This window comes from Mycetocola sp. Y171 (genome assembly GCF_056713165.1).
In genome coordinates, this window is sequence record NZ_JBWYGX010000001.1 from 1,133,888 (window position 1) to 1,187,933 (window position 54,046).

At 67.4% G+C, this 54,046-nt stretch carries 63 protein-coding genes (2 of these 63 cut by a window edge); 47 read left to right on the forward strand and 16 right to left on the reverse strand.

All coding sequences use genetic code 11. The features are described 5' to 3' along the window. Positions 1-584, forward strand: the 3' portion of a protein-coding gene (locus AC1M2K_RS05340) for an SDR family oxidoreductase (protein WP_480240130.1). It extends 889 nt beyond the left edge of the window; only the last 584 of its 1,473 coding nucleotides appear in the window; the start codon falls outside the window, past its left edge; its stop codon occupies positions 582-584. Positions 585-590: 6 nt separating this feature from the next. On the opposite strand, the gene AC1M2K_RS05345 is transcribed toward AC1M2K_RS05340, so the two are convergent. Together AC1M2K_RS05345 and AC1M2K_RS05350 are read right to left on the reverse strand one after the other, a co-directional pair. Further along, positions 591-1,193: a thermonuclease family protein gene (locus tag AC1M2K_RS05345; RefSeq protein WP_480238360.1), complete on the reverse strand. Its 603-nt coding sequence runs from the start codon at positions 1,191-1,193 to the stop codon at positions 591-593. 30 nt (positions 1,194-1,223) lie between these two features. Beyond that, complete coding sequence (locus AC1M2K_RS05350; RefSeq protein WP_480240131.1) at positions 1,224-1,766, reverse strand: MarR family winged helix-turn-helix transcriptional regulator; 543 nt, start codon at positions 1,764-1,766, stop codon at positions 1,224-1,226. Between the two features lie 57 nt (positions 1,767-1,823). Between AC1M2K_RS05350 and idi the strand changes: the two genes are divergently transcribed. The 8 genes from idi (at position 1,824) to AC1M2K_RS05390 (ending at position 8,852) form a co-directional block, all read left to right on the forward strand. Further along, complete coding sequence (idi, locus tag AC1M2K_RS05355) at positions 1,824-2,399, forward strand: isopentenyl-diphosphate Delta-isomerase (RefSeq protein ID WP_480240132.1); 576 nt, start codon at positions 1,824-1,826, stop codon at positions 2,397-2,399. Further along, positions 2,396-3,466 carry a polyprenyl synthetase family protein gene (locus AC1M2K_RS05360; protein WP_480240133.1) on the forward strand — a complete coding sequence of 357 codons (1,071 nt, stop codon included), beginning with the start codon at positions 2,396-2,398 and terminating at the stop codon, positions 3,464-3,466. The genes idi and AC1M2K_RS05360 overlap by 4 nt, the downstream gene beginning before the upstream one ends. Beyond that, positions 3,463-4,350, forward strand: coding sequence for a phytoene/squalene synthase family protein (locus AC1M2K_RS05365; RefSeq protein ID WP_480238364.1), 888 nt, complete (start codon positions 3,463-3,465; stop codon positions 4,348-4,350). The genes AC1M2K_RS05360 and AC1M2K_RS05365 overlap by 4 nt, the downstream gene beginning before the upstream one ends. Beyond that, complete coding sequence (gene crtI, locus AC1M2K_RS05370; protein ID WP_480240134.1) at positions 4,347-5,921, forward strand: phytoene desaturase family protein; 1,575 nt, start codon at positions 4,347-4,349, stop codon at positions 5,919-5,921. Before AC1M2K_RS05365 ends, crtI begins: the two co-directional genes overlap by 4 nt. Beyond that, entirely contained in the window at positions 5,918-6,244 is a 327-nt protein-coding gene (locus AC1M2K_RS05375) for a lycopene cyclase domain-containing protein (protein WP_480238366.1), read from the forward strand. The genes crtI and AC1M2K_RS05375 overlap by 4 nt, the downstream gene beginning before the upstream one ends. Beyond that, positions 6,241-6,579, forward strand: coding sequence for a lycopene cyclase domain-containing protein (locus tag AC1M2K_RS05380; RefSeq protein WP_480240135.1), 339 nt, complete (start codon positions 6,241-6,243; stop codon positions 6,577-6,579). Before AC1M2K_RS05375 ends, AC1M2K_RS05380 begins: the two co-directional genes overlap by 4 nt. Further along, a complete protein-coding gene (locus AC1M2K_RS05385; protein ID WP_480238368.1) occupies positions 6,566-7,450 on the forward strand; it encodes a prenyltransferase in 885 nt (294 codons plus the stop codon). The genes AC1M2K_RS05380 and AC1M2K_RS05385 overlap by 14 nt, the downstream gene beginning before the upstream one ends. Positions 7,451-7,511: 61 nt before the next feature. Then, on the forward strand, positions 7,512-8,852 hold the full coding sequence (locus tag AC1M2K_RS05390) for a glutamyl-tRNA reductase (RefSeq protein WP_480240807.1): 1,341 nt from the start codon (positions 7,512-7,514) through the stop codon (positions 8,850-8,852). A 64-nt stretch (positions 8,853-8,916) separates the two neighbouring features. Here the strand turns inward: AC1M2K_RS05390 and AC1M2K_RS05395 are convergent, their stop codons facing one another. From AC1M2K_RS05395 to AC1M2K_RS05405, 3 genes are all read right to left on the reverse strand, one after another. Beyond that, positions 8,917-9,303: a DUF4190 domain-containing protein gene (locus AC1M2K_RS05395; RefSeq protein ID WP_480238369.1), complete on the reverse strand. Its 387-nt coding sequence runs from the start codon at positions 9,301-9,303 to the stop codon at positions 8,917-8,919. A gap of 115 nt (positions 9,304-9,418) precedes the next feature. Then, positions 9,419-9,619, reverse strand: coding sequence for a hypothetical protein (locus tag AC1M2K_RS05400; RefSeq protein WP_480240136.1), 201 nt, complete (start codon positions 9,617-9,619; stop codon positions 9,419-9,421). A 103-nt stretch (positions 9,620-9,722) separates the two neighbouring features. Then, a complete protein-coding gene (locus AC1M2K_RS05405; RefSeq protein WP_480240137.1) occupies positions 9,723-11,108 on the reverse strand; it encodes a glycine--tRNA ligase in 1,386 nt (461 codons plus the stop codon). A gap of 110 nt (positions 11,109-11,218) precedes the next feature. Here AC1M2K_RS05405 and AC1M2K_RS05410 point away from each other — a divergent pair, with 110 nt between their 5' ends. The 3 genes from AC1M2K_RS05410 to AC1M2K_RS05420 are packed head-to-tail and all read left to right on the forward strand — an operon-like array spanning position 11,219 to position 13,106. Then, the gene (locus AC1M2K_RS05410) at positions 11,219-11,968 is read left to right on the forward strand and encodes an alpha/beta fold hydrolase (protein ID WP_480240138.1); all 750 of its coding nucleotides are present in this window, start codon (positions 11,219-11,221) and stop codon (positions 11,966-11,968) included. Beyond that, on the forward strand, positions 11,965-12,702 hold the full coding sequence (locus tag AC1M2K_RS05415) for an esterase/lipase family protein (RefSeq protein ID WP_480240139.1): 738 nt from the start codon (positions 11,965-11,967) through the stop codon (positions 12,700-12,702). The genes AC1M2K_RS05410 and AC1M2K_RS05415 overlap by 4 nt, the downstream gene beginning before the upstream one ends. Then, entirely contained in the window at positions 12,699-13,106 is a 408-nt protein-coding gene (locus AC1M2K_RS05420; RefSeq protein ID WP_480240140.1) for an NUDIX hydrolase, read from the forward strand. The genes AC1M2K_RS05415 and AC1M2K_RS05420 overlap by 4 nt, the downstream gene beginning before the upstream one ends. Positions 13,107-13,235: 129 nt before the next feature. Here the strand turns inward: AC1M2K_RS05420 and AC1M2K_RS05425 are convergent, their stop codons facing one another. After that, positions 13,236-13,643, reverse strand: coding sequence for a VOC family protein (locus AC1M2K_RS05425; protein WP_480238375.1), 408 nt, complete (start codon positions 13,641-13,643; stop codon positions 13,236-13,238). A gap of 207 nt (positions 13,644-13,850) precedes the next feature. Between AC1M2K_RS05425 and AC1M2K_RS05430 the strand changes: the two genes are divergently transcribed. Further along, positions 13,851-14,198 (forward strand): HNH endonuclease, encoded by a 348-nt coding sequence (locus AC1M2K_RS05430; protein WP_480240141.1) that lies wholly within the window; start codon positions 13,851-13,853, stop codon positions 14,196-14,198. 1 nt (position 14,199) lies between these two features. Here AC1M2K_RS05430 and AC1M2K_RS05435 read toward each other — a convergent pair whose 3' ends face one another. The 4 genes from AC1M2K_RS05435 to AC1M2K_RS05450 all read right to left on the reverse strand — a co-directional run bounded on the left by AC1M2K_RS05435 (position 14,200) and on the right by AC1M2K_RS05450 (position 19,437). Beyond that, the gene (locus AC1M2K_RS05435; RefSeq protein ID WP_480238377.1) at positions 14,200-15,129 is read right to left on the reverse strand and encodes a serine hydrolase; all 930 of its coding nucleotides are present in this window, start codon (positions 15,127-15,129) and stop codon (positions 14,200-14,202) included. Between the two features lie 181 nt (positions 15,130-15,310). Next, positions 15,311-17,326 (reverse strand): M13 family metallopeptidase, encoded by a 2,016-nt coding sequence (locus AC1M2K_RS05440; RefSeq protein ID WP_480240142.1) that lies wholly within the window; start codon positions 17,324-17,326, stop codon positions 15,311-15,313. Between the two features lie 79 nt (positions 17,327-17,405). After that, a complete protein-coding gene (gene ctlX / locus AC1M2K_RS05445; protein WP_480240143.1) occupies positions 17,406-18,395 on the reverse strand; it encodes a citrulline utilization hydrolase CtlX in 990 nt (329 codons plus the stop codon). 10 nt (positions 18,396-18,405) lie between these two features. Beyond that, positions 18,406-19,437, reverse strand: a complete 1,032-nt coding sequence (locus tag AC1M2K_RS05450; RefSeq protein ID WP_480240144.1) for an ornithine cyclodeaminase — start codon at positions 19,435-19,437, stop codon at positions 18,406-18,408. 123 nt (positions 19,438-19,560) lie between these two features. Here AC1M2K_RS05450 and AC1M2K_RS05455 point away from each other — a divergent pair, with 123 nt between their 5' ends. Next, positions 19,561-19,992, forward strand: coding sequence for an Lrp/AsnC family transcriptional regulator (locus AC1M2K_RS05455; RefSeq protein ID WP_480238381.1), 432 nt, complete (start codon positions 19,561-19,563; stop codon positions 19,990-19,992). Between the two features lie 4 nt (positions 19,993-19,996). Here the strand turns inward: AC1M2K_RS05455 and AC1M2K_RS05460 are convergent, their stop codons facing one another. The 3 genes from AC1M2K_RS05460 to AC1M2K_RS05470 form a co-directional block, all read right to left on the reverse strand. Continuing rightward, entirely contained in the window at positions 19,997-21,616 is a 1,620-nt protein-coding gene (locus tag AC1M2K_RS05460) for an ABC transporter permease (protein ID WP_480240145.1), read from the reverse strand. Beyond that, positions 21,613-22,569: an ABC transporter ATP-binding protein gene (locus AC1M2K_RS05465; RefSeq protein ID WP_480238383.1), complete on the reverse strand. Its 957-nt coding sequence runs from the start codon at positions 22,567-22,569 to the stop codon at positions 21,613-21,615. Before AC1M2K_RS05465 ends, AC1M2K_RS05460 begins: the two co-directional genes overlap by 4 nt. 67 nt (positions 22,570-22,636) lie before the next feature. Further along, entirely contained in the window at positions 22,637-22,996 is a 360-nt protein-coding gene (locus AC1M2K_RS05470; protein WP_480238384.1) for a VOC family protein, read from the reverse strand. A gap of 86 nt (positions 22,997-23,082) precedes the next feature. Between AC1M2K_RS05470 and AC1M2K_RS05475 the strand changes: the two genes are divergently transcribed. The 9 genes from AC1M2K_RS05475 (at position 23,083) to AC1M2K_RS05515 (ending at position 31,248) form a co-directional block, all read left to right on the forward strand. Beyond that, positions 23,083-24,396: an MATE family efflux transporter gene (locus tag AC1M2K_RS05475; protein WP_480240146.1), complete on the forward strand. Its 1,314-nt coding sequence runs from the start codon at positions 23,083-23,085 to the stop codon at positions 24,394-24,396. A 37-nt stretch (positions 24,397-24,433) separates the two neighbouring features. Next, positions 24,434-25,000 (forward strand): RBBP9/YdeN family alpha/beta hydrolase, encoded by a 567-nt coding sequence (locus AC1M2K_RS05480; RefSeq protein WP_480240147.1) that lies wholly within the window; start codon positions 24,434-24,436, stop codon positions 24,998-25,000. Positions 25,001-25,170: 170 nt separating this feature from the next. After that, a complete protein-coding gene (locus AC1M2K_RS05485) occupies positions 25,171-26,097 on the forward strand; it encodes an ABC transporter ATP-binding protein (RefSeq protein ID WP_480240148.1) in 927 nt (308 codons plus the stop codon). Beyond that, positions 26,090-26,962: an ABC transporter permease gene (locus tag AC1M2K_RS05490; RefSeq protein ID WP_480240149.1), complete on the forward strand. Its 873-nt coding sequence runs from the start codon at positions 26,090-26,092 to the stop codon at positions 26,960-26,962. Before AC1M2K_RS05485 ends, AC1M2K_RS05490 begins: the two co-directional genes overlap by 8 nt. Positions 26,963-27,089: 127 nt before the next feature. Next, complete coding sequence (locus AC1M2K_RS05495) at positions 27,090-28,265, forward strand: sensor histidine kinase (protein ID WP_480240150.1); 1,176 nt, start codon at positions 27,090-27,092, stop codon at positions 28,263-28,265. Then, positions 28,262-28,915 (forward strand): response regulator, encoded by a 654-nt coding sequence (locus tag AC1M2K_RS05500; protein ID WP_480240151.1) that lies wholly within the window; start codon positions 28,262-28,264, stop codon positions 28,913-28,915. Before AC1M2K_RS05495 ends, AC1M2K_RS05500 begins: the two co-directional genes overlap by 4 nt. A 117-nt stretch (positions 28,916-29,032) precedes the next feature. Continuing rightward, on the forward strand, positions 29,033-29,641 hold the full coding sequence (locus tag AC1M2K_RS05505; protein ID WP_480240152.1) for a GNAT family N-acetyltransferase: 609 nt from the start codon (positions 29,033-29,035) through the stop codon (positions 29,639-29,641). Next, a complete protein-coding gene (locus tag AC1M2K_RS05510) occupies positions 29,638-30,099 on the forward strand; it encodes an SRPBCC family protein (protein ID WP_480240153.1) in 462 nt (153 codons plus the stop codon). Before AC1M2K_RS05505 ends, AC1M2K_RS05510 begins: the two co-directional genes overlap by 4 nt. A gap of 48 nt (positions 30,100-30,147) precedes the next feature. After that, positions 30,148-31,248 (forward strand): FUSC family protein, encoded by a 1,101-nt coding sequence (locus tag AC1M2K_RS05515; RefSeq protein ID WP_480240154.1) that lies wholly within the window; start codon positions 30,148-30,150, stop codon positions 31,246-31,248. A 2-nt stretch (positions 31,249-31,250) separates the two neighbouring features. Here the strand turns inward: AC1M2K_RS05515 and AC1M2K_RS05520 are convergent, their stop codons facing one another. After that, on the reverse strand, positions 31,251-32,330 hold the full coding sequence (locus AC1M2K_RS05520; protein ID WP_480240155.1) for a LacI family DNA-binding transcriptional regulator: 1,080 nt from the start codon (positions 32,328-32,330) through the stop codon (positions 31,251-31,253). Between the two features lie 142 nt (positions 32,331-32,472). Here AC1M2K_RS05520 and AC1M2K_RS05525 point away from each other — a divergent pair, with 142 nt between their 5' ends. The 21 genes from AC1M2K_RS05525 (at position 32,473) to AC1M2K_RS05625 (ending at position 50,684) form a co-directional block, all read left to right on the forward strand. Continuing rightward, positions 32,473-33,735 (forward strand): MFS transporter, encoded by a 1,263-nt coding sequence (locus tag AC1M2K_RS05525; protein ID WP_480240156.1) that lies wholly within the window; start codon positions 32,473-32,475, stop codon positions 33,733-33,735. 67 nt (positions 33,736-33,802) lie between these two features. Continuing rightward, positions 33,803-34,498, forward strand: a complete 696-nt coding sequence (gene nucS / locus AC1M2K_RS05530; protein ID WP_480238396.1) for an endonuclease NucS — start codon at positions 33,803-33,805, stop codon at positions 34,496-34,498. 85 nt (positions 34,499-34,583) lie between these two features. Next, positions 34,584-35,288, forward strand: coding sequence for an HAD hydrolase-like protein (locus AC1M2K_RS05535; RefSeq protein WP_480238397.1), 705 nt, complete (start codon positions 34,584-34,586; stop codon positions 35,286-35,288). 52 nt (positions 35,289-35,340) lie between these two features. Further along, entirely contained in the window at positions 35,341-36,624 is a 1,284-nt protein-coding gene (locus tag AC1M2K_RS05540; protein ID WP_480240157.1) for a coiled-coil domain-containing protein, read from the forward strand. A 456-nt stretch (positions 36,625-37,080) separates the two neighbouring features. Further along, positions 37,081-37,881 carry a sigma-70 family RNA polymerase sigma factor gene (locus tag AC1M2K_RS05545; protein WP_480240158.1) on the forward strand — a complete coding sequence of 267 codons (801 nt, stop codon included), beginning with the start codon at positions 37,081-37,083 and terminating at the stop codon, positions 37,879-37,881. A gap of 119 nt (positions 37,882-38,000) precedes the next feature. Continuing rightward, positions 38,001-38,852 (forward strand): flagellin N-terminal helical domain-containing protein, encoded by an 852-nt coding sequence (locus AC1M2K_RS05550; protein WP_480240808.1) that lies wholly within the window; start codon positions 38,001-38,003, stop codon positions 38,850-38,852. Positions 38,853-38,957: 105 nt separating this feature from the next. After that, positions 38,958-40,292 carry a flagellar filament capping protein FliD gene (gene fliD / locus AC1M2K_RS05555; protein WP_480240159.1) on the forward strand — a complete coding sequence of 445 codons (1,335 nt, stop codon included), beginning with the start codon at positions 38,958-38,960 and terminating at the stop codon, positions 40,290-40,292. Next, positions 40,289-40,717, forward strand: coding sequence for a flagellar export chaperone FliS (gene fliS / locus AC1M2K_RS05560; RefSeq protein WP_480240160.1), 429 nt, complete (start codon positions 40,289-40,291; stop codon positions 40,715-40,717). The genes fliD and fliS overlap by 4 nt, the downstream gene beginning before the upstream one ends. Then, entirely contained in the window at positions 40,710-41,000 is a 291-nt protein-coding gene (locus tag AC1M2K_RS05565; RefSeq protein WP_480240161.1) for a hypothetical protein, read from the forward strand. Before fliS ends, AC1M2K_RS05565 begins: the two co-directional genes overlap by 8 nt. Before the next feature lie 125 nt (positions 41,001-41,125). Continuing rightward, entirely contained in the window at positions 41,126-41,467 is a 342-nt protein-coding gene (flgB, locus tag AC1M2K_RS05570; protein WP_480240162.1) for a flagellar basal body rod protein FlgB, read from the forward strand. After that, positions 41,467-41,859 carry a flagellar basal body rod protein FlgC gene (locus AC1M2K_RS05575; RefSeq protein WP_480240163.1) on the forward strand — a complete coding sequence of 131 codons (393 nt, stop codon included), beginning with the start codon at positions 41,467-41,469 and terminating at the stop codon, positions 41,857-41,859. Before flgB ends, AC1M2K_RS05575 begins: the two co-directional genes overlap by 1 nt. A 5-nt stretch (positions 41,860-41,864) precedes the next feature. Continuing rightward, positions 41,865-42,164 carry a flagellar hook-basal body complex protein FliE gene (gene fliE / locus AC1M2K_RS05580; RefSeq protein WP_480240809.1) on the forward strand — a complete coding sequence of 100 codons (300 nt, stop codon included), beginning with the start codon at positions 41,865-41,867 and terminating at the stop codon, positions 42,162-42,164. After that, on the forward strand, positions 42,164-43,753 hold the full coding sequence (fliF, locus tag AC1M2K_RS05585) for a flagellar basal-body MS-ring/collar protein FliF (RefSeq protein ID WP_480240164.1): 1,590 nt from the start codon (positions 42,164-42,166) through the stop codon (positions 43,751-43,753). Before fliE ends, fliF begins: the two co-directional genes overlap by 1 nt. After that, positions 43,750-44,769 carry a flagellar motor switch protein FliG gene (gene fliG / locus AC1M2K_RS05590; protein WP_480240165.1) on the forward strand — a complete coding sequence of 340 codons (1,020 nt, stop codon included), beginning with the start codon at positions 43,750-43,752 and terminating at the stop codon, positions 44,767-44,769. The genes fliF and fliG overlap by 4 nt, the downstream gene beginning before the upstream one ends. Next, complete coding sequence (locus AC1M2K_RS05595; RefSeq protein ID WP_480240166.1) at positions 44,759-45,364, forward strand: FliH/SctL family protein; 606 nt, start codon at positions 44,759-44,761, stop codon at positions 45,362-45,364. The genes fliG and AC1M2K_RS05595 overlap by 11 nt, the downstream gene beginning before the upstream one ends. Further along, entirely contained in the window at positions 45,361-46,680 is a 1,320-nt protein-coding gene (locus AC1M2K_RS05600) for a FliI/YscN family ATPase (RefSeq protein ID WP_480240167.1), read from the forward strand. The genes AC1M2K_RS05595 and AC1M2K_RS05600 overlap by 4 nt, the downstream gene beginning before the upstream one ends. Beyond that, positions 46,677-47,111 (forward strand): hypothetical protein, encoded by a 435-nt coding sequence (locus AC1M2K_RS05605; RefSeq protein WP_480240168.1) that lies wholly within the window; start codon positions 46,677-46,679, stop codon positions 47,109-47,111. Before AC1M2K_RS05600 ends, AC1M2K_RS05605 begins: the two co-directional genes overlap by 4 nt. Next, complete coding sequence (locus AC1M2K_RS05610) at positions 47,108-47,740, forward strand: C40 family peptidase (RefSeq protein WP_480240169.1); 633 nt, start codon at positions 47,108-47,110, stop codon at positions 47,738-47,740. The genes AC1M2K_RS05605 and AC1M2K_RS05610 overlap by 4 nt, the downstream gene beginning before the upstream one ends. Further along, complete coding sequence (locus tag AC1M2K_RS05615) at positions 47,737-49,056, forward strand: flagellar hook-length control protein FliK (protein WP_480240170.1); 1,320 nt, start codon at positions 47,737-47,739, stop codon at positions 49,054-49,056. The genes AC1M2K_RS05610 and AC1M2K_RS05615 overlap by 4 nt, the downstream gene beginning before the upstream one ends. A gap of 17 nt (positions 49,057-49,073) precedes the next feature. Continuing rightward, complete coding sequence (locus AC1M2K_RS05620; RefSeq protein ID WP_480240171.1) at positions 49,074-49,499, forward strand: flagellar hook assembly protein FlgD; 426 nt, start codon at positions 49,074-49,076, stop codon at positions 49,497-49,499. 24 nt (positions 49,500-49,523) lie between these two features. Next, complete coding sequence (locus tag AC1M2K_RS05625) at positions 49,524-50,684, forward strand: flagellar hook protein FlgE (RefSeq protein WP_480240172.1); 1,161 nt, start codon at positions 49,524-49,526, stop codon at positions 50,682-50,684. A 13-nt stretch (positions 50,685-50,697) separates the two neighbouring features. On the opposite strand, the gene AC1M2K_RS05630 is transcribed toward AC1M2K_RS05625, so the two are convergent. Both AC1M2K_RS05630 and AC1M2K_RS05635 read right to left on the reverse strand, forming a co-directional pair. Continuing rightward, entirely contained in the window at positions 50,698-51,777 is a 1,080-nt protein-coding gene (locus AC1M2K_RS05630; RefSeq protein ID WP_480240173.1) for a nitronate monooxygenase, read from the reverse strand. Continuing rightward, positions 51,749-52,360, reverse strand: a complete 612-nt coding sequence (locus tag AC1M2K_RS05635) for a TetR/AcrR family transcriptional regulator (RefSeq protein WP_480240174.1) — start codon at positions 52,358-52,360, stop codon at positions 51,749-51,751. Before AC1M2K_RS05635 ends, AC1M2K_RS05630 begins: the two co-directional genes overlap by 29 nt. A 75-nt stretch (positions 52,361-52,435) precedes the next feature. On the opposite strand from AC1M2K_RS05635, the gene AC1M2K_RS05640 reads away from it, so the two are divergent. The 3 genes in view from AC1M2K_RS05640 to AC1M2K_RS05650 are tightly spaced (at most 15 nt apart) and all read left to right on the forward strand, a layout consistent with a single transcriptional unit that may run on beyond the window. Continuing rightward, on the forward strand, positions 52,436-53,143 hold the full coding sequence (locus AC1M2K_RS05640; RefSeq protein WP_480240175.1) for an SDR family NAD(P)-dependent oxidoreductase: 708 nt from the start codon (positions 52,436-52,438) through the stop codon (positions 53,141-53,143). Further along, positions 53,143-53,568, forward strand: coding sequence for a YybH family protein (locus tag AC1M2K_RS05645; protein WP_480240176.1), 426 nt, complete (start codon positions 53,143-53,145; stop codon positions 53,566-53,568). Before AC1M2K_RS05640 ends, AC1M2K_RS05645 begins: the two co-directional genes overlap by 1 nt. A 15-nt stretch (positions 53,569-53,583) precedes the next feature. Then, positions 53,584-54,046, forward strand: the beginning of a protein-coding gene (locus tag AC1M2K_RS05650) for an alpha/beta fold hydrolase (RefSeq protein WP_480240177.1). Its footprint extends 497 nt past the window's final position; only the first 463 of its 960 coding nucleotides appear in the window; its start codon is at positions 53,584-53,586; the stop codon falls past the right edge of the window.

Sequence of the window (54,046 nt, forward strand, 5' to 3'; positions counted from 1 at the left end):
TGCGCCTTGCCCTCGCGAAGATGCGCGACGGCGCCGTCGAGACCAGCTGGCAGAACGCGTCAGTGGTCGGGGCGCCGAGCGACCCGCTGCCGAGCGACCCTGAGTGGGCGGGGCACACGGTGTTCACCGATCTCAAGGTCAGGGACACGGATGCCACGCCCGCCCAGCTCTGGACGGTCATCGAGGGCATCGGCGGCGACAACGGCTGGTATTCGTTCCCCCTGGCCTGGGCACTGCGTGGCTGGCTCGACAAGCTCGTCGGAGGCGTCGGCCTGCGCCGTGGACGCAGGCACGCGCAGGAGCTGCAGACCGGTGACGCTCTGGACTTCTGGCGGGTCGAGTCCCTCGAGCACGAGCGCCGCCTCCGGCTCCGCGCCGAGATGCGCGTTCCGGGGAAGGCCTGGCTGGAGATGGAGATCGAGCCGGGTGAGAACGGCGGGTCCCGTTATCGCCAGCGAGCCGTGTTCTTCCCGATGGGGCTCTCCGGGCGGCTCTACTGGTTCGCCATCCTTCCGTTCCACGGCATCATCTTCAACGGCATGGCCAATCGGATCACGCTCGAGGCCGAGAGCCGCCCGTCCTGACGGAGGTCACGGGCACGAGCCCCACAGACCGCGCCCAGCGGCCATGGCGTCTGCGCCCAGCGCGTCGAAGCCGGCCTTTCGCGAGTGGGTGTCCCGGTACGGCTCGGCGAATCCACCGGTGAGCAGCATCACCTCGACCGAGTTCCAGCCGCCCGCATCCGTCGCCACCCAGACGTAACGGAGCAGACGGCCGTAGCGATCGGCGTCTGCCTGGCTCGGATCGGGGTCGAGGCTCACCGTTGCCCCGGCGAGGAGGCCGGTGACGTATGCGGAAGCCTCAGGCCCGAAACACTCGACCGGTGAGTTCGGGGCGACGGTCTCCGGCGTGTCCACCCCGACGAGCCGTACCCGTTCATCGCCGTTGCCGCGGTCGACCACGAGGGTGTCCCCGTCGACGACGCGGACGACGACGGCAGCCTCGGCTGCTGCGGATGGTGCTGCGGGAAGCCCGGAGGGCTGGGTGACCGGATCGACGGGGACAGGGGGCGCTGCAGGAGCCGTGGCAGGCGCTGCCCCTGGAAAGGAAACGTCCAGCCCGGAGGAGTACGCGAGAAGCGCACCGACGGCAAGGACACCGGCGATCAGGATGACGATCAGTCTGCGGAGCATCGTTCCTCCTTCGACCGCTGCCTGCCGATCCTACTGGTCGGGACCGTCGCCGAGATCGTTGAGGAACCGGATGACGACGTCGCGCTCCTCCCGGCTGAGCCGTGCCGCCGCGGCGAAGCGCCTGGCGTGCATCCGGCCGACGGTCTCCCTCGCCTCTGAGCGCGTCGCATCCGTCACCGTGATCATCAGCGCCCGGCGATCCGTCGGGTGGGGCGAGCGCATGACGTGCCCGGCGCGCTCCAGCCGGTCGAGCATCTTGGTGGTCGACGCGCTCGAGATGTGCAGCGTCTCGGCCAGCAACCCGGGTGTGACGATCGAATCCGTGTTGCGCGATGCCATGAGGAAGCGAAGCGCCTTCATGTCGGTCGCATTGAGCTTCATGTGCTTCTGCGACGCCTGGCTCATCTTCTGCTCTGCGTCCGACCAGGCGCGAAGTGCGGCGAGCACCCGGACGACAGAATCGACCTCGGCGTCGTCCATCGACGCACGGTCCACGAGCTCCTGCGAGGGGTCGATCACTCTCGGATCGAGCATCCACGCCGCAGGTCGCGCGGGAAAGTGGTCGGTAGCCATCTCGCTATCATACGAGAAATACTCATGCTAATCTATTTACTCACTTGGCTAGCAAAAATGAGGAATGACGACATGCACCTTCAGGAGACCGTCGAGCGGGTTGTGTTGCTCGGCGCCGATGGTGAAGTGGTCGGCACCGACCTCAAGGCGACGGTGCACAGCGCCAACACTCCTCTGCACCTGGCCTTCTCCTGCCACGTGCAGAACGCCGCAGGCGAGATCCTCGTCACCCGTCGCGCCCTCGGGAAGTCGACCTGGCCGGGGGTCTGGACGAACTCCTTCTGCGGCCACCCGCAGCCGGACGAATCATCGGCGGATTCGGTGCATCGAAGGGCCGCTTACGAACTGGGGCTCGACATCACCGGCCTCGAACTCGCGCTCCCCGACTTCAGGTACCGCGCCGTCGATGCCTCCGGCATCGTCGAGAACGAGGTGTGCCCGGTCTACCTGGCGCGCGCGGACAGTGACCCGGTGCCCAACCCGCTCGAGGTGATGGACACGGCCTGGGTCGACCCGGCGGCCCTCGGCCGGTCGATCGCCGCGACCCCGTGGGCGTTCAGCCCCTGGCTCGTGCTGCAGGCGGCCGAACTCCCGCTTCTCGGCGGTTCTGGGTTCAAACGGGAGGCACGGTGACGAACGTGCTGACCGATTTCGCGGGGACCGATGTCCACGACGCGGTCCAGGACCGCCTCGACACCTTCTTCGCCGACCGGATCAGCCTGGCGACCGCGTACGGCGACAATTACCGGTTGCTCTGGGAAGCCGCCCGCGAGGCAAGCATGGGTGGCAAGCGATTCCGGCCGGCCCTCGTCGTCGGCGTCTACCGTGACCTCGGCGGACGAGACGACGACTCGGCCCTGCGAATCGCCACGGCCTTCGAGCTCCTCCACACGGCGTTCCTCCTGCATGACGACGTCATCGACCACGACATCGTCCGCCGCGGCGTCCCCAACCTCGTCGGAGCGTTCGCCGCGGATGCCTCGGCTCGCGGCGCGACAGACGCCGCCGCACGGACCTGGGGAGAGGCATCAGCGATCCTCGCAGGCGACCTCCTCATCCAGGCGGCCCAGGGATTCATCGCGCGGCTCGCTGTCGGCGAAGACATCCGCGGTCCGCTCCTCGACCTGTTCGATCGGAGCGTGTTCGTCACGGCCGCAGGCGAACTCTCCGACGTCGCCTTCAGCGCCCGTGTCCTGGTGCCATCGCTCACCGACGTGATGGACATGACCGAGCAGAAGACGGCGAGCTACTCGTTCGAAGCCCCGCTCAAGGCCGGCGCGCTGCTCGCAGGAGCCGACGCGGACACCCTGGGCACGCTCGGCGAGTTCGGCCGGCTCGTCGGCATCGCCTTCCAGCTCCGCGACGATCTGCTCGGCGTCTTCGGAGATGCGGATGTCACAGGGAAGAGCGTGCTGAACGACCTCCGCAACGGCAAGGAGACCCCGCTGATCTCCCACGCCAGGTCGACCGCCCACTGGCCTCGCATCGAGGAAGCTCTCGGAGAACCCGGTCTCTCCGACGCCGACGGGATCATCCTGCGCACCGCCCTCGAGGAGTGCGGGGCACGCAGCTTCGTCGACGCGCTCATCGCCGACCACGTCTCGCGTGCCGTCGATCTCATCGAGAGCTCGTCGCTGCCTCCCGCCCTGACCGCCCACCTGCGCGAGGTCGCACGCCATGCAGTGGTGCGGACGGCATGATGGCCAGGAAGCCGGCCGCGTCCAGCGACCTCTCCCTCTACTCGCGTGTCGCCCATCGGAGTTCGTCCCGGATCATCCGTGACTACTCCACCTCGTTCGGCATGGCGTCCCGGTTGCTCGCCGGCGGCATCCGGAATCGCGTCGAAGACATCTACGCCCTCGTCAGGGTCGCAGACGAAGTCGTCGACGGTGCAGCGGAGCAGGCGGGCCTCGGACTCGACCGACAGCGGGCCCTGCTCGACGCGCTCGAAGCCGAGACGGTGGCCGCCATCCAGGACGGGTACAGCACCAACCTCGTCGTCCACGCCTTTGCAACCACGGCACGCGACAGCGGCATCGGCGTCGACCTCACCGCTCCGTTCTTCGCGTCGATGCGCAGGGACCTCAGCCCCGTCGACTTCACGAGGCAGGAACTCGACGAGTACATCTACGGCTCCGCCGAGGTCGTCGGGCTGATGTGCCTCAAGGTGTTTCTCAGGGACCACGAGATGACAGACGCCCAGCGCATGCGGCTCGAAGAGGGCGCCAGGCGACTAGGTTCGGCGTTCCAGAAGATCAACTTCCTCCGCGACCTCGCTGTGGATTGGACCGTGCTCGGGCGCAACTACTTCCCCGACATCGACCCCGGGCGCCTCACCGAGGCTCAGAAGTCGGGGCTCGTCGCCGACATCCAGGCCGACCTCGATGCCGCAGGGGCCGTCATCCCGGAACTTCCGAAGGACTGCCGCAGGGCCGTGGCAGCGGCGCACGGCCTGTTCAGCGTGCTGACCGACCGGGTCCGGTCGACGCCGGCCTCCGAACTGCTCGCCACAAGGGTCAGGGTCTCGACCCGCACGAAGCTTGCCATCCTCGCCCGCTCGACGATGCCGTCCAGGCCACTGTGAGCGCCGCGAACGCAGGCCGGTCGGCGATCGTTGTCGGCGGCGGTATCGCCGGACTCGCGACCGCCGGCCTCCTGGCGAGGGACGGATTCACGGTCACCCTGCTCGAGGCCAGAAGCGAGGTCGGCGGTCGTGCGGGGAGCTGGGAGAAGGACGGGTACCGATTCGACACCGGCCCGTCCTGGTACCTCATGCCTGAGGTCTTCGACCACTTCTTCCGGCTGATGGGCAGTTCGGCCGACGCCGAACTCACCCTGGACCGACTCGACCCCGGTTACCGGGTGTTCTTCGAGAAGCACCCGGATCCGATCGACATCGCGGCAGACCGCGAGACCAACCTCGACACGTTCGAACGGATCGAACCAGGCGGGCGCGCTGCACTCACCCGCTACCTGGCTTCGGCACGGGACACGTACGAGATCGCGGTCAGACGATTCCTCTACAGCACCTTCCAGTCCTACCGGACGGCGATCACCCGCGACGTGGTGCGCCGAACCGGGCGGCTGGCGCGCCTGCTCCTGCAGCCCCTCGACACCCTGATCTCCCGGTCGTTCACCGACCCCAGGCTCCGACAGATCCTCGGCTACCCCGCCGTCTTCCTCGGTTCGTCGCCGTTCATCGCCCCGAGCCTGTACCACCTGATGAGTCACCTCGACCTCGAGGACGGCGTCTACTACCCCCGCGGCGGATTCTCCGAGGTGATCTCACGGATCGCCTCGCTGGCGGAGTCGGCCGGAGTGACGGTGACGACGGATGCCACGGTGACCGCGATCACGACGGCGGGCGGCAAGCGGGCGCGGGCGACCGGCGTGCGGTACACCGACGCCGACGGCAGAGGGCACCGGCTCACCGCCGATGTCGTCGTCTCCGCAGCCGACCTCCACCACACGGAGACGACGCTGCTGCCGCGTGCGTTGCAGACCTACCCCGAGTCCTGGTGGACGAAAAGAGTGCCAGGCCCTGGCGCCGTCCTGCTGATGCTCGGCGTGCAAGGCGCACTCCCCGAGCTCGCCCACCACAGCCTGTTTTTCACCGAGGACTGGCACGACAACTTCGACCGCATCTTCGGAGAGACCACGTCGATCCCGCATCCTGCATCGATCTACGTCTGCCGCCCGAGCGCGACCGACGCCGGCGCGGCGCCAGACGGAGGCGAGAACCTCTTCGTGCTCGTCCCGGTCCCGGCTGACCCAGGCATCGGCTCGGGGGGAGACGACGGCGACGGGTCGCCACTCGTCGAGGAGCTCGCCGATGAGGTGATCGCCCAGATCTCGACGTGGGCGGGGATTCCCGACCTCGCCGAGCGCATCGTTGTGCGGAGGACCGTCGGCCCGCGAGACTTCAGAGATGACCTCAACTCGTGGCGCGGCACCTCGCTCGGCCCTGCGCACACCCTCAGGCAGAGCGCGTTCCTTCGCGGAAAGAACGTCTCGTCCCACGTCGACGGCCTGTACTACGCCGGAGCGACCACTGTTCCTGGCATCGGGCTCCCGATGTGCCTGATCAGCGCAGAGCTCGTCCTCAAGCGGATCAGGGGCGATCTCAGCACAGGCCCGCTCCCCGAGCCGCTATGAGCGTCGTGTACCTGCTCACCCTGCTGGCCGCCATCGGCTGCATGGTGCTCCTTGACCGGCGCTTCACGCTCTTCTTCTGGCGGGATGCCCGCCGCGCCACGATCGTCCTCATCACCGGGGTCGTGTTCTTCGTGCTCTGGGACCTCTTCGGCATCGGGCTCGGCATCTTCTACCGGGGAGAGACCGCGTTCATGACCGGAATCGTGGTCGCCCCTGAGCTCCCGCTCGAGGAGCTCTTCTTCCTGGCCTTCCTCTGTTACCTGACCATGGTGCTGATCACCGGTGCAGACACCCTCTTCCGGACACGGGCGGTCCGCCGATGACGTACCTCACGCTCAGCCTCGTCTTCCTGCTCGTCGCCGCGGCCATCCTGGCGATCGCACTCGCCGCTGCGAAAGACCGGAAGGTCCTGATCCGCCGGTGGTGGCTCCCCGTCGTCGCCGCGGGAACCGCGCTCATGGTGCTCACCGCGATCTTCGACAACGTCATGATCGCCACCGGTCTCATGGTCTACGAGCCGGAGCATCTCGCGGGCATCCTTCTCGGATCCGCGCCCCTGGAGGACTTCGCCTACCCGCTTGCCGGTCTCCTGCTTCTCCCATCGCTCTGGCTGCTCCTCGGCCGGACCTCACGGCGGGATGCCGATGAGCACGACTAGCCCAGCCCACGTCGCCGGTCAGCTCCTGCTCTCCTCCCGCCCGCTGAGCTGGATCAACACGGCGTTCCCCTTCGCCGCCGCCTACCTCCTGACCACCGGGACGGTGGATCTCGCCTTCGTCGTCGGCACGATCTTCTTCCTCGTGCCGTACAACCTCGCCATGTACGGCATCAACGACGTCTTCGACTACGAGTCCGACCTCGCCAACCCGCGCAAGGGCGGTGTGGAGGGAGCCCTTCTCGACCGCAGCCTGCACCGCTGGACGCTGATCGCCGCGGCCGTGACCTGCGTCCCGTTTCTCGTCGTCCTCGTCCTGCTCGGAGGGCCGGCATCCTGGCTCGTCCTCGCGGTCAGCCTGTTCGCCGTCGTCGCGTACTCAGCCCCCGGTCTCCGGTTCAAGGAGCGGCCCTTCCTCGACTCGGTGACGTCGAGCATCCACTTCGTCAGCCCTGCGGTCTACGGGCTGGTCCTCGCCGGGGCCGTACCGACCCCCGCGCTGTTCGCCGTGCTCGGAGCGTTCTTCCTCTGGGGCATGGCCAGCCACGCGTTCGGCGCCGTGCAGGACATCCTGCCCGACCGCGCAGGAGGCATCGCCTCCATCGCCACAGTGATGGGGGCAAAGACGACGGTCAGGCTGGCCATCGCCGCCTGGACCCTGGCCGGCCTGCTCATGCTCGTGACCGAGTGGCCGGGGCCGCTCGCGGCGCTCCTCGCCGTTCCGTACATCGCCGCGGCGTGGCCATACCGCGCGCTCAGCGACGCCGATTCCGAGCGTGCAAACCGCGGCTGGAAGCACTTTCTCTGGCTGAACTACGCCGTCGGGTTCTTCGTCACGATGCTGCTGATCGCCTGGGTGTTCCTCCGCGGCTGATCCGCTCGGGGCGGACACGGCAGGACCACTCTCCGGGAGCGGCTATCCTTGGAGGGTGCTCATGTGTCTGACGGCGAGTCACAAAAACGCCTCCTTCGACCTGCTCGAGCGACTCTCCGGGGGCGCCGAGTCGGTCGGTCGACGAATCACCGGGCACTCGGAATGTGTCGCGGGAGCAGTCGTCATCTCGACCTGCAACCGCTTCGAGGCCTACATCGACCTCGACGAACCGGTCACGGCCGGCCAGCAGGTCGGAATCGAAGCGGCCACGGCCGCGATCAGCGCGGCAACGGGAATCCCGGCGGGTCAGCTGCACGAGACCTGGAGCGTCCACACGGATGAAGAGGCCGCACGGCATCTCTTCGCCGTGTCCGCCGGGCTCGAATCCGTCATCGTCGGCGAGGGTGAGATCGCCGGCCAGGTGCGGCGCTCGCTCGAGACCGCTCGGGAAGCAGGAACCACCACGAGCGACCTCGAGCGGCTGTTCCAGCGGGCGTCCCAGACATCACGCGGGGTGAAGAACAACACCCCACTCGGCCGCGCCGGCCGCTCGATCGTCCGGCTGGCCCTCGACCTCGCGGAGAGCCGTATCGTCGACTGGTCGACTGTCCGCGTGCTCCTCATCGGTACAGGCGCATACGCCGGCGCCAGCCTCGCCGCGCTCCGCGACCGCGGGGTGACCGACGTCGCCGTCTACTCCCCCTCCGGCCGCGCCGCCCGATTCGCCGCGAGCCACTCGATCCGTGCCGTCGAAGCGGATGCCTTCGCCCGCGAGGCCGCTGACGCCACCATCATCGTCACCTGCACGACGGCATCCGGCTTCGTCCTCGACGCGGCGGCGCTCACCGCAGGGCGCGCAGCGCTCAGCGAGAACCTGCCCGCCTTCGAACACGACGCCACACCCGGCTGCCCTGTCGACCACTCGGCCGGCCAGCTCGTGATCGACCTCGGTCTGCCGCGCAACGTCGACCCCGATGTCGCTGGCGTGCACGGCGTCGACCTGCTCGACCTGGAGACGATCCGCATCCACGCCCCGCTCGAGGAACTGCAGGCAACGGACCACGCCCACCAGATCGTGGACAGGGCAGCGCGCAAGTTCGCGACGGTGACCGACGAGCAGAGCCTCGCTCCCGCCGTTGTCGCCTTGAGGAAGCGGGCGCACGACGTGCTCGAGGCCGAGATCGCCCGGGTCGCTCCCAGGGACCCCAACGGAGTCGCCGAGCAGGCACTGCGGCACATGATGGGTCGGCTGCTGCACGCGCCGACCGTCCGCGCCCGCGAGCTCGCCCGGTCGGGAGACGCCCAGCGCTACCTCGACGCGCTCGACGCGCTCCTCGGACTGACGGTCGAGATCGAGCAGGAGAACGTCATCGAGCTCGTGGGAGACGAAGCGGCGTCCTGACCGTCGCCCCCGCGCACGAAAAACGCCCCGCCACGAATTCGTGGCGGGGCGTTCTTGCGGGTTCTCAGTACGAGTAGTCGATCGAGCCGGCAGTGCCCAGGAGGGCGATGAACGCGAAGATCGCGATGATGTAGCCGATCGTGTAGAGCGCGCCGATGATGATACCGATGATCGCGAGGACCTTGCCCTGCTCGCCGGTCTTCTTGATCTGGTTCAGCGAGATGATGCCGAGGACGATCGAGATCAGCGAGAAGCCGATGACCGCGCTCACCAGGGTGATGATCGAGAGGACGTTCCACTTCGGGTTCGGCTGGCCGGGCTGGCCGTATGCCGGAGCACCGTACGGTGCCTGCTGCTGTGGGGCACCGTACTGCGGAGCCTGGGGCGGGTTCTGGCCGTAGGGCTGGTTCGAACCGGCCGGGGGTACTGGCGGGGTGTTGTTGTCAGTCATTGTGCTCCTTCGTAAGCCGGGTTCCATGCTGGCAGTACCGCCATGGGGTGTCAACGACCGTGACGGTGTGTGGCATGGGCAGTTGTCCCCGTCTTCACGGGACAAAAGGCGCTGGTCAGAGCGGATTGCCCCCGCCTCGGACCATGTGCGCTCCCCCGGACGCCGCTTCGGCGTCGACTCTTTCGGGCGGATACCGGTCCGTTCCCGGCAGCGCCTCGAATCGACGAGCCCGGGCATCACGGCGTGCGAGCAGGAAGGCGACCGTCACGGTGCCGACGGCGACGAGGCCGAGAACGATCATCAGAACGGTGTCCATGGGTGCTCCTTCGTGGTCCCTCAACCTATCCATGCCGGCCACAACCGGGCAAGAAGACAGGCCGCCCCGTTCGGGGCGGCCTGTCTTCTGATGCGGAAGGAAGCTATGCGCCCTTGAGCCGCTCCGCGAGGTAGAGGTAGAGGTTGTCGATCGGCACCCGCTCCTGCGCCATGGTGTCTCGGTCACGCACGGTGACGGCGTGGTCTTCGAGCGAGTCGAAGTCGACGGTGACGCAGTACGGTGTGCCGACCTCGTCCTGGCGGCGGTACCGGCGGCCGATGGCCCCGGCGTCGTCGAAGTCGATGTTCCACGATTCGCGCAGTTCGGCGGCGATCTTCTTGGCCACAGGAGACAGTGCCTCGTTGCGGCTGAGTGGGAGCACCGCTGCCTTGACCGGCGCGAGGCGCGGGTCGAGCTTCAGCACGGTGCGCTTGTCCGTTCCACCCTTCGCGTTCGGCACTTCCTCCTCGTGGTACGCGTCGACGAGGAACGCCATGAGTGAGCGGGTCAGGCCGGCCGCCGGTTCGATGACGTACGGCACCCAGCGCTCGTTCTTGCCCTGGTCGAAGAACGAGAGGTCCTTGCCGGAGTGCTCGGCGTGGGTCGTCAGGTCGAAGTCGGTGCGGTTCGCGACGCCCTCGAGCTCGCCCCAGTCGCCACCGACGAAGCCGAACTTGTACTCGATGTCGACGGTGCGCTTCGAGTAGTGCGACAACTTCTCCTGCGGGTGCTCGAAGAGGCGCAGGTTCTCCGGGTCGATGCCGAGGTCGGTGTACCAGGCGAACCGGTAGTCGATCCAGTACTGGTGCCATTCTTCGTCCGAACCGGGTTCGACGAAGAACTCGAGCTCCATCTGCTCGAACTCGCGGGTCCGGAAGATGAAGTTCCCCGGCGTGATCTCGTTGCGGAACGACTTGCCGATCTGGCCGACGCCGAACGGCGGCTTCATCCGCGCGGCCTGCAGCACGTTGGCGAAGTTCACGAAGATTCCCTGCGCGGTCTCGGGGCGCAGATAGTTCATACCCGACTCGTCCTCGACCGGGCCGAGGTACGTCTTGAGCATCATGTTGAAGTCGCGAGGAGGCGTCCACTCGCCACGGGTGCCGCAGTTCGGGCAGGCGATGTCGAGCATGCCGTTCTCCGGGGCGCGGCCCTTCTTCTCCTCGAATGCCTCGAGGAGGTGGTCCTCGCGGAACCGCTTGTGGCAGTGCAGGCACTCGACGAGCGGGTCGGTGAAGACCCCGACGTGGCCGGATGCCTCCCAGACCTTCTTCGGGAGGATGACGCTGGAGTCGAGCCCGACGACGTCGTCACGCCGGGTGACCATGTACTTCCACCACTGCCGCTTGATGTTCTCCTTGAGCTCGACACCGAGCGGGCCGTAGTCCCAGGCGGATCGCGAGCCTCCGTAGATCTCACCGGCCTGGAAGACGAATCCGCGATGGCGGGCGAGGGCGATGACTGAGTCGAGACGGCTGGATGCGGCCACTGTGGCTCCTGATGCGAACGGGGCCCGTGCCGGCTGCACGGACGCTTCTCAAGCTTAGCCGCGCGGCTCACGCCCGGTCGCCGGACAGGTGTCGTCCGTAGACTGGCGCCATGCCTGCTCCGCACACCACCGAGTTCCGGTCTCGCGAGCGGGTGACCGTGATCGCCGAGAGCGGTGTGCACACAGGACCGAGCTACATCCTGCTCCACGGGATCGGGATGGGACGCCGATACTGGGGTGACCTCACCGACGCCCTCGGCACCACCGGTCGCGTCTACGCGCTCGACCTTCCCGGCTTCGGCGATGCTCCTGAGCCCGAGGCTCCTCTCGACATGCAGCAGTCGGGCGATCTGATCGCGGAGCTCGTCAACCATCTCCGGATCGCGGACCCGGTGCTCGTCGGGCATTCCATGGGCTCCCAGGTCGCCGTCGAAGCCGCTGCACGGCATCCTGACGTCTTCGACTGCGTCGTGCTGATCAGTCCCACCGTCAACCCCGACGAGCGCGGCGCCAGGATCCAGGCCGTCCGGCTGGTGCAGGACCTCTGGGGCGCGCAGGCCCGGGTGCTCGGGTACGGGCTCGTCTATTACGTCAAGGCCGGGCCGCGCTGGTACTTCAAGACCCTGCGGACGATGATGGATCACCGGGTGGAGAAAACCATGCCGCACGTGAAGGCACGCACACTCGTCGTGCGAGGGAGTGAGGACAAGCTCTGTCCGAGGAGCTGGGTCGACCGGATCGTCGCGGTGATCCCGCAGTCGAGGCTCGTCGAGGTGCACGGAACAGGACACGAGGTGATGATGACGAACGGCAGGACGGTAGCCGCGCACATCGCCCGCCACGCGGAGGGACGGCAATGAACGAACTGCTGAACAAGGCCCGGATCTGGGCGCGCGACTACGTCGACGCCGCCGTCGTGCACACCGGGTCGGTGCTGCGATGGCAGGTGCCTGCTTCGTTCGGCACCGGTCAGCCGGGCAAGCCGACCATCGTCCTCATTCCCGGCGTCTACGAACGCTGGAGCTTTCTCCGCCCCATCGCCGAGAACCTCAACGCGGCCGGCTACCCGATCAGTGTCGTGCACGGGCTGGGCTACAATCGGCGGCCGATCGTCGAGACGTCTGAGCGTCTCGCGCGCGCCCTGTCGCAGGTCACCGCCAATCCGGCCGGACGGATGATCGTGGCTCACAGCAAGGGCGGGCTGGTCGGCAAGCATCTGCTGCTGTCACGACGCGACGACCTGCACCTGCGAGGGCTGGTCGCCATCGCCACCCCCTTCGGCGGTTCCCGCTACGCCAAGTACGTGATCGGCAGGACGCTGAGGGCGTTCCTCCCGACGGACGAGACGATCGTGAGCCTCGGCAGCCAGGCGAGCGCGAACGGGCACATCGTGTCGATCTTCGGCGGCTTCGACCCACACGTGCCGGACGGAAGCGTCCTCGAAGGCGCAACGAATGTCCTGCTCCCCGTCGACGGGCACTTCCGCATCCTGCACCGCGAGGAGACGCTCGTCGCCGTCCGCGATGCCGTCGCGTTGCTCGAACGGGCAAGCGACGAGGCATCCGTGGGTGCAGACTCCGGTGAGATCAGGTGACCGGCCTCCCCGACATCGAGGTCGCCGCTGTCGCACTCCTCCGGGATCGCCGGATGCTCATGGTCACCGCCCGCGGCCGCGACGTGATCTACCTCCCCGGCGGCAAGATCGACGACGGAGAGTCCGCAGCGGATGCCGCCGCCCGCGAGACCCGCGAAGAGGTGGCGGTGGAGCTCGTACCCGGATCCGTCCGCGAGCTGTTCACTGTCGTGACGCAGGCGCATGGCGAGCCGGACGGCAGGCAGGTGCGCATGGTCGTGTTCTCGGCCGCGACCGAGGGAGAACCGCAGCCGAGTGCCGAGGTGAGCGAGCTGCACTGGGTGACCACCGGGGACCTGCACCGGTGCCCGCCCGCCGGCGCCGAGGTGCTGAGGCGGCTGGCGGCGCTGGGTCTGATCGACTGAACTGCACCGTCCCCAACTTCGGAGAATTTCGTCGACCCACGCCATCAGTGGGCGAAACTCGCTCGGACTCGCGAAAACTCCGCCGTTGCGAACGCGACGCCCCCTGTTACTGAGCCTGTCGACGTGCGATCAGCGGGCTGCGGGCTGGTCCAGCTCCTGGAACAGCGTGATGTGCAGGTCCGGCGCATCGAGCCGCGCGTTCAGCGAGTTCCACGGCGTCAGGGTGGCGGGCGCCACGAGCGTCGCCCCGGCCGCAGTGAGTTCGTCGGCCTCGCCAGCGGCATCCGCGACCTCGAAAGCCACGCGCATCTTCGGCGCGACCTGCCTGCCGACTTCGACGTCGTCGATCATCCGCTTCTGCGCGCTGTTGGCGATCTCGAGGGTCGCCCGTCCGGCGTCGAGGATCATGACGCGCGCGTCCCCATCGCCCTCGAAGGCGGCCTCCTCGTCCAGCCCGAGCGCGTCGCGGTAGAACGCGACAGCCGCGTCGTAATCGTCGGCCTCGACGACGAGTCGCATCTGCAGAACCTTGCCCATCGTGTGTCCTCTCACTGCATCGGTGACGAGTGCAACCACGCGATGCCCTCTCTGCTTCCCGACCTGGCGTTCGTGCCCGCTACGTCGGCTCGACGACCAGACCCGGACACTCACCTCGGGCCCGTTCGCGGTCGACGTGCCTATGCTGGGACGATGGCGCTCAACCACAGTCGCAAGGTCAGAGCCGCTCGAAGACGGAAGCGCAGGATGGATCGTGTCGAGCACGATCTCAGCGACGCGCAGTGGACGGCTCTCAAGTCGGCCTGGGGCGGCTGTGCGTATTGCGGCGCGATCGACAAGCCGCTTCAGCGCGACTGCGTCCTGGCGCTTTCCCGCGGCGGACGTTACACGCTCGACAACATTGCGCCGGCGTGCGGCTCCTGCAATGCCAGCAAGTGCAACGAGGAGGTCACCCGGTGGCTGCGGCGTAAGCGGCTCGACGAGCGGGCGTTCCTGCTGCGCCACGTGGAGATCACCGCGATGCTCGCACTTCAGTTCGGTGCCGAACCCCAGAAGACTCCTGTCACAGATAGTGCCGTGCCCGGCCACCAGTGAACTAGTGGATGTACTCGACCAGGTCCAGTCCGACCGTGTGCATCGCGTCGTAGACGGCAAGCCTCGTCGACAGGTCCGTGTCGGCGAACGATACGGCGATCGCGTATGCGACCCCGGCCCGCGGTCCACGCACCACACCGGCGTCGGCTCGAACTCCAGCGTCCACACCGGTCTTGTTGAACATCTGGATGCCGTGATCACCCGAGCGGTGCGACAACGGGTCCATGCCGAATGCAGAGGCGACCATCGAGAGGTCCGCGTTGAGCGACAGCCAGCCGGCCACCCTCTGGCTCGTGGACTGGTCGACGATCTCACCCCTGGCGAGCGCGGAGAACAGCCACGCGATCTCCTTCATCGAGCCGACGGAGAGGTGCGGTGCGTCGTCCGGTCCGCGGTGGTCGCGAACCCGGTCGAGGAGGGCCGTGCGCTTGAGGCCGATGGACTCGGCGCGCCTGCGCACGGAGTCGAGGCCGATGAGACGCAGCAGCACGTTCGTGGCGAGGTTGTCGCTCGTGGCACCGACGAGTGCGGCGAGGTCGGCGACGGGCAGCGACGGTGCCTGGAGGTGCTGCCAGATGCCTGAGTCGCCGACCGAGTCGTTCGACTCGCGGTCGAGGATGGTCAGAGCCGCGAACTCGGTGTCGTCCAGTCGCGCGGCCACGTCCACGAGGAGCAGCACTTTGCCGATGGACGCGGTCGGCATGACCACGTAGTCGTCGACGCTGAGCAGTTCGGCGCCGGTCGACAGATCGGTGACGCGCGCGGAAACCTGCACGCCGTTGCGGGCCAGGTAACCGAGGGCCTTGAGGCTTCTCGAGAACGTCTCTGCCGGCTCAGCGGAGCGGTGCCGTGCGCGGCGTCGCTCACGCTGCCGTGATCTGCCTCGTGACTGCGGTGCAGCCGGGTGTTGCGTCGACGGTGCCACTGGCATGAATCTCCGTTGAGTGGATCGGCGCGTCCCCACACCCGCTCTCGCGGTCGTCCCGATCAGAGTTTTTCTGGATCCCGGCCGGGAGTGCTGATGCCGTCCCGTCCGCCACACGGACGGGAGAGCGATGCGTCGTGGCCGTTTCCCCAGTATCGCAGACTTGCCGCGATCGCGAGGGGGCGATCTACCAGATCGTGACCCGCTGCGCAGGGTCGAGCCAGAGCGCATCGGAGGATGTCACTCCGAAGGTCTCGTAGTACTCGTCGATGTTCCGGACGATCTGGTTGCACCTGAACTCGTTCGGGGAGTGCGGGTCGATGGCGAGCAGACGGATCACCTCGGCGTCGCGCGCCTTCTGCTGCCAGGCCTGGGCCCAGGAGAGGAAGAAACGCTCGGCCCCGCTGAGTCCGTCGACGACCGGCGGCGCCTCCCCAGCGAGGGAGATCAGGTACGCCTTCCACGCGATCGAGAGGCCTCCGAGGTCGCCGATGTTCTCACCGATGGTGAGGGCGCCGTTGACGTGGTGGTCGGGCACCTGCGCTGGGGCGAGGGCGTTGTACTGGGCGATCAGCGAGGCCGTGCGCTTCTCGAACGCTTTCCGGTCCTTCGACGTCCACCAGTCGGTGAGTTTGCCGTCACCGTCGTACTTCGATCCCTGGTCGTCGAAACCGTGCCCGATCTCGTGACCGATGACGGCGCCGATCGCACCGTAGTTCGCCGCGGCATCCCGGTTCTCGTCGAAGAACGGGAACTGGAGGATGGCCGCGGGGAAGACGATTTCGTTGAACCCGGGGTTGTAATAGGCGTTGATGGTCTGCGGCGTCATGAACCACTCGTCCCGGTCCAGCGGCTTGCCGATCTTGCCGAGCTCGCGGTTGAACTCGAACAGACTGGCCCTGCGGACGTTGCCGATCAGGTCGGTGCGCTGCACGTCGAGAGCGGAGTAGTCGCGCCATTTCGACGGGAAGCCGATCTTCGGGGTGAACTTCTCGAGCTTCTCGAGCGCGCGCTTGCGGGTGTCGTTGCCCATCCACTCGAGCGTCGTGATGGACTGCCTGTAGGCCTCGACGAGGTTCTGGACGAGCACGTCCATCGACGCCTTGGCCTGCGGCGGGAAGTGCCTGTCGACGTAGATCTTGCCGACGGCCTCGCCCAGGACGCCCTCGACGAGGGAGACGCCGCGCTTCCAGCGGTCCCGGATCTCGGGGGTGCCGGAGAGAGTGCGGCCGTAGAAGGCGAAGTTGGATTCCACGAACTCGGTCGAGAGGTACGGTGCGGCCCCGTGGATGACCTTCCACGCCAGCCAGTCCTTCCAGGCCTCGAGCTTCGACGTCACGAGCAGGGGCGCCAGGCCGGCGAAGAAGCTGGGCTGGCGGACGACGAGCTCGTCGAACGCCCCATCTGGGGCGCCGAGCGCCTCGAGCCATCCGTCGATGAGGGCACGGCCGGCTGGCCCACCGTCGAACAGTGCGCCGGCTTCATCCCAGGTGTGCAGGTTGTATGTGGCTTCACTGTCGCGGGAGCGCACATTGTCCCAGTGCACGGCGGCGATGGCCGTCTCGATGTCGAACACGTGCTGCGCGCGGGCGGCGGCGTTGCGGAACTGCGCACCGCCGGGGATGCCGTCTGCGACGAGTTCGAAGAGATGCTGCACGTGCGACACGTATGCGGAACGGATCGACGCGAATTTCTCTTCGCGGTAGTAGCTCTCGTCGGGCAGCGAAATGCCGCCCTGCTCGACGAGGACGAGGTAGCGCTCGGGGTTACCCGGGTCGTTGTCGACGTAGAGCTGGAAGAATCCGCTCACTCCGGCGCGATCGAACTGGGCCGTGGTGCGAACGAGCTGCTCGATCGAGTTGACGTTCTCGATCGCGGCGAGCTGCCCGGCGATCGGGGTGGCGCCGAGGGCCTCGATCAGGTCCTCGTCCATGAAGCTCGCGTAAAGGTCGCCGACCTTGCGCTGCTCAGGGTCAGTGTTCTCGTCCTCAGGAGCATCCTGTGCCTCGAGGATGATCGTCTGGACGGCCTTCTCGGCCTCCTCGGCCAGCATGTGGAACGATCCCCAGCGCGCCTTGTCCGACGGGATGTCCGTGCGGTCGAGCCACTTCCCGTTGACGTGCCGGTACAGGTCGTCCTGCGGCCGCACCGCCGGGTCGAGCTCGTCGAGGGTGATGCCGGAGGGAAGAGCAGCGTCAGTCATGATTCCACCCTAGGAGACTGCGGATGTTTCCGGGCGGGCAATTCTCGCCCGGCGTCACAGCGAACTCGAGATGTCCGGCTCAGGCCGCCGGGACCGGATCGCTGAGTTCCGCGTACGAGGGCCCAGCGACTTCGGACCACTCAGGGGCGACGGGACGCGCTTCGAGATGGATGCCCGCGATCATGCAGCGGATCGATCCTCCGGCGAGTTCGATCGTCGGTATCGACAGGGGAAGCACGGTGCAACTCTTCTCGATGACCGCCCTCTGGTTCTCGTCGAGGCTGTCGAGGGCACGCGTCGACATCGCCAGGATCCGCCCGTCCTCCCCCTCCAGTTCGATGGCGTTGCCGGCGAACTCGCGAATCTGGTGGTGCGACAGCGCGAGAACGGACCTGCGGCGGCCACGAAGCCGGTCCGCGACCTCCCTGCGCCGGGCCTCGACGCTGATGAGATCGAGACCGACGAGCACGAAGTCGGTGGCAATGCACATCATGACGTTGGTGTGATAGACCGGGACGCCGTGCTCGTCCGTGGCGTCGAACGCGATGGGCTCGTAGCCGAAATCCGTGCAGAACCGCTCCAGGGCGACGGGGTCGGCCCGGTTGGAGCGGGCGACGTAGGCGATCCGTGCTTCGTGGTCGAGCACCATGGCCCCCGTGCCTTCCAGGAAGACACCGTCAGGTTCCAGTCCGGAGTAGTCGGTGACCGTCTGCACGCGATAGCCGGCTTTCAGCATCTCGACGACATCCGTCCTGCGTTCCCCTCGCCTCGACGCCGCGAACATCGGGAACAGCGCGACGTGACCACCGGCGTGGGTGGAGAGCCAGTTGTTCGGGAACACGCTGTCCGGGCGTGTGTGCTCCTCGTCGTCGAAGAGGTGGACCGTCACCCCGGCCCGGTCCAGGGCCTCGGCGACTGCGGTGACCTCGTCGTACGCCCGGAGGGCGAGTTCACCCGGGTCCTCACCCGTGGCCGGGGACTGGAACGCGTTGTCCTGCGCGGTCTCGGGATTGGGACGGAATCGACTCGGCCGGATCAGGATGACGGACGACGGCGCCTGGGCGGACATGCCTGCCGCCTCAGGTGCCGACGGGGGACAGCACGCCGACGAGACCGAAGAGGTCCTTCGGATCCTCAGGCTCCGCAACGAGGTCGAGCACGTCGAAGAAGTCGGTACCGACCACCGCGTCGCTGACGTACCGCAGCGCGGAGAAGTCTTCGATCGCGAAGCCGACCGAGTCGAAGAGGGTGACCTGCTCGCGGGACGACCGTCCGGCCGCGCGTCCGAGGAGGACCTGCCACAGCTCGGTGACCGGGAAGTCCGCCTGTGCCTGCTGGATCTCACCTTCGATCCGGGTCTGTGGGGTGTACTCGACGAACACATCGGCGGTATCGAGGATGGCGGCGTCCAGCTCGGTCTTGCCGGGGCAGTCACCGCCGATCGCATTGAGGTGCATTCCCGGCTCGATCCAGTCCGCGTGGAGCACGGTGGCCTGGGTCTTGTCGGCCGTGCACGTGGTCACGATGTCCGCGCCACGAACGGCGTCCCTCGCCGACGAGGCGAGAGTCACGTCGAACCCGAGCGGCTCCATGTTGCGGGCGAACTTCTGCATCGCCTTCTCGTCGGTGTCCCACACCGTGAGAGTGTCGATGCCGAGGACGGCGCGGAAGCCGAGTGCCTGGAACTCGGACTGGCTGCCCGTTCCGATGAGCGTCAGTCGGCGGGAGTCTGGCCTGGCGAGGTGTTTCGCCACCATCGCCGACGTCGCCGCCGTCCTCAGCGCGGTGAGCAGCGTCATCTCCGCCATGAACACCGGATAGCCGTTGTGCACGTCGGCGAGCGCACCGAACGCGGTGACGGTCTGGAAACCCCTGCCGGGGTTGGACGGGTGCCCGTTGACGTACTTGAAGGCGTAGGTCTCGTTGTCGCTCGTCGGCATCAACTCGATCACGCCGAACGGCGTGTGACTCGCGATTCTGGGCGTCTTGTCGAACGCTTCCCAGCGACGGAAGTCGTCTTCGACGTACCGCGCCATCCCGGCGATGATGCTCTCGACCCCGGCGGCCGAGGCCCAGCGCACCATGTTGCGCACGTCGACGAATCTGGTCATTCGGGCGACCTCCTTCTTCGCTGTCAACGCTACGGATCGACGATCTGCAACGACAATGAGCAATTCGTTCAGTCTTGACGGGGTGGTCCGCCACAACGACAGGCCCGGTTGTACACTCTGCTCATGGCATCCTTCACCGACCTGGACCGACGACTTCTGGCGGCCCTGCGCGAGAACGGTCGAGCGCCCGTCGCCGAGCTGGCGAGGACGCTCGAGGTCTCCCGGGCGACGGTGACCAGCCGCCTCGACAAACTCGTGTCGGCAGGCGTCATCGTCGGTTTCTCGGTACGCATCCGTGACGACAGCGAGCTCGACACCGTTCGCGCCGTGTCGCTCATCGAGGTCGAGGGACGGTCGACAGACGCCGTGATCCGCAAGCTGCGCGGATTTCCGGAGATCGAGGCCCTTCACTCGACGAACGGGGGCTGGGACCTCGTCGCCGAACTCCGCACCTCGAGTCTCGCGGACTTCGACCGGGTCCTCGGGAGGATCAGGTCGGTCGACGGCGTGCTCAACAGCGAGACGAGTCTGCTGCTCACGTCGGTGATGCGCTGACCCGTCAGCCCACGGCGACGTCCCGTCGACGGAAGAGGAGCATCGCCGCGGCGCCCGCGACCAGCGCCAGGCCAAGCATCACGATGCCTCCACTCCAGTCGGGGTCTTCGCCGGACGGCACAGGGGTGTGGCTGAACGGCGAGAGCTCCGCCGTCCACTCCGGCAGCCCGACCAGGCTGCCGAAGACGCCGAGGAACACGGCGAGCGCGAGCAGACCCCAGCCGATCCCTGAGGTGAGCCGAGGGATGAGCGACCACACGAGCGACACGGCGCAGAGGAACAGCAGCGCCGCAGGAAGCTGAGCGAGCGCGGCGAGAACCGAGTCCTCGATGCTCTCCTCCGGCGCCCCGACCGCGAGGGCTGCGAGAACGGATGCCACGGCGCCCGCGGTAAGGACGAGCAGGATGGCGATCGCCCCAACCGCCACGTACCCGCCCGCCCAGCGGAACCGGGAGATCGGAGTGACCAGGACGAGCTGTCCGCCGACGAGCGACTCCTCCTGGCGCAGCCGGACGACGGCCTGGATGGCGCTTCCTGCAGCAACGATTCCGACGATCGTGAAGATGACCGAGATGAACGCCTCGGTCAGGGTGTCACCGCCCCGCGAGAGCCGGGCGAGCTGATCGGCGATCGGACTGTCCCCGAGGTCGGAGCTGGCGATCGCCGTTCCGAGTGATCCTCCGAAGATGCCGAAGGCCGCTCCGCCGGCGCACCAGGCGATGATCGAGGGCCACTGCAGCCGCCAGGCCAGGCCGAAGGGGCCGGAGAGCGCTCGGCTCGCTGTCGCGCGACCTCCGCTGCTTGCCAGGACGCTGTCTCCCGTGTCCCTGCGCGCCATGATGAGGAGAGCGGACCCCACGAGCACGGCGGCGACGGCGACGTGCAGAAGCAGGGGCGCAAGGTTGTTCTCGGTGAATGGGTGCGTCTGCTGGGCCCAGCCGATCGGCGAGAGCCAGCTGAGCCAGCCGCTCTCGACATACAGGCCGTTCGCCGACACCGTGCCGAAGGCATCCGCGATCCCGCGCAGCAGGTAGGCAAGCAGCACCGCGCCGACGGCCACTCCGTTCGCGGCCCGTGCGCTCGGCATGAGTTCGGATGCCACACCGCCGACCGTGAGGAACACGACGCCGACGCCGCAGAGGGACAAGCCGGTCACGATCGAGCCGGCGAGTTCCTGGCCGGCGATCAGGAGGCATCCGGCGACCGCCACCGCGAGCGTCAGGTTGACGAGGAGTCCGTAGACGAGCGTTGCCAGAGGAGGGAATGAGCGGGCTGCTGGCGTCGCGGCCACGAGTTCGGCGCGTCTGCTCTCCTCCTCAGCACGGAGGTGCCTGACCGCCAGGAAGGTATTCATCAGACCGACCAGAACGCCGATGAACGCGAGGATGGTGAAGATGAGCACGGCGTCAGCGTCTGTACCCTGCGGGACACCGCGGATGAACATGATGCTCGGGTTGGCGGCGGCCAGCCGGACGAGAAGGGTGCGCTCCTCGAGGCTGCCGAAGGTGTCTTGCAGGGCGAGCGCCGAGAAGAGGACGAGAGCCGAGACCGACGCCAGCCAGACCGGAATCTGGATTCGGTCACGCCGCATCCGGTGCCGGACCAGCGTTCCCAGGGTGCTCATCGGCCGGCCCGGGTGTGGCGGGCCGCTCTCCTGGTCTTGCGCGCGACGTCCGCCGTCAGGTCGCCGTAGTGGCGCAGGAACAGTTCCTCGAGCGATGGCGGCGTCACGGTCAGTCCGCGGACCCGGAGAGCGGCGAGGGTCGGAAGAACGTCCACGAGTTCGTCGCTGTCTGCCGTGAATTTCGCGCGGGCGCCGTCGATCACGAGGTCGTGACTGCCGGGGATCCCCTGCAGGTCGGTCTCGCTGAGGCCGTCGACCGCGAAGGCGACTTCGGTGCGCGTGAGGTGCCGGAGTTCGGCGAGGGTCCCGGTTTCGACGATGCGGCCTGAGCGGATGATGCTCACCCGGTCACAGAGCTGCTCCACCTCGCTGAGGATGTGGCTCGACAGGAGCACCGTGGCGCCTTCGGCGACCAGGGCGCCGAGCTCACGGCGGAACACCGCCTCCATCAGCGGGTCGAGGCCGGCGGTGGGCTCATCGAGCAGGTACAGACTGGCCGGGGTGGCGAATGCGGCGATGAGCGCGACCTTCTGGCGGTTCCCCGTCGAGTAGGTGTGGCCCTTTCGGCTCGGGTCGAACTGGAACACCTCGATGAGGTGGGCACGACGGGCGGCGTACTGCACAGGATCGTCGATGCCCCTCAGCCTGCTGAGCAGGTCGATGGCTTCGCCGCCTGTGAGCGTCGGCCAGAGGGCGACACCGCCGGGGACGTATGCCATCCGGCGGTGGAGCGCAACGGCATCCGTCCAGGGGTTCCTGTCGAAGACGGACACACTGCCGGACGTCGCCCTGGCCAGGCCGAGGAGGATCCGGATCGTGGTCGACTTGCCTGCGCCGTTCGGACCAAGGAAGCCATGGATCTCGCCCGAGGCCACGGAGAGGTCGAGGCCGTCGAGAGCCCGCGTGTGACCGTAGTGCTTTCGCAGGTCATGCGCCGAAATGACAGTGCTCATGCTGCGGACATTACGCCTCGCACCGGACGTTGTTAAGGGGTTCCCTCGCGTGTCGCGGCAGCGTCGGTCAGTCGTCGACACACAAACAGAACGGATGCCCGGCTGGGTCGAGGTAAACCCGGAAGTCGTCTTCGCGGTATCCGGCATCCGTTGCACCGAGGGAGAGCACCTGGGCCTCTCCCTCGTCGAGGTCGTCGACGGTGACGTCGATGTGCAGTTGCTGTGGCACCAGCTGGCCTGGCCACTGCGGCGGGGTGTACGGATCGACTCGCTGGAACGAGACCCGAGGACCTCGATCCGGCTTCCTGAGCGCGACCCAGTCGTCCCTGTCGATGATCCGCTCCATTCCGAGGAGTTCGCCGTAGAACGTTGCAAGGCGGTCAGGGTCAGGGCAGTCGAGGACGACGCTGCGGAGTTCACCGATCATGGGGAGACGTTAGCCGTGGCTCCGGTTCGGCGGCAACCCTCGCGACGGCGGAACCGGTGACAGGGGCCGGGGCTAGGCTCGAAGGCGTGCGAAAAGTCGACCGCGACATCCTGCGCCTCGCGGTCCCCGCCCTCGGCGCGCTTCTCGCCGAACCGCTGTTCCTGCTGGCCGACTCGGCCATGATCGGGCACCTCGGCGTGACACCGCTCGCCGGCCTCGGGCTCGCAGGAGCGGTGCTCCAGACGATCATCGGCCTCATGGTCTTCCTCGCATACGCCACGACTCCCGCCGTCGCCCGCCGGCTCGGAGCAGGGGACGAACCGGGCGCCGTCTCCGTCGGGATCGACGGCCTCTGGCTCGCGCTCGGCCTCGGAATCGTCCTCGCTGCAGTCGGAGCGCTCGCCACTCCGCTGTTGCTCGCGCCATTCGGCGCCGCCCCGGATGTCGCGGTCGAGGCATCCATCTATCTCTCGATCTCGATGGCCGGACTCCCCGCCATGCTCCTCGTCTTCGCGGCGACTGGGCTGCTGCGCGGGCTGCAGGACACCCGCACACCGCTGATCGTGGCCATCGCGGGTTTCGGCATCAACGTCGCCCTCAACTTCGTGTTCATCTACGTGCTCGGCTTCGGTATCGGCGGATCGGCCCTGGGGACGGTGATCGCCCAGTGGGGGATGGCCGCGGTCTACCTCGTCGTCGTGCTCGCCCACGCGCGGAGGACGGGCGCATCGATCCGGCCGCATCGCGCGGGTATCTCCGGTTCAGCGATCTCCGGCGGCTGGCTGTTTGTGCGCACGCTCAGCCTGCGCGCGGCCATCCTGCTGGCCGTGTTCGTGGCGACCGATCTCGGAACGGTGGAGCTCGCCGGGTTCCAGATCGTGATGACGGTGTTCACTCTCATCGCCTTCGCCCTCGATTCGCTCGCCATCGCCGCCCAGGCGCTCATCGGCAAGGGCCTGGGCGCTGGTGACACGGTCGGCGTCCGCGCCGTGCTCGCCCGTTGCCTGCAGTGGGGCGTCGGCTCAGGGGTGGTCCTCGGGCTCGTCGTCATCGCGACGTCCGGTGTCGCCGGGCTGCTCTTCACGAGTGACCCCGAGCTCGCCGCGCTCCTGGCGCCGAGCCTCGTCGTGCTCGGGGTGAGCGTGCCGCTGGCTGGGTTCGTCTTCGTGCTCGACGGTGTGCTCATCGGGGCGGGCGACGCGCGTTATCTCGCGCTCACCGGCATCCTCAACGTGGCGCTCTTCGTGCCGCTTGCGGTCTGGGTACTGCTCGCCGCACCCTCGGGGACGACGGGGCTCGCCCTGCTGACGGCGGCGTTCACGATCGGGTACATCGCCGCGAGGGCTGCCACCCTCGGCTGGCGGGCGCGCTCGACCGCCTGGATGCGCGTCGGCGTCTGAGCCGTCGCCTCGACCGCAGTACTGGCACACTCGACTCATGCCCTCACGGATCGTCGTCGCACACGGGTACCTCGCTGCGCCGCACAGGCACTGGTTCCCGTGGCTCGTCGAGCGGTACGGAGCGGATGTCGTCGAGGTCCCTGCGCTTCCGCATCCGAAGCATCCGCAGCTCGACGCCTGGCTCGACACCCTGGGGTCTGCGGTCGGGCAGGTCGACGATGACACCATCCTCGTCGGTCACAGCCTCGGTTCGATCACCACCCTGCGCGTGCTCGACGCCCTTCCGCGGCCGTGGACCCTGCGCGGGTTGGTCCTTGTCGCCGGCTTCGCGCAGCCGTTGCGAAACCTCCCTCAGCTGAACCCGTTCACCGCACAGCCGGTCGACTTCGCGGCGATCGCGGCCGGAGCACGCTTTCGGCACGTCTTCGGCTCGGACAACGACACGACGGTGGACCCGCCGCTGACCGCGGCGCTCGCCAGAAGGCTGGACGCGCCGCTGACGATCATCCCCGGCGGAGGTCACTTCGTCGAACGGCAGGGCTGTCGCTCGATCCCCGAACTGCTGCCGGTACTCGACGCGATGCTCGCCGCGCCGTCGGCGTAGCCCTCACGGAACGCTCGCGCGGGCGAATCGGCTTCGCGCTGGTGATTTTCCACCCGCGCGAAGCCGGAAGACCCGCGCGTGCCGGTGCAACGGCATCCACCGATCGGTTGACCCCGGAATCAGCCAGACCACCGCTGTCGCAACCGCCGGATGCGCGCCATCCTGTAACCATGACCCCATCAAGCCCAGGACCCCACGAGCCCACTGAGCCCGTCGTCAGGGTCCGCAACCTCGCCAAGCGCTACGGCGCCCTCTCCGCCGTCGACGGCGTGAGCTTCGACATCCACCGCGGTGAGACCTTCGCGCTGCTCGGCCCCAACGGTGCCGGCAAGTCCACCACCATCGAGATCCTCGAGGGTTACCGCGACCGCACGAGCGGCGACGTGAGCGTGCTCGGCGTCGACCCGCAGAAGGCCAGCCTCGCCTGGAAGGCGCAGCTGGGTATCGTGCTCCAGTCGAGCGCCGAGGCCGCACACGTCTCGGTCCGCGAGCAGGTCGAGCAATTCGCCGCCTACTACGAGAACCCACGCGACGTCGATGATGTCATCGCCGCCGTCGGCCTGACCGAGAAGGCGAAGACCCGCATCGGCAAGCTCTCCGGCGGGCAGCGTCGCCGTGTCGACGTCGCCCTCGGTGTCATCGGTCGCCCGCAGTTGCTCTTCCTCGACGAGCCGACCACAGGCTTCGACCCCGAGGCCCGCCGCCACTTCTGGGAACTCATCCGTTCGCTGAAGGCCGACGGCACCACCATCCTCCTCACCACCCACTACCTCGACGAGGCCGCCCAGCTGGCCGACCGCGTCGCCGTGATCGCGGCCGGACGGCTGGTCGAGATCGGTCCTGTCGACACCATCGGCGGGGCGGATGCCCGTGTGCCGGTCGTCCGCTGGCGTGACGGTGACGGCATCCATGAGGAACGTACACACGCCCCCGCTGCGTTCGTCTCCCGGCTCGTTGCAGCCGGCGACAGCGAGCCACGCGACCTTGAGGTCATCCGACCCAGCCTCGAAGACGTCTACCTCGGTCTCGTCGGGGCCTCGAGCGCAACCGGCACCGTCGCAGACCCTGCCGAATCGACAGGAGCAGCCCATGTCTGACCAGACCCTCACCAGGCCGACCCCGGCGTCGCCGGTTCCCGCCCTCCCGCGCGGCCGCGGCATCCGTCTCGGATTGAAGCGGATCGGCTACGAGATCCGGGTGTACTTCCGGGTCGGCGACCAAGTGTTCTTCACCTTTCTCTTCCCCGTCGTGATGCTGTCGATCTTCGCCACCGCATTCAGCACGGCAGGCAACGTCGGCACGAACCCGGACGGCAGCGGCGGCATCAGCCAGGGCGCCTACTTCCTCCCGGGAATGGTCGCAGCAGGCATCCTCCTCTCCGGGGTTCAGAACCTCGCCACCGACATCGCCATGGAGAAGAGCGACGGCACCCTCAAACGGCTGGGTGGATCCCCGCTCCCGATGATCAGCTACTTCATCGGGAAGATGGGCCAGGTCTTCGTCACCTCGCTCGCCCAGGTCGTGCTGCTCCTGTTCGTGGCACGCGTCGTGTTCTCGATCGAGCTGCCGACGGAGCCCGAGAAGTGGGCGACATTCGCGTGGCTCTACCTGCTGGGCATCGTCACCTGCGCCGTCCTCGGCATCGCGCTGTCATCGGTCCCTCGGTCCGGGAAGAGCGCGACGGCCGTCGTGATCCCGATCGTCCTCGTCCTGCAGTTCATCTCCGGCGTCTATCTCATGTTCACGATGCTGCCTGAGTGGCTTCAGAACATCGCAAGCATCTTCCCGCTCAAGTGGCTCGCCCAGGGCATGCGCTCCGTCTTCCTGCCCGAGAGCTTCGCCGCACTCGAGCAGAACGGCACATGGGATCTCGGCTGGGTCGCCGTCAACCTCCTGATCTGGTGCGTGGTCGGCCTGGTGCTCTGCCGGCTCACCTTCCGCTGGATCCGCAAGGACAGCTGACGTTGCTGCCTCGGGAGGAAAATCGGGGGGTCCGTCGTCCATACGGGGACCGACCCCCTGATTTTCCTCCCGAGATTCGCATCGCCACCCGGCCTGCCGGCCGACCCAAGTACGAGAGAGTAGTGCCGTGAACAATCCGAAATGGTGGGATGTCGCTGTGACGGCGACGGCTCTCGTCGTCGGCGTCGTTGTCGCGTTCGCGTCTGATGGGCTCGACCAGTGGGGAGCATGGATCTCGCTGGCCCTGTTGTGCATCGTCTACTTCGTGCTCGGCCGCCGACTGGTCGGGGCTGCCGACAGAGACCCGGCACCGACGTCGGTGTGGCCGAGCATCACCTTCCAGGCGCTCCTCGCCGTCGTGGTGGGGGTGGGTGCCGCGTTCGAACCCAACATGCTGACCACCCAGTTCATCGTGTTCCCGCTCATCTGGGTGGTTTCGCTGAGCCGGAAGCAGGCTGTTCTCGCCAACATCGGCGCGGCCGCCGTGATGACCTCAGGTTTTCTCATCGGGTTGGGCGACGGCATCGAAGGGCTGATCCAGGCCCTGTTCGTCGGCGGTCTCTCGCTCGGCTTCAGCCTGGCTCTCGGCCTCTGGATCACGAGCATCGCCGAGTACGGCGAAGAACGGCAGCGTCTGCTGGACGACCTGCAGTCGGCACAGGGCGAGCTGGAGCTGATGAGCAGGGATGCCGGGGCGACCGCAGAACGCGAACGCATCGCCCGCGAGATCCACGACACGATCGCGCAGAGCCTCACAAGCGTCGTCATGCTCGCGCAGCGCGCCCGCCTCGAGCAACCCGCTCCCGATTCGACGCTCGAACTCATCGAGTCCACGGCCCGTGACGCGCTCAGCGAAGCGCGCGCCCTCGTGACAGCCAACGCGGGGCTGCCCGCGAGCGACGCGTCACTCGCCGACACCCTCGACCGGCTCGGCGAGCGCTTCTCCCGCGAGACCGGCGTCACCGTGACCACTGAGACGACTCTGGCCGATCTGCCTCGAGACATCGAGGTCGTCCTGCTGCGCTGCGCGCAGGAGGGTCTCGCCAACGTAAGGAAACACGCGCAGGCTCGGACGGCATCCGTCACCGTCGTCCAGGACGAGGGCACTGTGACCCTTCGCGTCGCCGACGATGGTCGCGGTCTCGACGGATTCCAGCCCGGTGACGAGCGCGGTTTCGGCCTCAGCGGCATGCGCGACAGGGTGGGGCTCGTCGGCGGCACGCTGACCGTCGCGGATGCCGTCCGCGCGTCTGGAACGGAACTCACCGTCGACATCCCCCTCGGAAAGGACGCGTCAGAATGACCGAACAGCCGATCCGCGTCGTTGTGGCCGACGATCACCCCATCGTCCGGTCGGGCATCGCCTCCCTGCTCTCGCTCGCCGACGGCATCGAGGTGGTCGCCGAGGCGGCGAACGGCGTGGAGGCGGTGGCCCTGGCCCAGGAACACCGGCCGGATCTCGTTCTGATGGATCTCCGCATGCCCGTCCCGGGCGGCGAGGAGCTCGACGGCGCTGCGGCGACGGCCCGGATCATCGCTACGGTGCCTGGGACCCGTGTGCTCATCCTGACCACGTACGAGACCGACGACCACATCCTCGGCGCCATCGAAGCGGGTGCCAGCGGATACCTGCTCAAGGCGGCGCCTCAGGACGAGATCGTCGCCGGCGTGCGCTCCGTCGTGGGCGGCCAGACGGTTCTTGCGCCGGCCATCGCGGCGAAACTCGTCGACCGGATGCGCCAGGGTGCCGCCGTGACACCGCCGAAGCTCAGCGCCCGTGAACTCGACGTCCTGCGCCTGGTGGCGACCGGCGACAGCAACCCGGTCATCGCCACGCGGCTGTTCATCAGCGAAGCGACTGTGAAGACGCACCTCCTCCACGCGTTCGAGAAGCTCGGCGTCAGCGACCGTACCCGCGCGGTCACGCTCGCGCTCGAACTCGGCCTGCTCTGAACTCGCCTGCCCTCCGTCCCGCGACATGGCAGTTGCGCACCCAACGGACCCGGAGTTCGCGATTTTGAGTGCGTAACTGCCATCTCGTGCGCTGAGGACCGCTCGCTAGCATGAGGCATGCGCGCTTTCCAGTTCCGTGAGCCCATCGAGACCGAGCGGCTGATCCTCCGCCTCGAAACGGATGCCGACGTCGACGCCATCCATTCCTGGCAGTCGCGGGCGGATGTCTGCGAATACCTCCTCTACGAGCCGCGGGACCGCGACACCGTGGCCGCGAAGGTCGCCCAGGATGCCGGGAGGACGCGGCTGGAGAAGGACGGCGACTACCTCCAGCTCGCCGTGCAGCGCACGGACGACGACCGGGTCATCGGCCAGATGTACTTCACCATCGAGAAGGCGGAGAACGCCACGCTCGAGATCGGCTGGGTCTTCCACCCGGACGTCGCAGGCAATGGCTACGCGAGCGAGTCCGCCCTGGCGCTGATGGCCGTCGGCTTCGAGACGATGGGGGCGCACCGCATCTTCGCGTCGCTCACTCCCGAGAACACGGCATCCGTTCGCCTGTGTCTGCGGCTCGGGATGCGCGAAGAAGCCCACTTCGTCGAGGACCTGTTCGTGAAGGGCCGCTGGGAGGACACCGGGGTCTACGCGATGCTCGACCGGGAGTGGCCGGCCGCGAAGGTACGAACACGGGAACGACGACAACAGAGAAGAGACGCAGAATGACGATCGACACCACGAAGGGCTTCACGCTCGCTCGCAACATCGACGCGACGCCCATCGAGATCTGGGAGGCATGGACGAACCCGGACGAGACCGCCCACTGGTGGCATCCGGCCGGATTCAGCACACCTCGGGAGGACGTCCGGATCGATGCCCGCGTCGGCGGCCGCTACTCGTGCACGATCGTCAACGACGCAACCGGCGAACGATATCCGACGGGTGGAGAGTACCGCGAGGTCGTTCCACCCGAGAAGCTCGTCTTCACCTGGGGCAGCCCCGACGACGACCCGGACGACTGCCCACTCGTCACAGTGACGATCAAGGACCTGGGTGAGCTCACGCGCTTGACCTTCGACCTGCGCGGATATGACGGCCTGTCAGGCGACGACGTGCACGACGGTTGGGACAGCGTGCTCGACGCGCTGATCTCGCACCTGGGGCAGACGGATGTGTTCGGCTGAGGCCGCTCACAGATAGCTCTCCCAGCGCGCCCCTGTGATGATGAAGGCATGCCCCCAGCTGCCCCCGACGTTCACCGCACAGGAACACGCCTGAAGTCCTGGCTCCTCCACCCGCGGCTGCTCCTCGCCATCAAGACCGCCATCGCCGTCGGGATCGCCTGGCTCGTCGCGCCTCTCATGCCCGGTGTCGCCGACGATTACCCGTACTACGCGCCGCTCGGCGCGCTCATCAGCATGTCGCCGACCCTGATGGGATCGGTCAGGCAGGGCGTCCAGACGATCGTCGCCCTCGCCATCGGCATCGCGCTGGCGGCGGCCGTCATCCTGCTCTGGGAGCCGAATGTCTTCTCCATCTCCATCGTCGTGGGGATCGGTGTGCTCATCGCCGGGAGCCGCTGGCTGACCGCCGGCGGTGACTACGTGGCCGTCGCCGCGCTGTTCGTGCTGATCATCGGAGGCCCGAACGCCGACGACTACTCGACCGGATACCTCGTACAGACAGCGGTGGGCGTCGCCGTCGGGCTCGCCGTGAACCTGCTCGTGTTCCCGCCACTCAACCTCACTGCCGCCGTCGTGCAGCTCGCGGATTTCCGCTCACAGCTCGCGTCCCATCTGCGCGACATCGCGGCCGCCCTCGTCGAGACCTGGCCGCCGGAGCATGACGAGTGGGCCGGGCGCAGCGACGCACTCGCCACCACAGCCGAGAACGTTCGCACCGCGGTCAGCCACGCCGACGAGAGCCGCAAGCTCAACCCGAGGGCGAAACTGCACCACCGCGACCTCCAGAAGGACTACGAGGATCTCACCGACCTCGAGACCATCACCTTCCACGTCCGCGATCTCACCGGCGTCCTGGCCACAGCGATCTGGGACAGTCCGTTCCCCGCCGAGCTCCCTGAGGCACTCCGGGAGCCGCTGAGCAACACCGTCGAAGCGGTCGCCGCTGTGCTGACCGCCCGCAACGCCGGAGACGACATCACCGAGAACGTCGCAGCGGCCGACGAGACGCTCGACGTTCTGCTCGCGCAGTTCGACGAGCAACGCGAATTCGCTCCGTCGTCACTCAGCCCCGCGGCGACCGTGGCCATGGATTTGCGCCGGATCCTCGCGATCATGCGCGCGAGCACACCTGCAGCGTCTGACGCCTGACGTCAGGCAGGCACTGGGCCGGTCGTGTCACCAGGCTGGAACCTCACGTCGAACGCGACCGGGTCAGGCGTACGACCGGCGAGCATCTCGACGACGGCACGCCCCGCGGCCGCACCCTTGCCCTGTGAGGGTTGCCAGACGGTCGTGAGCGATCGCTCGAGACCGTCGACGCGGATGCCGTCGAATCCGACGACGCTGAGATCCTCAGGAACGCTCAGGCCGAGTTCGTCCGCCGCGGCGAGAACCCCGGCGGCGAGGAGGTCACTCTGCGCGATGATCGCGGTCGGCCGGTCTGCGGCGGGGACGTCGAGAAGCGCGAGCGCTGCTTCCCGGCCGGCGTCGCTGCGGCTGCCGCCGGCGATCATGCCGCTGATCTCCTGGTAGACGTCGCGGGCACCGGCGATCCGCTCGATCGTGGTTGTGACGGTCGCTGCGGCCTCGCTCGCGGCGGTCAGTGGCCCGACACTGCGGTCCCGGTCGAGACCGAGTGCGACGATCGCGACCCGGCGATGACCGAGGTCCCAGAGGTGCTGCGCGAGCATGCGGCTGCCTCCCCGGTTGTCCACGCTGATCGTGTAGACGCCGGTGTCGTCCGCCCCCTCGATCTGGACCATCGGGATGTTCCGTCGCTTAAGCACGTCGAGCGTGCCGAGCGCGTCTGCATTGCAGCCGACCAGCACGACGGCATCCACGGGGGCGGTGGTCACGGTGACCTGCCCGTCGCCGAGGTCCGGCATCAGGAGGAGCCCGGCACCGATGGCGCTGATCTCCTCGGCCAGGCCGTCGAGAGTCTGGATGAGGACGGGATCACGGAAGGACACTCCGATCCGCGCGGGGATGAGGGCACCGATGATGCCGCTGTGCCCGCGCCGAAGCGACTGGGCGAGCGGGTCCGGACCGCCGTACTGCAACTCGGCTGCCGCGGCGAGGACCCTGGCCCGAGTGTCGTCGGAGACCGGACCGCGTCCGCTGAACGCGAGCGACGCGGTCGAGGGTGAGACTCCGGCCCGCGCGGCCACGGCGGCCAGCGTCGGGCGCGCGCCTGGGCGGCCCTCGCCGGATGCCTCTGCCTGGCCGTTCATGCGCTCCTTCTTCGATCGAGCCGTCGCGGCGTCAAATTCGACGGGCCCGCTTGAGAGTTGTTGCGCTCTCGGCTAGCTTAGGCGAAGTCGACTCGAATCGATTCGACCCCAGTACTCTTCTCAGAACCTCTCCGAAATCGATATGGCTTCCACTTCTTTGTCTCCTTCTCCCGCCCTCCGCCCCCGGAACGAACTCGTCGCCTGGCGAAACGCCATCTTCGTGATCTTCACGCTCTCCGGGTTGAGCATCGCGACCTGGGCGGCGCGGCTCCCTGAGATCAAGTCGAACCTCGACGTGTCCACCGGGTCGATCGGCATCCTGATCCTCGGAATGAGTGTCGGCTCGATCCTCGGTCTGATGGCATCCGCTGCGTTGCTCGTCCGCCTGGGCGCCCGGTCGGGGATGGTTCTGGCCCTGAGCCTCGTCTCGGTCGGTCTCGTGCTCATCGGCATCGGCGCCGGGGTCGTCTTCTCACCGGTCCTCGTCTTCGTCGGGCTCGCTCTGTTCGGGTTCGGCAACGGAACGGTCGACGTGATGATGAACGTCGAGGGCGCTGCGGCCGAGACCGAACTCGGCAAGACGGTCCTGCCGCTGATGCATGCATGCTTCAGCCTCGGAACCGTGATCGGCGCCGCCATCGGCGCAGCGGCATCCGTTCTCGACATCGACGTGACGTGGCACGCCATCGCCATGGCCGTGCTCATCGCGGTGACGGCCATCATTTCTGTTCGGTTTGTACCGCTGCGCGACGAACTCGGTGACGAGACCCCCACCCACTCCCACACGAGCGACTGGAAGTCACGGCTGCGTGCCAACCTCTCGGTCTGGACAGACGTGCGGCTCATCCTCATCGGCGTGATCATGCTCGGCATGGCCTTCGCCGAGGGCAGCGCCAACGACTGGCTCGCGCTCGCGACGGTCGAGGGCCACGGCCAGTCCGAAGCCACAGGGGCGCTCGTGTTCGGAGTGTTCGTCTCTGCCATGACCATCGGCCGTGTGGCAGGCGGGCCCCTCATCGACCGCTTCGGTCGCGTGCTCGTGCTGCAGGTCTCCGCGGTCTCGGCGATCGTCGGCCTCCTCGTCTTCATCCTCGGCCCGAACCTCGGCGTGATCGTCGTCGGCGCCGTGCTCTGGGGACTGGGAAGCGCACTCGGATTCCCGCTCGGGATGTCGGCTGCCGCAGAAGGCGCGAACGCCGCTGCCCGCGTGAGTGCCGTCGCCATGATCGGCTACCTGGCCTTCCTCGTCGGACCGCCCCTGATCGGCATCCTCGGCGACTACGTCGGCCTGCTCAACGCCCTGTACGTGGTGCTGATCCTCGTGGTGCTCTCCGGGCTCGCCAGCCCCGCGGCCAGGGAACACCGCCGTTCATCCGTCGAACATGCAGACAATCCGGATGCATGACCGACAGATGCGACGGACGAACCGCCACGCTGCATCCCGCCCGGCCAACGCCAGCTAAACTCGTCGAGTGCGTTTGGTGATTGCGAAGTGTTCGGTGGACTACGCCGGGCGACTTTCGGCGCACCTTCCGCTGGCGACGCGCCTGCTCATGCTCAAGAGCGACGGCAGCCTGCTCGTCCACTCGGACGGCGGCAGCTACAAGCCACTCAACTGGATGAGCCCACCGTGCACACTCAGTGTCTCCGAACCCGACGATGACCAGGCGGATGCCGGCATCCTCGAGCTCTGGAAGGTCACCCACGCGAAGACCGGTGACCAGCTCATCGTGTCGCTGTACGAGGTCTACTCGGACTCGTCCCATGAGTTCGGCGTCGACCCCGGTCTCCAGAAGGACGGCGTCGAGGCGCACCTCCAGAAGCTCCTCGCCGAGCAGATCGACCTCCTCGGTGACGGCCACACCCTCGTCAGGCGCGAGTACATGACCGCCATCGGTCCTGTGGACATCCTCGCCCGCGATTCGGCAGGAGCCTCCGTCGCCGTCGAGCTGAAACGCCGCGGAGACATCGACGGCGTCGAGCAGCTCACCCGCTATCTCGAGCTGATGAATCGCGACCCGCACCTTGCCCCAGTTCGGGGCGTGTTCGCCGCCCAGGAGATCAAGCCGCAGGCGCGAACGCTGGCCGAAGATCGAGGCATCCGGTGCCTCGTTCTCGACTATGACGCGATGCGAGGCCTCGACAACGCCGACGGTCGCCTGTTCTGACTCCCGCCCGCTGGCGAGGCAGGGGCGGAAGCATTCCCGACAAATTGTCGCGTTGCCCGCGAAACTGCCTACTATAGGAGTCCCTATGTCTATTTCCTCTCCTGAACTGACGAGCACGGGCTCCATCATCGTCAACCGCACCTGGTCGTGCATCCTCTTCGACCTCGACGGAACGATCACTGACTCAGCCCCCGGCATCGTCGCGCGACTGGCCAAGATGTTCGCTGCGCTGAACCTTCCTGTGCCCTCCGACGACGAGCTGCTGCACTGGGTCGGCCCTCCGATGCTCGAATCGCTCGAACTGCGTGCGGGCATGTCCCCGACCGAGGCCTTCGACGCGCTCACGGTCTACCGCGGCATCTCCGACGTCGACGGCCCGTGGACCGGATCCGCGGTCTACCCGGGCATCGCCGGCCTGATCAAGAAGATCGCCGCGAGTGGAATCCCTCTGGCGATCGCGAGCAGCAAGCCAGAATCGCAGATCAACGCCGTGCTCGGCCACTTCGGACTGCTCGACTACTTCACCGTGATCTGCGGCGCCTCTGAAGACGAGACCAGGAGCGCCAAAGCGGATGTCGTCGCTGAGGCCATCGTGCGGCTCACCGAGAAGGGCGTCGATCTCACGCACACCGTGCTCGTCGGCGACCGCCACCACGACGTCGAAGGCGCAGCCGTCCACGGCATCCCGACCATCATGGTCGAGTGGGGCTACGGGTCCCCGGCGGAAGCGACCCACGCGATGGCTGTCGTGCACTCGGCGGACCAGCTCTCGAAGCTCCTCCTGGGCTGACTGCCCGCCCCGTTCTCGGCGTCCTCCCACCGCTGCGCCATAGGGTCGAGTCATGACTGACGGACTCTGGTGGCTCCCGTCCCTGATCGTGTTCGGAACGGTCGGTCTCGGTGTCTTCGCCGGAATCCGCGCCTCCGCCGCGCGACGCAAGAGGCTCGGCAGAGGGACCTCTGACACCCTCGCCACCCTCGAGCAGCAGGCCGGAGTCGCGCTCGTGCGCGCAGACGACCTCGTGCACAGGGCCGAGGAGGAGGTCGACTTCGCCGCTGCCCAGTTCGGAGATGCAGCAGCGAAGGATTTTGCCACCGCTGTCACGTCCGCCCGCGACCGCTTGCGTGAGGCGTTCCGCCTGCACCAGCAGCTCGCAGACGAAGTGCCCGACAGCGACTCCCAGCGTCGACGCTGGAACGAGCGGATCCTCGAGCTGTGCACAGCCGTGAACCAGGTGATCGATACCCAGACCAGCGGCCTCGACGAAAGACGCGCGATCGAGCGAGATGCTCCGAACCGGCTCGGCGAACTCGATCAGGGCGTCACCGCAACCGAAGCGCGCCTGACCGAGACGGAGGCCACCCTGGAACGGCTCGCCGGCCAGTTCGCGCCGGGCACGATCGCCTCGGTGACGGATGCCCCCTCCCGCGCCCGTGATGCCCTCACGAACGCCCGTACAGCGATCGAGCGCGCGCAGGCCAGGGTTGCGGAGCGGGAGACCGCCGCCGAGGCCCTGGACGACGCCGCCGAGCAGCTGCTCACTGCGCGGCACGCGCTCGACAGCGTGTCGAGAACTGCGGCCGGCCTGGACGCAGCACACGCCGAGCTCGCCACCACCGTGGAACGCGCGCGCGCAGCAGTCGATGAGGCACGCCGGCTGAGGGATGCCGCCGAGGTGCCTGAGGCGGCAACCGAGATCTCGTCGGCCATGTCCGTTGTGACCGCAGCACTCGCCGGCGCGGCAGTGCGCACCGACCTGCCAGACCCACTGGCCAGACTGGACGCCCTCCGCGAGGCGGAGTCCCGGCTTGATGCGGCGCTGTCGAGCGCCCGCAGCCGGCAGCAGCGACTCGACTCTGCGCGGGAGGCGCTTCGCGGCGCTCTCTTCTCCGCACGCAGTCACCTGGATGTGGCGTCGTCGTTCATCGCCGGCAACCGCGGGCGGGTCGGCCCCGATGCCAGGACCCGGCTCGCCGAGGCCGAGCGCCAGCTCGCCCTCGCCGAAGCAGCGGACGACCCGGTCGATGCCCTCGACACCGCGAGGCGCGTCTCCCGGCTCGCCCAGGATGCCGACGCACTCGCCCGGTACGACGTCGGCCCAGGGACGGCGCCGTACAGGCACTGAAGCACGCTCCGCTGCCACGCAAGAATTCGTCGTCGACCCGTTAGAGGTCACCCGTCCGAGGGTCACGGACTCGCTCCACAACGCTGTCAACACGCGGTTCTTCACCCCCAATTCGGGGATTTCGAAACGCGCGATTGTTGCGCGGACCGACGAATCGACGACTCTGGCCGACCGATCACCAGCGTGGAATCCGACGTCGGCCAGGGGCGCGAAAAGCGCGGGAACATCCGGATCTCGCGAGGCAGACCTGCCCGGATCGTCCGTCGTGGACACGCCCGGAAAATCGGCTCGTGTCCCCCGTCTGATGGACCGACATCGGCGGAATTGCGCGGAACCTGACCGTTCAAACGCTTCGCTATAGTTCCAAACGTACGTTGAGCGACGACCCGAAAGACGTTGAACGGACATCGTGAACATAGCCATATTCCAATGGGAACAGTGACCGGGGTCCAAACCTTGAATCGTAGTGAACGCAACAAACTTGTCGTCGAGAACCTCCCCCTCGTGGGGTATCTCGTCTCCGAGATCTGCGCCAGAGCCAGCCATCTCTCCCGAGATGATCTCGCCTCGGCAGGCGCCATCGCCCTGATCACATCGGCGGACTCCTTCAACCCCGATCTCGGGGTCCCGTTCGGTGCTTTCGCCCGGAAGCGGATCCTCGGGGCGTTCGCCGACGACATGCGCGCGAACGACTGGGCCACCCGCGGCGCTCGCAGGCGCATCACCGAGACCCTGTCAGTCCAGGAGTCCCTCACCGCAGCGCTCGGCCGTACGCCCGACCTCGACGAGATGGCGTCGGCGCTCGGCGTCGACCGCGAGACGGTGGCTGCAGGACTCGCGGACGCCTCCCGCACCCTGACCACGCTCGACGGGGCGACCGCTGAGTACCTGGCCGCAGACATCCCGCTCCCCGAGGAGACACTCCTCGTCGCTGAACGCCTGACCCACCTGCGCTCGGCCGTCGCCGCCCTGCCTACAACCATGCGTTTCATCATCGAGCAGATCTACTTCGAGGACCGATCGGTGAAAGAGCTCGCTGCAGAACTCGGCATCACTCACTCAGCCGTGTCCCAGCAGCGGGCCGAAGCTGTGCGCCTCCTGCGCGACGGCATGGCGACCCACTACGCCGACGACCCGGAATCGGACGTCATCCCGCAGTCCAGGATCGCCCCCGCCCGCCGGGCCGCGTACCTGTCAGGCGTCGCAGAACAGATCATGCGGGCGACCAGGCAGCCGTCGATCGCCCTGTCGAGTTGACGCACGAGAACTTCTTCCGCTGAACAGCTAACCGTCCCCGTCGCCCGGACGATAGCTGAGAGGGAACACACCGGACCATGGATGGGCCGGCCACAACCCCGATCAAGGAAGACATCATCATGGGTATGCAGATCAACACCAACGTTTCGGCACTCAACTCGTACCGGAACCTCTCCAACACGCAGAACGACCTGTCGAAGTCACTGGAGAAGCTCTCCAGCGGTCTCCGCATCAACCGTGCGGCAGACGACGCGGCCGGCCTCGCAATCTCCGAGGGCCTGCGTGCGCAGGTCGGCGGACTCAAGGTCGCGGCCCGCAACGCCCAGGACGGCATCTCGGTCATCCAGACCGCTGAAGGCGCCCTGACCGAGGTCCACTCGATCCTCCAGCGCATGCGTGACCTCGCCGTCCAGTCCGGTAGCGACTCGAACAACGCCGACTCGCGTGACGCGATCAAGGCAGAGTCGGACGCCCTGTCCGAGGAACTCGGCCGCATCGGCGCGTCGACGAACTTCAACGGCATCCAGCTGCTGGGCAAGGCCGATGGCACCGCGGGTGCAGCCACCAACCTGACCTTCCAGGTCGGCGCGGGCAGCGACGCGGCCTCCAACCAGATCACCATCGACCTCTCCGGCATCGACCTCGGTGCGTTGAAGACCACCACCGGCGCCCTGACATTCGACTCCGCTGCGAACGCAGCGACGTCGATCGCGGCACTCGACACGGCGATCACGAGCATCTCCACCGAGCGCGCAAACCTGGGTGCGGTGCAGAACCGTTTCGAGTCGACTATCAACAGCCTCAACGTGTCTAGCGAGAACCTGGCAGCAGCCGAGTCCCGCATCCGCGACACCGACATGGCATCCGAGATGGTCAACTACACCCGTGCGAACATCCTGTCGCAGGCCGGTACCGCCATGCTCGCGCAGGCGAACCAGTCCAACCAGGGCGTTCTGCAGCTCCTCGGCTAGACCGGGTCCTGACAAGCGCCCGGCGGTCGCCGAGCGGGAACTGGACCTCCTGCCTCGGTCGCCGCCGGGCGTTTTCGGCACTCACACACAACGACGGGATCACCAATGGGACTCGCACTCGACGGGCTCGCGAGCAGCCTCGACACCACCGCCCTCATCAATTCCCTGATGCAACTCGAGGCGATCCCGCAGTCTCTCCTGAAGACCAAGGTCACAGGCACCCAGTCCGTCATCACAGCACTTCAGTCGCTCAACACGAAGATCGCCACGCTCGGCGAACTCGCCACGACGACCTCGAAGCCCGGGGCTCTCGCCCTCTTTTCGGCGACCAGCAGCTCAGACAAGATCTCGGTGAGCGTGGCGAAGGGCGCAACAGGCGGCCAGTTCGACATCACCGTCGACAAGCTCGCGCAGGCGCAGACGACGGTGTCCGCCGCGGGCACGGCCTGGCCCGAAAACTCCATGACCATCACCGGCACAGACGGTGTCGCCGTGTCCGTCACCGCCGCGTCCACCTCCCTCGACGACATGGTGAAGGCTGTGAACGGCGCGGATGCCGGCGTCACGGCGACCAAGGTCGCCGCTGGAAAGGATGCCGTCACGGGCGAGCCGCAATTCCGGCTGCAGTTCACGGCATCCGAGACCGGCGCAGCCGGTGCATTCACGATAACCGGCACGACGTCCGGAATGACCACCATCAGGAACGCACAGGACGCCGAAGCAACCCTCTGGAAGGGCACGGCGGCCGAGCAGATCGTCACCTCGTCGACCAGCACCTTCGACGGAATCCTCTCCGGCGTCTCGATCACCGCCACCGCCGTCTCGACTGATTCGGTCAGCGTCACGGTCGCGCGCGACCCCGCAGCGGCCACGAAGGTCGCCTCGGACTTCGTCGGGTCGCTCAACGAGATCTTCGCGCTCATCTCGACGAAGTCAGCGGTGTCCACGACGACGACCAACGGCGTCACATCGGTGAAGGGCGGAGTGTTCACCGGCGACAGCACCGTGCGCGGCACGAAGCAGTCACTCCTGAGCGCAGCCTCCCTGCCCGCTGACGGGCTCTCGCCGTCGGAGATCGGCATCAGCATCACGAAGGCTGGTGTCCTCGAGTTCGACGCCGAAGTGTTCGCCACCGCCCTCGCAGACGATCCGGCCAGGGTCGAATCGATGATGCAGGAGATCGCCTCCCGCGTGGCCAGATCCGCATCGGTGGCATCGGACAAGTACGAGGGAAGCCTCACGTCGAAGATCACCGGGCAGGAATCGCTCGCCAAGAACCTCAGCGGGCAGATCGAAGAGTGGGACACCCGGCTCGAGAACCGGCGCGCGACCCTCTCCCGTACTTACGTCGCCATGGAAGTCCGACTCAGCGCCCTCAACGCACAGTCGTCCTACCTGACTTCACAACTCGCATCCCTGAACACTGGAAACTCGAAATGACCCTGACGAACTTTCCCGCCCAGCGTGCCAGGTACAACCGCGAGGCCATTCTGTCCGCCACTCCTGCGACACTCCTCACAATGCTTTACGACCGGCTGCTCCTCGACCTGGGCAGGGCCGAGGCCGCGCAGGAACGCGAGGACTGGGCAGTCGCCAGGGACAACCTCGTGCACGCCCAGGACATCATCGCCGAGTTGTCGTCGTCGTTGAAGCTCGACGCCTGGGACGGTGCCGCCGGCATCTTCGGTCTGTACACCTATGTGTCCGGCCTGCTGATCACCGCGAACGTTCACCGCAACATCGCTCACACCCGCGAGAGCATCGCCGTTCTCGAGCCTCTCCGCCAGGTCTGGTACGAGGCAGCGGCCGATCTGCCTGTCGCCCGACCGGTCTCGGCCACAGGCGGGACCCTCGGCATTGGCTGAGAACCCCGACTCGGCCTGGTTCGCCATCCTCGACGGGATGGAGTCCGACCTCGCCCGGGAGATCGACCTCTCGCAGACCGGCTCCTGGGCGCCTCCGGCCAACGCCGGCCCGCTCCCCGCACACCTCGCCGACCGCGCCAGACGGCTCGTGGATGCCCAGCAGCGCGCGATCGCCTCCCTGGTCGACGACCACAAGTCCGTTGGCCGGCACCTGGCCGCGCTCCGCACGGTCCCGTCGACGCTGCCTGCAGGGCAGTCCGTCTACCTCGACGTCGTCGGGTAGACAGCTCTCATGGCATCCGTTCCTAACCAACGGCGATCGATCGCCGATAGCTAAGGGGGAGCACGGATCGCTCACCCTCCAGGCCACGGATCGGCCGCGCAGTACTTCTCACGAGATGGGTAATCGTGCTTGAATCCGTGACCTCAGCCGCGCTGTCGAGCGCGCTTGATGGGCTCTCCCTTCGCCAGAAGGCGATCGCCAACAACATCGCCAACGTGAACACGGTCGGCTACCGATCCCAGCGCGTCTCGTTCGAGGATGCCCTTGCGGATTCCGTCCGCTCAGGGAGCGGCGTGACGGCGGCGACTCTCCAGCGCTCACTCGAACCCACCGGTCTCAACGGCAACAACGTGAACCTCGACACCGAGACCCTGTCGAACATCGACACGGTACTCCGCTACCAGTTCGCCGCACGGGCGGTCGAGGGCACCTTCACAAGCGTGCGCTCCGCCATGAGGACCAGCTGATGACCTTCGACGCGATCGGCATCGCCGGAACAGCACTCACTGTGCACCGCAAGTGGCTCGACGCCGTGTCGGACAACATCGCCAACGTGAACACGGTGACGGCCACGGACGGTGACGCGTTCCGCGCCCGCTACGTGCTGGCGCAGGCAGGCGAAGGCACGTCGGGTGTCTACGTCGCCGGTGCAGCCTTCGGCGCCGCAGAAGGCAGGGTCGTCCACCAGCCCGACCACCCCCTCGCGGACGAGGACGGCTACGTGCGCTACCCGGACATCGACATGGCGTCGCAGATGGGGCAGCTCATCATGGCGCAGCGCGGATACCAGGCCAACGCCGCTGTCGTCGACCGCGCCAAAGAGACCTACCAGGCCGCACTTCAGATCGGACGTTCCTGATGCCCATGCCCATCGACGCACTGTCGTCGCTCCAGAACGTCGCCGGCATCGGCGCCCAGACGCGGGCACAGCCGACCACGGACGGGTCGGCTTTCGCCTCGGTCCTCGGAGGCGCTATCGACAACGTGCAGCAGCTCCAGTCCACGTCGAACGAGCTCGCCGTCAAGGCGGTGACAGGAGACCTCGACGACATTCACACGGCGACCATCGCGTCGACTCGCGCCCAGGTCACCCTCGAGCTGGTGGCCGCCGTTCGGAACAAGGGCGTTGACGCGTTCAACGAGATCATGAGGATGCAGGCTTAATGCCCCAGCAGATTTCGTCAGCCTTCGGCCGGCTCACGGCGGCGATTCGTGGTTTCAGCACCGCCCAGCGCACGATAGCGATCATCGGGGTGGCCGTGCTCGCCCTCGGGATCTTCGCGCTGTCGACCTGGCTGACGAAGCCCGCGTACACGCCGCTCTTCTCCGGCCTCAGCGCCTCGGATGCCAGCACGATCGTCGAGCAGCTCCAGACGAACGGCGTCAGCTACGAGCTGTCCAACGGCGGTGCGACGATCATGGTCCCCGAGCAGAACGTCTACGAGGAACGCCTCACCGCTGCGGCAGCTGGACTGCCGTCGTCGAGCACGGGCGGCTACTCGCTGCTCGACGAAATGGGTGTCACCTCATCAGAGTTCCAGCAATCGGTGACGTACAAGCGGGCGCTCGAGGGTGAACTGGCCGCCACGATCTCCGCGCTCGAGGGAGTGACCACCGCCTCCGTGCGCCTGGCCGTGCCGGAGGAGACGGTGTTCGTCTCGGAGAAGGCCAGCCCGACGGCATCCGTCTTCGTCGAGACGAAGAACGGTGTCACCCTGTCGGCCGAGCAGGTGCAGGCCATCACTCACCTGACATCCGCGTCCGTCGACGGGATGACAGCGACTGACGTTGCCGTCATCGACTCCAAGGGCACAGTGCTCTCGGCGGTCGGGGTCGGCGCGACGGGCTCGGTCGCCCAGCAGACCACCGACTACGAGCAACGCGTGCGGACCTCCGTCCAGACGATGCTCGACCAGATCGTCGGCCCGGGCAATTCGACGGTCATCGTGGCGGCAGGCGTCAACCTCGAGTCCGCCGAACGCGTCGAGGAGTCGTACACGACCCCGGAGGACGCCCCGATTCTCGACGAGTCGTCGTCAGAGGAGTCGTACACAGGCGGAGGCGGCACCGGTTCCGGCGGTGTGCTCGGACCGGACAACATCGCCGTGCCGAGCGGTTCGGGCGACGGCACGTACACGTCGGAGTCGGCAACGAAGAACCACGCGGTCGACAAGGTGACCGAATCGCGGACGATCCCGGCCGGATCGATCGAACGCCAGACGGTGTCCGTCGCCCTGAGTGCCGACGTCGCGGAGAACCTCGACGTCGGCGACATCAGGGAACTCGTCGCGTCGGCCGCAGGCATCGACACCGATCGGGGCGACGCGGTCACCGTCGAAGTGGTCAGTTTCACCACGTCGGCTGCAGACGAGGCCGCAGCCGCCATCGCGGCAACGGAGAAGGCAGCGGCAGACGAGCGAACCGGCGATCTGATCAGGACAGCCATCATCGCTGCGGCCATCCTCGCCGCAGCAGGAATCGCCCTCGTCGTCAACACCGTCCGCACCCGCCGCCGCCGCGAGGAGGCCGAGTCGGCGCAGTCAGCGCTGGAGCCGGGTGCGTTCAGGGATCTCGTGATGGCGGATGCCACCCAGGTCCTGTCCGCGGTCCCCGACCCGCTCCCGCTGGCGACGGCGACCGGTGCGACCTCGATCGACCGCGCCCGCACCGAGATCGGCAGTCTCGCGGAACGGAACCCGGAGAAGACCGCCGCGTTCCTCCGCGGCCTCATGGACGAGAAGCAGCCCTTATGACCGACACAGCCACCGACCTCACCGGAACCCAGAAGGTCGCCGTCGTCCTGATGAACATGGAGCGGCAGCAGGCCGCACTCGTGATGAAACAGTTCACCGATGCCGAGGCCGAAGAGATCGCCGCGGAGATCGTCCGGATGCGGCGCGTCGAGTCTCACATCGCCGAGCAGGCCCTGACCGAGTTCCACGAGCTCACGCTCGAAGACAGGCTCAACTCGCGCGGAGGCAGCGACGTCGCCGCCGGCCTGCTCGAGGCCTCATTCGGCTCGGAACGTGCGACCGGTGTGATGAATCGCGTCACCGCATCGATGGCTGGCCGGTCGTTCGAGTTCCTCAACACCGCCGAGCCCTCCCAGATCATCAGCCTGGTCGAGGGCGAGCTGCCCCAGACGATCGCGCTCGTGCTCGCCCACCTGCGGCCCGCGCTCGCTTCGGCGACGATGGCCGGCCTCGCCGATCCGCTTCGCACAGACGTCGCAGAATGCATCGCGGCGATGGGCCCAGCGTCACCGGAGGCCGTCCGTACAGTCGCCGGCGCCCTGCGGTTGCGTTCGGGCGGCGTCGTCACCGTCGGCGGTCCTTCGGATGTCGTCGGCGGTGTTCGCCCGCTGCTCGACATCATCAATCAGAGCGATGTCGCCACCGAGCGAGCCCTGCTCGCCGGGCTCGAGGAACGCGACCCTGAGCTCGCCGAAGAGATCCGCGCGCTCATGCTGACTTTCGCAGACATCGTGAAGCTGGAGCAGCGCGACGTTCAGCAGGTGCTCCGAGGCATCGACCCGTCAGCCCTCGCCCTCGCGTTGAAGGGAGCGACGGTCCCCGTCGTCGAGACGATCCGTGCGAACCTGTCCGAGCGCAACCGCGAGCTGCTCGACGACGAGATCTCGACCATGGGACCCGTGCGTGTCTCCCAGGTCGACGACGCCCGCGCCGAGATCGTCCGAGCCATCCGGGACATGGAGGCCGACGGAAGGATCGTGCTCTCACGTGCCGAGGAAGACAAGTATGTCGACTGAGACGTTCTCGACGCTGGCGGTGCCGCAGCTCAGCCACCCGGGCTCGGAGCTGATCGCCGCCCAGTCGAGGACGCGCGGACACTCCGCCGGATACGTCGCAGGGCTCCGCGCAGCGCAGAAGGATTCCCTCGAACAGCAGGCCGCCCTGCGGGCGGAACACGACGAGGCTCTGCGACTCGGCCGCGCCGCCGTCGAGCGCGCCGTCGAGGTGCTCGCAGCGGCCGCCCGCGCCGCCGACGCGAGAATTCTGCCGGTCGTGCAGGAGTCGCAGGATGCCATCGCTGCTGCCGCCATCGACCTGGCGGAGGCCATTCTCGGCCACGAGCTGTCGCACGGAGACCGATCGGCCCGCTCGGCGCTCGACCGGGCGCTCGGGACCGTTCCGGCGTCTGCGCTCACCGGCATCAGGATGAACCCGGACGATCTCGCGCTTCTGGAGCCAGGGGTGTACACACAGACCGCCGTGGAACTCATCGCCGACTCGTCGCTCAAGCGTGGAGACGCCATCGCGGACCTGCCTGACGGCTATCTCGACGCCCGAATCGGTTCGGCGCTCGCACGGGCGAAGGCGGCGCTTCTCGGTGACCTGTCGTGAGCGGGTCGTGGAGGCCGCGGTCCCGGCAGTTCGGGACCGCGCTCCTCGCTGCCCGTCCTGAACGGGTCGGCACCGTCACCTCCGTGGTCGGACTCACCGTCGAACTCGCCGGCCTCGACAGCGCTGTAGGCGATCTCGTCACCATCGGTGATGTGGATGCTGAGGTGGTGGCCACCGGCCGCGACGGCATCCGGTGCATGCCACTCGGGCGGATGACCGGGATCAAGGTCGGCGCCCCGGCCAGGTCACACGGCCGCCCTCTTCTCGTGCCGGTCGGTGACGCACTGCTGGGCCGTGTTCTCGACGGCCTCGGCCGCCCCATCGACGGGAAGGGACCGCTGCAGGTCGACCGAATGGTTCCGCTCGACCAGGACGCGCCGTCGTCGATGGAACGCGCGCGAATCGATACCCCCCTCCAGCTCGGCGTTCGTGTCCTCGATGCGCTCACCACCGTCGGCAAGGGCCAGCGCATGGGACTCTTCGCCGGTTCAGGCGTTGGGAAGTCCTCCCTATTGTCCATGATCGCCCGCGGCACCGATGCCGCCGTCTCGGTCATCGCCCTCGTCGGCGAGCGCGGACGCGAGGTGCGTGAGTTCCTCGAGGACGACCTCGGTGAGGCGGGTCTCGCGCGCTCCGTCGTGGTCGTGTCGACCTCGGACGATCCGGCCCTCCTCCGGCTCCGCGCCGCGTTCCTGGCCACGCGCATCGCCGAGTCGTTCCGCGAGCGCGGGGCGGATGTGATGCTGATGATGGACTCCCTCACCCGCGTGGCCATGGCTCAGAGGGAGATCGGGCTCTCGGCCGGGGAACCGCCGGCGACGCGAGGGTATCCGCCGTCGACTTTCTCCGTGCTGGCGAGACTGCTCGAACGCGCCGGGACGGATGCCGTCGGCTCGGTCACCGGCATCTACACCGTCCTCGTCGACGGTGACGACCACAATGAGCCGATCGCCGACGCCGCGCGCTCGATCCTCGACGGGCACGTGGTGCTCGACAGGAAGCTGGCGGTCACTGGACATTTCCCCTCCGTCAACGCGCTCGAGTCGATCTCCCGCGTTGCGTCACGCGCGAACCCGCCCGAACGCACGCGACAGGCCGCGTTCCTGCGCAAAGTGCTCGCTGCAAGGAAGGGGGCGCAGGATCTCATCGACGTCGGCGCCTATCACCGGGGCACGAATCCCCTCGTCGACTCCGCGATGGACCACGATGCGGCGATCCAGGCTTTCCTGCAGCAGCGGATGAACGACCAGACCCCCTCGGATGACACCTGGGACCGACTGACCAGGCTCAACCGACTTCTTGGAGCGCCAACATGACCCGATCCTTTTCCCTCGCCGGACTGCTTCGACTTCGCCGGATCCGCGAGGACCAGGCGGCAGGCAACCTCGCCGCCGCCAACGCCAGGGTGCGCGAGAACGCCGCCCACGCGGCGCAGGTGCGCGGCCAGCTCGGGAAGTCGAGCACGGAGGTCTTCGACAGCGCCGCGCTGAATGCGATGAGCATCGCCCGCGCATCCTCAAGAAGCATGCTCGCTGACCTGAATGCCCTCGCCGAGCTCAGGCGCACCGCTGCTGAGGAGGTCGCGGCGGAGTTCGCGGCCGCGCGCTCCCAGTCGGTCCGCATCGAGAAACTCGAGACCCGCCACAACGCCCTCGCCGTGCAGAAGGACCTCCGCGACGAGCAGATCGTACTCGACGAGATCGCGTCGGGCTCCTGGCTCTCAGCGAAGGGCGAAGCGACGGCATGAGCGTCATCGACGCCGTCGGGCGCATCACCGAGATCCAGTCGACACTGGGCACGCTTCGTGCCCCTTCGCAGCCGGACGCCTCGGCATCCAGCGAGTTCGCCCGCGCGATGACGACCCTCATGGACACCACCGCGACCGAGTCGGCAGCGGGAACCTCATCCTCCGGCGACACCTCCGGATCTGATGTCGTGGCCACCGCGAAGAAGTACCTCGGTGTGCCATACGTTTTCGGCGGCGAGGACTCAAGCGGCATGGACTGCTCAGGTCTGGTCCAGCGGGTCTACGCCGACCTCGGCATCGAGCTGCCTCGCGTCGTTCCCGACCAGGCCAGGATGGGCACAGAAGTGGGCTCGCTTGCCAACGCCCAGCCGGGTGACCTCATCGTCGCCAGGGGCAGCGGCCACATCCTCATTTACGCCGGCGACAACAAGGTGATCCACGCGCCCCGGCCGGGAACAACTGTGAGCCTCGTCGAGAACTGGCGAACGGATGCCGACATCGAGACGATTCGACGCATCGTCCCCGCCGCTTCGGCCGCGGTGCCGTCGTCGCGGGACGCGCTGAGCGCGAGCAGCATCGATGCGCTGATCCTCGCCGCCCAGCGATCGCTCCTGGGAGGCTCGTTGTGACGCTCATTCAGACGACACAAGTGGGCCAGCCGGTCGCGACCGGGGTGCGTGCGGCCGCGAACGACTGCGCGGCGTCCGCAGCCTTCGCCGCGATTCTGCAGGGGGCCGCCGAAGAAGGAAGCCCAACCGGGCGGGCATCGACCGGTGGGGCCCACCTCCCTCCTGGGGACGGCTCGGGAGACGACGGAACCGAAGCACCGTCGAACACACCTGTTCTCGCGGGTTCCCCTGGTCCGGTGCCGCTCACCTGGTTCACCGACACCGCTCTCCCTGTCGGGTCGGCGACGACCCCTCAAGCGAATCCTGCGGCACTCGCGGGGGCGAACCCGGGAACGCCGACGGCGGATGCCCCTGCGCCGGTCGCCACTCCCCCCATGCCCGGCACGGGATCCGGCCCTGGCTCGGAGCCGACGCCCGCTCCCCAGCAGGCAGCTCCGGTCACAACGACCGTGGAGAGTTTCGTCGGTGCTGCCCCCACCGCTCCCGCGACCGCCGACCTGCCGCCTTCCCCTGCCACCCCACCCCTGGCGATCACCGACACGGGCTCGTCGCCAACACCACCGCTCTCCGGCTCACTCCCGGTTGCCACCGCAGACGACCGTGCCGCTCCGGTGCCTGTCGCTCCGGCGGCTCTCGCTCCGGCGCCACCCGCCCCCGCGCAGGCCATCGAGGCGGCATCCACCACCAGCGTCCACCCATCGCAGCCTGCGCCGGCCCTCGGTGCCACAGTGCCCGACAGCTCCGTCGCCGCGCCACCGGCAGTCACGGGTCTGCCGATATCGGCAGACACGATCCAGGTGTTCGCCGGCCCCGCTCCTGCTCCGACCGTCGCATCGGTGCAGGCATCCGCGCTTACACCCGCGCCTGTGGCTGCGGCCGTTTCCCCGTCCGTACCGGCCCTGCCGCTCAGCGCTCAACTGGGGCAGCCGCTCTTCAGCCTGGCTGCCGCACGACCCGGCGAACACGTGATGACCGTCCAGGTGACGCCGGAGAACCTAGGCCCGGTCACCGTGCGTGCCGTCATCACCGGTAACGATGTCCGGATCGAAATGTTCTCGCCCTCCGAGACCGGACGCGACGCCCTCAGGCAGATTCTCACCGATTTGCGCAGGGACCTCGCTGGCGGCGGGCTGGCGGCGACGCTCGACCTGTCGTCGAAAAGCCACCCGGAGAGCGGCCAAGAATCCCCGGTCGACGATGACGAGTCCACTGCGGCGAGGCCGGCATCCGCGTCGACAGCACCGGAAGTTCCCAACACTTCGCATCCCACCCATCGCTCCCCGCTCCCCACGACCGTCCTCGACATCACCGTCTAAGAAGAAGGAGAAACTCCGTGCCCATCGACGCGATAGCGCCAACGGATGCCGCCAGCACCTACGCGGCGAAAGCCACGCCGGCTCCGCGGCAGGAGATGAACGGGGAAATGTTCCTCTCCCTGTTGGTGACCCAGCTGCAGAACCAGGACCCGAGTTCACCCATGGACACGAGCCAGATGATCTCCCAGACCACCCAGCTGGCCATGATGGAGCAGATCACGGCCCAGACGGCCACCGGGGTGGAAAACTTTTCGCTTCAGATGCGGATCGCCGCCGCTGCCCTGATCGGTCAGGACGTCAGCTACACGGGAGCGGACGGAAAAACCGTGACAGGCATCGCCACGGCCGTCTCATACGCGGGGCCGGTTCCCCAGGTGACCATCGACGGCGTCACCGTCGCCCTCGACGCCATCTCCGGCGTCACCACTCGCCCATCCACCTAACCACCTCGATCAAAGGACTCACTCATGCTTCGCTCGCTGTACTCAGGTATCTCCGGTCTTCGTTCACACCAGACAATGCTCGACGTGACCGGCAACAACATCGCCAACGTCAACACCGCCGGGTTCAAGTCATCCACCGTCCAGTTCCAGGACACGCTCTCGCAGCTCTCCCAGGGGGCGAGTGGTCCGCAGGCCGAAGTCGGCGGCACCAACCCCGCCCAGGTCGGATTGGGTGTGCAGGTCGCCGGCATCTCGACGAACTTCGCCCAGGGTTCAGCTCAGCGCACCGGCCGCGCCGCTGACCTGATGATCTCCGGTGACGGCTTCTTCGTCACGAGGCTCGGCGGCGAGACCCTCTACACCCGCGCCGGCGCATTCGATTTCGACCCGGAGGGCAGGCTCGTCGACCCGAGCGGCGCCCTGGTTCAGGGCTGGGGAGCCGTCGATGGGACGATCAACGAGGGCGGCGCCGTAGGCACGATCACCCTTCCGCTCGGTGCTGTGTCCCCGGCCATCGCGACAACCGAGGCGACGATGGGCGGCAACCTGCCCGCCGACGCCGCCGTCGGCACCGAGCTCGTGCGCGACCTCAAGGTCTTTGACGCCAACGGCGACGAGCAGAACCTGGCCCTCACCTTCACTCGAACCGCCGGCGGCTGGGCGGTCGGAGACGGCACGACCGACACCGGAACGCTGACCTTCGTCGACGGAGTACTCACCGGGCCGACCACGGCCGTCGTCGGAGGCGTAACCGTCGACATGGCGAAGTTGACGGGATTCGCCGGTCTGACGACCGTGGCGATCTCGAATCAGGACGGTCGCAAGGCCGGGACCCTGGACTCGTTCGCGATGTCGAAGGATGGAACACTCATCGGTTCCTTCAGCAACGGTGCGTCACAGGCGGTCGGCCGCGTCGCACTCGCCACGTTCGTCAACCCTGGCGGCCTGGAGAAGGCCGGGGGGTCGGCGTACCGCGCGACCTTCAACTCGGGGACGGCCGATCTCGGTACTCCAGGCGAGGCAGGATTCGGTTCCATCGTTTCCGGGGCCCTCGAGATGTCGAACGTCGATCTCTCGCAGGAGTTCACCAACCTCATCGTCGCCCAGCGCGGGTTCCAGGCGAACGCCCGGATCATCACCACGTCAGACGAAGTCCTTCAGGAGCTCACCAACCTGAAGCGGTAGTTCCCAGCGAGACTTAGACGCCGGAGGCGAGGTACGCGAGGATTTCCTGGGTGTCACCGGTCGGAATCGTCGCGTGCCCGGTTCCGGCCCAGAGGTGAAGCCCCTGCGGGTCACCGGCGGCAGCTGCGGCCCGCCGGAGCGGACTCGTCAGATGGTGAAGTGCCGGGTACCCGGAGGGCGCCGCGGCCGTGTGCCGTTCGGTGAAGTCGTTGCGCAGGGCCCTCGCTGGCCGACCGGTGAAGGCGCGCGTGACCACGGTGTGGGTGAATCGAGGGTCGACGAGCGCGTCCTTGTGGGTCTGGGAAGCGCCGCTCTCGGGCGTCAGCAACAGCGCTGTGCCGACAGCGACGGCATCCGCCCCTGCCGTCAGTGCGTCCACGACACTGCCGGGAGTGGAGACACCACCTGCTGCGATGAGCGGTCGCCGGGTGACGGACCGCACACGGCGCAGCAGAACGCCGATCGGCAGTTCGGGCGGGGTCTCCCTCGGGGTGAAGGTACCCGAGTGGCCTCCGGCTGCCGAAGCCTGGACGACGAGTGCGTCCGCACCTGCCGCGATCGCTGCTTCCGCTTCGCCGGCAGAAGTCACGGTCAGAAGGATCACGCTCCCCGCCGCCTTCAGAACTCGAATCGTCCGCGGGTCGGGGATGCCGAAGGTGAAGCTCACGACCGGCACCGGGTCCTGCGTGAGCAGATCGACCTTCTCCTGCCAGGCGTCGTCGTCTTCACGCGGCTCACCGTCATCGATCGCCATCCCGCGTCGCCCGGCCTCGACCTGCATCCGGCGAATATAGGAACGGTACTCGGAGGGGTCGACAGCGATCGGGTTCGGGGCGAAGAGGTTCACCCCGAACCGTGAGGTGGCGCTCCGGACGAGACGAATCTGGCCGGCGACATCCGCGGGAGTCCTGTAGCCGGCGGCGAGCAGGCCGATGCTTCCCGCTGATGCCGCAGCGTCGACCATCGCGGGGGTCGTCGGCCCCCCAGCCATGGGCGCAGCGAGCACGGGGAGGGTAGCGCCGATGTCGGTGAGGAGCGACGACATGAGGTTCGTGTTCCGCGGATCAGGCTGTCGCCCGGGAGTCCGCGACACCGAGCAGTCGCATGCTGTTCTGCCAGAGTGCGTCCAGTTGCGCGGGATCGTTGAACAGCTTGGCGAAGAGGACCATGCCCTCGATCTGGGCCACGATCGACTTCGCGGCCTCGCGCGGCGTCGCCACCGTCAGTTCGCCGGCCTCATCCCCTGAGCGGAGCGCAGCCTCCACGATGTCGATCTGCTCCTCGAAGATCTCCTGGAGCCGGGACCTCACCGGGTCGTCCTGGCCGCTGACCTCGAGCGCGAGGTTCCCGAAGAGGCAGCCGACGACGGCCCCAGTGCCATTCACAGCCCGCTGCTGCACTTCGGTCGTCAGGACGAACAGTTCACGAAGACGTTCCGTGACGGGGCCGGGCGCAGTGAGGACGCGCAGCCATTCGGCGCGCTGATTCTCCCAGTGCTTGTCAATGACCGCCAGAGCGAGAGCCTGCTTGGAGGGGAAGAAGTAGTAGAAGCTCCCCTTCGGTACCTGGGCTTCCGCCGCGATCTCGGCCACGCCGATCGTGCCGTACGAGCGCTGGCCGAAAAGCTTGGTGCCAGCTGTGAGTATCCGGTCTCCTGCATCTGATTTTCTTCCCATGTTGCAATTATACGACCGGTCGGCTATAAATGTCTATGTCGGTAGACGACCGACCATCTAGTAAGGAAGTAAACAATGGAATCACGCAAGGTAGCCCTCATCACCGGAGGCTCACAAGGCATCGGTGCAGGGCTCGTCGAGGGGTACCGACGACTCGGCTACGCCGTCGTCGCCAACTCTCGCACCATCGCACCATCGGACGACCAGGATCTGGTCACCGTTGCCGGCGACATCTCGGACCCGTCGGTCGCCGAAGCAGTTGTCGCCGCGGCGGTTGACTCGTTCGGTCGGGTGGATACGCTGGTGAACAACGCTGGCATTTTCATCGCCAAGCCGTTCCTCGACTACACGATCGAGGACTTCGACACCGCCCTCAGCGTCAACCTGGGCGGATTCTTCCACATCACCCAGAAAGCCGTCGCGCAGATGTCCGCGCAGGGTTCCGGTCACGTCGTGAACGTGACAACCACCCTGGTCGAGCACGCCCTCGCGAACGTGCCCTCTGCTCTCGCGTCCCTCACCAAGGGTGGCACAGCAGCGGTGACCAAGTCCCTCGCGATCGAGTACGCAGCGCGCGGCATCCGCTTCAACGCGGTCTCCCCCGGCATCATCAAGACGCCGCTCCACTCGCCCGAGACCTTCGACACCTACGCAGGACTGCACCCCGTCGGCCGCATGGGAACCATCGAAGACATCGTGCACGGCGTCCTGTACCTCGAGCAGGCTCCGTTCGTCACCGGCGAGTTCCTGCACGTCGACGGCGGCCAGAGCGCGGGCAACTAATGAATGTCGCCCAGACGGATGCCGTCGGCCGGGCCACGATCGTGACCGGTGTGCTCCAGAGATGGGCCACCGCGATCGGCGAGCACCGTCCGGGCGACGTCGCATCCACCTTCACAGAGGACGCAATTTTCCAGGGCTTCGACGAGACACATTCCGTGGGTCGCGCTGGGGTCACCGCTTATTACGCGAAGCAGCCGGTCGGGCTCACAGCCTCCTTCCGGGTCCTCGAACTGCGAGAGGTCACGATCGACGACCTGCTTGCCTACGTCGACGTCGACTTTCACCGACCCGATGGAACCGTGATCCCGGTTCACCTCACCGCCATGCTCCGGAACGTCTCCGGGAACTGGCAGATCAGTCACTACCACGTCTCGAAAATCGAACGTCCAATCGGGCTCGACACTTCCGCCGAACCCACACACTAAAAGGAAAAGAAGAAAATGAACACCTCTGTAACCCAGTTCGCATCCGCCGAGGGCCTCGGGTCCGTTTCCGGAGCCCCCAACCTGCCAGACGGCTTTACGGACACCTTCTCCAGCCGGTACATCCAGGCCGGCGACGTGAAGCTGCACGCCGTGATCGGCGGCGAGGGTCCTGCCCTCCTGCTCGTGCACGGCTGGCCCGAATCCTGGTACGCCTGGCGCCTGATCATGCCTGAGCTGGCGAAGAACTACCGGGTCATCGCTGTGGACCAGCGCGGAATGGGCCTGTCAGACAAGCCGCAGGGCGGATACGACACGGCGACGCTCGCGAATGACCTCGTCGCACTCATGGACACACTCGGTGAGGACCGTTTCGCCATCGCCGGCCACGACACCGGGCTCGCGATCAGCTACGCCCTTCTCGCGGATCACCCCGAGCGGGTCGAGCGCGCAGCACTCCTCGAGATCCCCGGAGCTCCCG

Excerpts from the sequence above, each read along its gene's own strand:
- AC1M2K_RS05345 (WP_480238360.1), bottom strand. The coding sequence starts at position 1,193 with ATGCTCCGCAGACTGATCGTCATCCTGATCGCCGGTGTCCTTGCCGTC.
- AC1M2K_RS05350 (WP_480240131.1), bottom strand. The coding sequence starts at position 1,766 with ATGGCTACCGACCACTTTCCCGCGCGACCTGCGGCGTGGATGCTCGAT.
- idi (WP_480240132.1), top strand. The coding sequence starts at position 1,824 with ATGAGGAATGACGACATGCACCTTCAGGAGACCGTCGAGCGGGTTGTG.
- AC1M2K_RS05365 (WP_480238364.1), top strand. The coding sequence starts at position 3,463 with ATGATGGCCAGGAAGCCGGCCGCGTCCAGCGACCTCTCCCTCTACTCG.
- AC1M2K_RS05375 (WP_480238366.1), top strand. The coding sequence starts at position 5,918 with ATGAGCGTCGTGTACCTGCTCACCCTGCTGGCCGCCATCGGCTGCATG.
- AC1M2K_RS05380 (WP_480240135.1), top strand. The coding sequence starts at position 6,241 with ATGACGTACCTCACGCTCAGCCTCGTCTTCCTGCTCGTCGCCGCGGCC.
- AC1M2K_RS05385 (WP_480238368.1), top strand. The coding sequence starts at position 6,566 with ATGAGCACGACTAGCCCAGCCCACGTCGCCGGTCAGCTCCTGCTCTCC.
- AC1M2K_RS05390 (WP_480240807.1), top strand. The coding sequence starts at position 7,512 with ATGTGTCTGACGGCGAGTCACAAAAACGCCTCCTTCGACCTGCTCGAG.
- AC1M2K_RS05395 (WP_480238369.1), bottom strand. The coding sequence starts at position 9,303 with ATGACTGACAACAACACCCCGCCAGTACCCCCGGCCGGTTCGAACCAG.
- AC1M2K_RS05400 (WP_480240136.1), bottom strand. The coding sequence starts at position 9,619 with ATGGACACCGTTCTGATGATCGTTCTCGGCCTCGTCGCCGTCGGCACC.
- AC1M2K_RS05410 (WP_480240138.1), top strand. The coding sequence starts at position 11,219 with ATGCCTGCTCCGCACACCACCGAGTTCCGGTCTCGCGAGCGGGTGACC.
- AC1M2K_RS05415 (WP_480240139.1), top strand. The coding sequence starts at position 11,965 with ATGAACGAACTGCTGAACAAGGCCCGGATCTGGGCGCGCGACTACGTC.
- AC1M2K_RS05425 (WP_480238375.1), bottom strand. The coding sequence starts at position 13,643 with ATGGGCAAGGTTCTGCAGATGCGACTCGTCGTCGAGGCCGACGATTAC.
- AC1M2K_RS05430 (WP_480240141.1), top strand. The coding sequence starts at position 13,851 with ATGGATCGTGTCGAGCACGATCTCAGCGACGCGCAGTGGACGGCTCTC.
- AC1M2K_RS05435 (WP_480238377.1), bottom strand. The coding sequence starts at position 15,129 with ATGCCAGTGGCACCGTCGACGCAACACCCGGCTGCACCGCAGTCACGA.
- AC1M2K_RS05440 (WP_480240142.1), bottom strand. The coding sequence starts at position 17,326 with ATGACTGACGCTGCTCTTCCCTCCGGCATCACCCTCGACGAGCTCGAC.
- ctlX (WP_480240143.1), bottom strand. The coding sequence starts at position 18,395 with ATGTCCGCCCAGGCGCCGTCGTCCGTCATCCTGATCCGGCCGAGTCGA.
- AC1M2K_RS05450 (WP_480240144.1), bottom strand. The coding sequence starts at position 19,437 with ATGACCAGATTCGTCGACGTGCGCAACATGGTGCGCTGGGCCTCGGCC.
- AC1M2K_RS05455 (WP_480238381.1), top strand. The coding sequence starts at position 19,561 with ATGGCATCCTTCACCGACCTGGACCGACGACTTCTGGCGGCCCTGCGC.
- AC1M2K_RS05460 (WP_480240145.1), bottom strand. The coding sequence starts at position 21,616 with ATGAGCACCCTGGGAACGCTGGTCCGGCACCGGATGCGGCGTGACCGA.
- AC1M2K_RS05465 (WP_480238383.1), bottom strand. The coding sequence starts at position 22,569 with ATGAGCACTGTCATTTCGGCGCATGACCTGCGAAAGCACTACGGTCAC.
- AC1M2K_RS05470 (WP_480238384.1), bottom strand. The coding sequence starts at position 22,996 with ATGATCGGTGAACTCCGCAGCGTCGTCCTCGACTGCCCTGACCCTGAC.
- AC1M2K_RS05480 (WP_480240147.1), top strand. The coding sequence starts at position 24,434 with ATGCCCTCACGGATCGTCGTCGCACACGGGTACCTCGCTGCGCCGCAC.
- AC1M2K_RS05485 (WP_480240148.1), top strand. The coding sequence starts at position 25,171 with ATGACCCCATCAAGCCCAGGACCCCACGAGCCCACTGAGCCCGTCGTC.
- AC1M2K_RS05490 (WP_480240149.1), top strand. The coding sequence starts at position 26,090 with ATGTCTGACCAGACCCTCACCAGGCCGACCCCGGCGTCGCCGGTTCCC.
- AC1M2K_RS05500 (WP_480240151.1), top strand. The coding sequence starts at position 28,262 with ATGACCGAACAGCCGATCCGCGTCGTTGTGGCCGACGATCACCCCATC.
- AC1M2K_RS05505 (WP_480240152.1), top strand. The coding sequence starts at position 29,033 with ATGCGCGCTTTCCAGTTCCGTGAGCCCATCGAGACCGAGCGGCTGATC.
- AC1M2K_RS05510 (WP_480240153.1), top strand. The coding sequence starts at position 29,638 with ATGACGATCGACACCACGAAGGGCTTCACGCTCGCTCGCAACATCGAC.
- AC1M2K_RS05515 (WP_480240154.1), top strand. The coding sequence starts at position 30,148 with ATGCCCCCAGCTGCCCCCGACGTTCACCGCACAGGAACACGCCTGAAG.
- AC1M2K_RS05520 (WP_480240155.1), bottom strand. The coding sequence starts at position 32,330 with ATGAACGGCCAGGCAGAGGCATCCGGCGAGGGCCGCCCAGGCGCGCGC.
- AC1M2K_RS05525 (WP_480240156.1), top strand. The coding sequence starts at position 32,473 with ATGGCTTCCACTTCTTTGTCTCCTTCTCCCGCCCTCCGCCCCCGGAAC.
- AC1M2K_RS05535 (WP_480238397.1), top strand. The coding sequence starts at position 34,584 with ATGTCTATTTCCTCTCCTGAACTGACGAGCACGGGCTCCATCATCGTC.
- AC1M2K_RS05540 (WP_480240157.1), top strand. The coding sequence starts at position 35,341 with ATGACTGACGGACTCTGGTGGCTCCCGTCCCTGATCGTGTTCGGAACG.
- AC1M2K_RS05550 (WP_480240808.1), top strand. The coding sequence starts at position 38,001 with ATGGGTATGCAGATCAACACCAACGTTTCGGCACTCAACTCGTACCGG.
- fliD (WP_480240159.1), top strand. The coding sequence starts at position 38,958 with ATGGGACTCGCACTCGACGGGCTCGCGAGCAGCCTCGACACCACCGCC.
- fliS (WP_480240160.1), top strand. The coding sequence starts at position 40,289 with ATGACCCTGACGAACTTTCCCGCCCAGCGTGCCAGGTACAACCGCGAG.
- AC1M2K_RS05575 (WP_480240163.1), top strand. The coding sequence starts at position 41,467 with ATGACCTTCGACGCGATCGGCATCGCCGGAACAGCACTCACTGTGCAC.
- fliE (WP_480240809.1), top strand. The coding sequence starts at position 41,865 with ATGCCCATCGACGCACTGTCGTCGCTCCAGAACGTCGCCGGCATCGGC.
- fliF (WP_480240164.1), top strand. The coding sequence starts at position 42,164 with ATGCCCCAGCAGATTTCGTCAGCCTTCGGCCGGCTCACGGCGGCGATT.
- fliG (WP_480240165.1), top strand. The coding sequence starts at position 43,750 with ATGACCGACACAGCCACCGACCTCACCGGAACCCAGAAGGTCGCCGTC.
- AC1M2K_RS05595 (WP_480240166.1), top strand. The coding sequence starts at position 44,759 with ATGTCGACTGAGACGTTCTCGACGCTGGCGGTGCCGCAGCTCAGCCAC.
- AC1M2K_RS05605 (WP_480240168.1), top strand. The coding sequence starts at position 46,677 with ATGACCCGATCCTTTTCCCTCGCCGGACTGCTTCGACTTCGCCGGATC.
- AC1M2K_RS05610 (WP_480240169.1), top strand. The coding sequence starts at position 47,108 with ATGAGCGTCATCGACGCCGTCGGGCGCATCACCGAGATCCAGTCGACA.
- AC1M2K_RS05625 (WP_480240172.1), top strand. The coding sequence starts at position 49,524 with ATGCTTCGCTCGCTGTACTCAGGTATCTCCGGTCTTCGTTCACACCAG.
- AC1M2K_RS05635 (WP_480240174.1), bottom strand. The coding sequence starts at position 52,360 with ATGGGAAGAAAATCAGATGCAGGAGACCGGATACTCACAGCTGGCACC.
- AC1M2K_RS05640 (WP_480240175.1), top strand. The coding sequence starts at position 52,436 with ATGGAATCACGCAAGGTAGCCCTCATCACCGGAGGCTCACAAGGCATC.
- AC1M2K_RS05645 (WP_480240176.1), top strand. The coding sequence starts at position 53,143 with ATGAATGTCGCCCAGACGGATGCCGTCGGCCGGGCCACGATCGTGACC.